Source organism: Nocardia sp. NPDC004718 (assembly GCF_053601535.1).
In genome coordinates, this window is sequence record NZ_JBSGCA010000002.1 from 1 (window position 1) to 57,671 (window position 57,671).

Sequence of the window (57,671 nt, forward strand, 5' to 3'; positions counted from 1 at the left end):
GCCGCCGCGTACGCGACGAAGGAGCAAGCGGCGGTCGCGCAAACGCGAGCCACAAGGGGCCGCGAACACGCAGCGCCGAAGGCGCTGCCGATCAAACACAGCTATGGTGACGATCATGCTTGCCGAACAGGCCGCCGAGGCGATCGCCGAACGTACGGGAGTGTCACGCCACCGGATCGCGGTGGTGCTGGGGTCGGGCTGGCAGGACGCGGCCGCGGAGATCGGGGCGCCGCGGGCGTCGGTGTCGATGCCGGAGCTGCCCGGTTTCGGGAAGCCGACCGCGCAGGGCCATGTCGGCATGATCCATTCCGTCCAGGTGGACGACAACGCGGTGCTGCTGCTGATGGGCCGCCAGCATCTCTACGAGGGGTATCAGCCCGCCGATGTGGTGCACCCGGTGTCGGCGGCCGTGGCAGCGGGCGCGGAGATCATCGTGCTGACCAACGCCGCGGGTGGTATCCGCTCCGGTCTCCGGGTGGGTGAGCCGGTGCTGATCAGCGACCATCTGAACTTGACCGGCCGCACGCCGCTGGCAGGCGCGACCTTCGTCGACCTGGTCGACGCCTGGGATCCGGAGTTGCGGGCGCTGGCCAGGGAGATCGACCCGAGCCTGGCCGAGGGCGTCTACGCGGGGCTCACCGGGCCGCAGTACGAGACGCCCGCCGAGATCAGGATGTTGCGCACCATCGGCGCTGATCTGGTCGGCATGTCCACGGTGCTGGAGGCCATCGCCTGCCGCGCGCTCGGTGCGCGGCTGCTGGGCATCTCGCTGGTCACCAACTTGGCCGCGGGGGTCACGGGCGCGCATCTGTCCCATGCCGAGGTGCTCGCCGAAGGCCATGCCGCCGCGCCCCGCCTCGGCAAACTGCTGCGCGGCGTGCTGGAACGGGTGTAGATGCTGCGCTTCGGCACGGCAGGCCTGCGCGGGCCGCTGCGCGACGGCCCCGACGGCATGAACATCACCACGGTGAGCCGGGCGACCGCCGGCCTCGTGGCGTGGTTGCGTGACCGCTGCCTGGGGGGCGGCACGGTGGTCGTCGGCCGCGACGCCAGGCATGGTTCCGCCGAGTTCGCCGCGGCGACCGCGGAGATCTTCGCCGCCGCGGGCTTCCCGGTGAAGCTGCTGCCGCGTCCGCTGCCCACGCCGGTGGTCGCGTACGCGGTGCGTGAGTTGGGCGCGGTCGCGGGCGTGCAGATCACCGCCTCACACAATCCGGCCACCGACAACGGCTACAAGGTCTACCTCGACGGCGGGTCGCAGTTGATCGCCCCGGCCGACGCCGAGATCGAGCGCTGCATCGAGGCGGTCGCCGAGCCGATCGACCGCGTGCCGGTCACTCCCGCCGACGACGACCTCGTGCGGCGTTATCTCCACCGCGTGGCCGGACTGCCCGCCCGGATCGGCGGATCGGGCGCGCGCGCCGGAATCCGGATCGCGCTCACTCCGCTGCACGGCGTCGGCGGCGAACTCGCTGTCGAAGCGCTCCGCGCGGCGGGTTTTTCCGATGTCCATGTGGTCGATGACCAGTTCCGACCGGACCCCGACTTCCCCACCGTCGCGTTCCCGAACCCGGAGGAACCCGGCGCGACGGATCTGCTGCTCGCGACGGCGGCACGGGTCGGCGCCGACGTGGCGATCGCGCTGGATCCGGACGCCGACCGGTGCGCGGTCGGCGTCCCGTGGCCGGACGGTGGCTGGCGGATGCTGCGCGGCGACGAGACCGGCGCGCTCCTCGGCGACTGCGTGCTGCGCACCGCCCCGGACGATGCGCTGGTGGCGACGACCATCGTGTCCTCGCGGCTGCTGTCGAAGCTGGCGCCCGCGCGCGGCGGCCGCTACGCGGAAACGCTCACGGGGTTCAAATGGCTGGCTCGGGCGGGCGACGGCTTGGTGTACGCCTACGAGGAGGCGATCGGCCACTGCGTCGACCCGGCGGCGGTCCGGGACAAGGACGGCATCTCCGCCGCCGTGCTGGCCGCCGACCTGGTGGCCCGGTTGAAGGCCGCGGGCCGCGACCTGAACGACGAACTCGACGACTACGCGGTGGAATTCGGCCTGCACGCGGGCGATCAGGTGTCGCTGCGACTCGCCTCGGCCGCGGCGGCCGCCGCCGCGGTCGAGCGGTTGCGGACGGATCCGCCGCACGAGATCGCGGGCGAGCCGGTGGAGTACACCGATCAGCTCCGCGTACGTGGCCGGATGCGCACCGACGCGCTGATCTTCCAGGGTGTTTCGTCGCGCGTGGTCGTGCGGCCTTCCGGCACCGAGCCGAAGCTCAAGTGCTATCTGGAGGTGGTCGAACCGGTCGGCTCGCGCGCCGATCTTCCGGCCGCGCGAGCCGCCGCACGCGAACGCCTCTCGGCGCTGCGCGACTTCTGTCGGAAATTCTGACCCGCAGAGCTTCAGCGCGGGCCGAATTGCCTGTCGCCCGCGTCGCCGAGACCGGGCACGATATAGGCGTTCTCGTTCAGGCCCGCGTCGACGACGGCGGTGACCAGCCGCACCGACAGGCCCGAATCGGCCAGTGTCGCAATGCCTTCCGGAGCCGCGACGACGCACACCGCGGTGATGTCGGTGGCGCCGCGTGCCGCGAGCAGCTCCAGGGTGTGCCGCATCGAGCCGCCCGTGGCCAGCATCGGGTCGAGCACGAAGACCGGCAGCCCCGCCAGATCCGCGGGCAGTGATTCCATGTAGGGCACCGGCAGGTGCGTGTCCTCGTCGCGAGCGAGACCGACGAATCCGATTCTGGCGTCCGGGATCAACTCGGCGGCCGCGTCGACCATGCCGAGTCCGGCGCGCAGCACCGGAACCAGCAGCGGCGGGTGGGCCAGCCGGACGCCTTCGGTGGGAGCGACCGGGGTGACGATCTCGAAGCGCTCCACCTCCGCGTCGCGCAGCGCCTCGTAGATCAGGATTCCGGTCAGATCACGCAGTGCGGCACGGAAAGCCGGATTCGGCGTTCGCTCGTCCCGCATGGTGGTGATCAGGGCGGCGACGAGTGGATGGTCCACGGTGTGGGTGCGCATGAGGGAACGATAAGGTCGGTCGCGGACGCCCCGCCGGACGCCACCGGACTTTTTTTCCGAAGCGGCGGAACCGAAACGGAACAGCGCGCGTCGAACCAAGTGGATGACGTACTCTGCCTGGGAACAACAGATGGGGGAAGCTCTGATGCGAAAGATGTCGGCGGACACCGAAGGCATCGCGGCCTACGGTGCGACCGCGCACGTCATGGCCGGTGAGATGGCGGCGGCGGGGGTGAGCGCGGCGGCGGCCGAGCCCGCGTTGCTCGGCCCGATCATGGGGTTGATCGGCGGTGACTTCATGGCGGCCTACGCCGCGGCGCACGCCGGGCACGTGGCCTCGATCGGGCAGCTGTCGGCGGTGCTGACCAGCATGGGCGGCGCGGCCACCGGGTCCGCGGCCGTCCTCACCGAAACCGACGCCGCCCACGCCGGAGCGCTGCGGAACGCGGCCGCCGAGCTGGAGTGAGCGCGTGATCGATGTCAACGCACTGGCCCAGCCGATCCTGGACCTACTCGCCAGCTTCGGCAGCGGTGTGCTGCCCGCGGGCGGTCCCACCGACGCGCTGCGCAGCACCTCGACCGTGGTCGACCAGATCCATCAGATGGGCCGCGACAGCATCAACGAGATGAACGCCGCGTGGGACGGCCGCGCCGCCGACGCGGCCACCGCGAAAGCGCTGCGCGTGCAGACCACCGCCGCCACCATCTCCGATCGCGGCAACGACATGGCCACGGTCGTGAACCAGGCCGCGGGCGAAGTCGAGACAGGTCAGAAGGAACTCACCGACATCGCGCAGTCGTTCGTGAACACCGCGGCGAGCATGGGTCCGGTCCTGGCGACGCCGGAGGGTCTGACGGTGCTCGTCGGCTCGGCGATCGACCACCTCAACCAGGCGCTCAACGTCGTCGGGCGGGTGCAGAACGAATTGCAGACGCACACCGCTTCGATGAACGACCTGACCCCGCCGCCGCCCACCACGTCGCTCGCCGGTGTGCCCGCCGCCGGCGTGCAGCAAGCAGCGTCCGCCGCGTCCGGCGTGCTCAACGGTGCGGGGTCGTTACTGAGCACCGTGATGGCCACACCGCTGCAGTCGCTGTCCTCGCGCGGTTCCAGCGGCACGCCCGGCACGTCGTCGGGTACGCCCCGGCCGGACACCGGTTCGTCGGGGGCGCCCGACGACGGCAAGGGCGTGAAGATCACGCTGCCCGACGGCAGCGTCGTGGAGGCCCCCAACGAACAGGCCGCCACAGCGGTCCGGTCGGCGATCGGCGCCGTCGGCACGCCCTACGTCTGGGGCGGCAACAGCCCGGGCGCCGGATTGGACTGCAGCGGGCTCACCAAATACGCCTACGGCGAGGCGGGCGTCGACCTGCCCCGGCTCGCGGCCGACCAGGGCAACGGGGCCACACCGGTGTCGGCCGGTGACCTGATGCCAGGCGACCTCGCGATCTGGGACGGCCACGTGGCCATGGTGATCGGCAACGGGCAGTTCGTCGAGGCGGGTGACCCGGTCCAGATCAGCTCGATTCGAACGGAGAACTCAGGCATGGACTTCCACGGCTTCTACAGGCCGACGGCATGACCCGACCTCAAGTCCCGAATGTCACGGTGGCGGCCAGCAGCAACCGGTCGGGCACCATCTCGGTGCGCGCCACCGACCAGGGCATGCCGGTGGAGATCAAGTTCGAGCGCAGCGAATACCGCTACGGCGCACAGTCGCTCGCGAACGAGATCCTGCGGCTCACCCAGCGTTCCGCCATCGCGGCGCGGGCGCGGCGGCGCGAGCTGCTCGCCGAGGCGGGCATGCCCTCGGACATCCTCGACCGGCTCGGCCTGCCCACCCGCCAGCAGGCGGTGGACGAGCTGGACCGGATCGACGACGCGGACACGGGACCGACGAGCTGGATGAGGCCGGTATGAGTGCGGAAATGGACGCCCTGGTCACGTCGGCCACCCAGAAACTGGAGGCGCTGGAAGCCGCGCTGTACGGGCTGAAGCAGGTGCGTGGGCGGTTCACCTCGGAGGACGGCGCGGTGAGCGTCGAGGTGAACAGCGATGGCGCGATGGTCGGCCTGACCTTGGCGGAATCGGTCACCGCACTGCCGCCCGCGGAGGTCGGACAGTTGATCGTCTGGGCATGCAGGCAGGCCGCCGAGGACGCCGGTGCACAGCGGTCCAAGGTCGTTGCGACACTGAACGAGTCGTTCGTCCCCGCGGCGGAGCCGCCCGCGGGGACGAATGGGGGCGGGCCGGATAGTGCCTGACGCGGAAGGTCGATAGGCTTCCGCACATGGCTTCTGGAGACATCGTCCCGATCGAGCTCGGCCTGACCGACGGCGATCTCGTCACCTTGTGGGCACCGCGCTGGCGAGACGGTGACGACGAGTGGGAGGCGTTCCTCGGTCACGAGGACGCCCTCTACGGTTTCGAGTCCGTGGCGGAGCTGGCCGCATTCATCCGCACCAACGCCGACAACGACCTGGTGGACCATCCGGCCTGGAAGGTCATCGCGGGTCTGTCGGCGGTCGAACTGGAGCCGGAGGAGAACTTCTCCTTCGACCTGGTCGCGGTGCCGGAGCTGGCGGCGGGCGAGCCCGACGTCGACACCGTCGCCGAGCTGGAGGACACGCTCGGCATGGTCCGCAACATCGGCGAGGTGTGCGAACTGGAGACGGTGACCAAGTTCTTCGGCTCGCATCCGGTGCTCGGCGCGCTGCCCGGCGGCGTGAGCGCGTTCGACGGTCGCGACGGCGAGGAGCTGTGGGACCAGATCGGCGCGGCCATCGCCAAGGGCTGGGACGACGTTCTGGACGCAATCGACTCCGTGGTGCGGACGCCCGAGGTCGACGCCGAGGCGGTCGCGGTCGCCGAGGCCGAACTGCTGGCTGCCGAGGAGAACGTGGTCGACGCCGACGACGCGGCCGACAGCGACGAGGACGAGGAGTTCGAGCCCGTCGACCTCGACGAAGAGGAAGACGACGAGGACGAGGAAGACGAGGACGAATCGTTCTGGCACGAGTTCGGCATCGACCCGGTCAAGATCATCACGTCCGAGGGCAGCGTCTTCACGCTGCGCTGTTACCTCGACGACGAGCCGATCTTCCTCGGCTCTAAGGGCTCGATCACCGTGTTCTCCTCCGAACGTGCGCTGGCCCGCTACCTCGCCGACGACCACGAGCACGATCTGTCCCGCGTGAGCACCTTCGCCGATGTGCAGACCGCGGCGGTGGACGGCTCGCTGGAGGTCGAGGTCACCGACGAGAACGTCTACGTGCTGCCCGGCTTGGCCGAGGACCTGGCCGAAGGCCCGGAGGCGGTCGACATCGAGCAGCTGGACCTGGCGGTCGAACTGTTCACCGACGCCGCCGACTACGCCGACGACGACACGGTGGAACAAGCCCTGGCCCAGTCCACCCCGCTGGGCTGGTATGTCTCCTACCTGCTGAACCCCGACCCCACCCGGCTGGCGCCCAACCCGCCGTTCGCCGCCGAGTCCCAGGCCTGGCGGGAATTGGAACGCAACCTGGAGTCCCGACTCGACAAGCAGTAATCAGGTCAAGCGGATCCAGACCTGCTCGGCCTGCCCGAGTAGGCGTCCGTCGGCGCTGTAGACCGCGGTCGAGGCGAAGCATTTGCGGCCCTGCTCGCCGTGGAACTCGCCCACCACGACGCAGCGCTCGTCGACGTGCGGTATGCCGTGCACCGTGGCGGTCATCGAGCCGAGTAGCGCGGGACGTTCGATCATGCCGGGCAGCGACCAGCCGCCAGGGCAATCCATCGCGGCCCACAGCAGCGGCGGCCCCAGCGGCACGGTGGCGTCGGGCACCCACGGCGCGGCCACTCGGTTCTCATCGAGCCGGCCGGGTTCGATGCGCAGACCGTCCGCCCGGCAGCTGCCACAGACGAAGCAGGAGGCGAACATCTCGACGCTCGTGTAGCTGCGTGTCGCCTCCACCGCATCGTCGAACGCGACATGACGCGGTGCGTCGCGTTCGAGTTCACCGCCCCTCGACTCGGCGATCAGCCTGTCCCCGTCGTAGAGCCGTTCGTCCCGCACGTCGAGCGGCGTCTCCAGGGGCGGCGGACTGCGCAGGATCACGGTGACGGTCTGCTCGGCCAGCTGGTCGGCGAGCAGACCGGCCACGTAACCACCGTTGCCGGAGTCGGGCGGTCCGTTGAACCGGCGGGGGATGCGCAAGGTCGCCATGATCGCCACGCTAGCGAACCGGTTGCCGACTGCGGAACCTCGCTGCCGCGCGCGGTGATCCAGCGCTGCCTACCCTCGTGCGCGCCCGCGATCCGTCCTATGAACAGCTCTACCCGATGAGGACCGCGTATCCGGGCTTGATGATGTCGTCGATGATCCGCAACCGCTCGGGAAACGGGATGAACGCCGACTTCATGGCGTTGATGGTGAACCGTTCCAGGTCGCTCCAGCCGTAGCCGAACGTCTCGACCAGTTTGAGCATCTCCTGGCTCATACTGGTGTCGCTCATCAGCCGGTTGTCGGTATTGACCGTGACGCGGAAGCGCAGGCGGGCCAGCAGGTCGAAGGGGTGCTTGTCCAGCGAGGGCACCGCGCCGGTCTGCACGTTCGACGACGGACACAACTCCAGCGGGATGCGCAGGTCGCGGACATAGTTGGCGACCAGCCCGAGCTGTGCGTCCTCGACGGCGCCGGGCACGGTGATGTCGTCGGTGATCCGCACGCCGTGGCCGAGCCGGTCGCAGCCACAGAACGCGAGCGCCTCGTGGATGGACGGCAGACCGAAGGCCTCGCCAGCGTGGATGGTGAAGTGCGCGCTGTTGGCGCGCATGTATTCGAACGCGTCCAGGTGCCTGCTCGGCGGGTAACCGGCCTCCGCGCCGGCGATGTCGAAACCGCCCACCCCGCGATCGCGGAAGCGCACCGCCAGCTCCGCGATCTCACGCGAGCGCGCGGCGTGCCGCATCGCGGTGAGCAGGCAGGTCACCACGATCGGGTGTCCGTTCTCGGCGGCGGCCGCCTCGCCTTCGCGGAACCCGGTCAGCGTGTGCTCGACCACCTCGTCCAGCGTGAGACCGCGCTCCAAGTGCTGTTCGGGGGCGAAACGCACCTCCGCGTACACCACGCCGTCGGCGGCGAGGTCCTCGGCGCATTCGCGGGCGACCCGGCGCAGGCCCTCGGGGGTCTGCATCACGGCGACGGTATGCGCGAAGGTCTCCAGGTACCGTTCCAGCGATCCGCTGTCGGCCGCATCGCGGAACCAGGCCGCCAGCGACGCCTCGTCGTCGGCCGGTAGGTCCTCGTAGCCGCACTGCGCGGCGAGGTCGAGCACCGTCGCGGGCCGCAGGCCACCGTCGAGGTGGTCGTGCAGCAGCGCTTTGGGCGCTTGGCGGATCGAGGCGAGGGTCAGAGGCATCGGTCCAGTCATGTATCGACGGTAGCCGCAGCGGGCCGAAACGGCAGCCGACTTCGGCCGTAACAACCATCTCGTTGCGCGCCGGATGCCGGCCGGTCCACAACCGGACACCGACCGGTTCTGCGTCACCCGCGCGTCACGTGTGCGGCCAACGACAGGCCGGAGTATCGCGGCCCCTCGGACCAGCCACCGACGCAGGGACCGTGGACCGCAAGCGCGTATGTGCGCTGATTCCGGATCGGGAGCCTGGTGATGCTCACCCTTACAGAGGCCGAACGGTCGAGTACGGCGCAGGCCCGGCCGGGGCAGGACGTGTGGAGCAAGCAAGTCGGTCAGGCCCGAGGGGTCACCGCGGACAGCTCAGGACGTGATGCGATCGAGAAGCAGCGGGCCCGGAGTGGGCGCGGCATCGGTTCCGATGGTGACGGCATCGCGCAGAGCTTCCATAGCGCCGGGAAACGCCTCGGGAGTATCGGTATGCAGAGTGAGCAGCGGCTGTCCCGCTGTCACGGCATCACCCGGTTTGGCGTGCATTTCGATGCCCGCGCCGAACTGAACAGGATCGCCCTGACGTGCGCGGCCCGCCCCGAGACGCCAGGCGGCGATGCCGACACCCAGCGCATCGAGCCTGGTCAGGACGCCGTCGGCGGCGGCGCGCACGGTCTCGGTGTGTTTCGCGGTGGGCAGCTTCGCGTCCGGGTCGCCGCCCTGGGCGCGAATCATCGCCCGCCAGTGATCCATCGCTCTGCCGTCGGCCAGCGCGTCCGCGGGGTCGGCGTCGAGCCCGGCCAGCGCGACCATCTCGCGAGCCAAGGCGATGGTCAGCTCGACGACGTCGGCGGGACCGCCGCCCGCGAGCACCTCCACCGATTCGGCGACTTCCATGGCATTGCCGGCGGTGCGGCCGAGCGGGGTGTCCATGGCGGTGAGCAACGCGACCGTCCGCACACCCGCGTCGTCGCCGAGTTCGACCATCGCGGTCGCCAGCTCGCGCGCCCCGTCGAGGGTCTTCAGGAACGCGCCGGAGCCGACCTTGACGTCCAGCAACAGCGCCGCAGTGCCCTCGGCGATCTTCTTGCTCATGATGGAGCTGGCGATCAGCGGGATCGATTCGACCGTGCCGGTGACGTCGCGCAAGGCGTAGAGCCGTCGGTCCGCGGGCGCGAGGTCGGCGCCTGCCGCGCAGATCACCGCGCCGATGGCCGGATCGGTCAGGAGATCTCGCATCCGCGACGCGGGCACGTCCGCCTGCCAGCCGGGGATGGATTCCAGCTTGTCCAGGGTGCCGCCGGTGTGGCCGAGGCCGCGCCCGGACAACTGCGGCACCGCCGCGCCGCACGCCGCGACCAGCGGCGCCAGCGGCAGCGTGATCTTGTCGCCCACGCCGCCGGTCGAGTGCTTGTCCACGGTCGGGCGCGGCAGACCGGTGAGATCTATGCGCCGCCCGGACGCGATCATCGCGGCGGTCCACCGCGCCGTCTCGCGCCGCGTCATCCCGCGCCAGACGATCGCCATGGCCAGCGCCGACATCTGCTCGTCGGCCACCGCGCCGCGGGTGAAGCCGTCGACCACCCAGTCGATCTGCGCGTCCGACAGCTCACCGCCGTCGCGCTTGGTCGTGATGATCGAAACCGCGTCCAGTGCCGTCACGGTCGACAGTTTGGCATGGGACGGCGCACACCCGGGTTCTCGCCGATGGGACGGAACCGCGCGCGGCGCCGCCTCGGCTGTGCGCGCCGAGGCGAGGTCGTCCGCCGATTCACGGATCCGGCCTATACCTGCCCGGCATCCAGGTCGTCCGGGCCGAACGCATCCGGCAGCAGTGTGCGCAACGGCACCGGCCCGGCCTTGTGGTCCACCAAGAGATCGCCCCCACCGTGCTCGTGGAGGAGTTGGCGGCAGCGCCCGCAGGGCATCAGGATTTCGCCGCGAGAATCGGTGACGGAGATGGCCCGAAGACGCCCCCCACCCCCCGAAATCAAGTTACCGATGAGTACACATTCGGCACAAAGGCCCAACCCGTATGAGACATTTTCCACATTGCAACCGCTCACCGTTCGGCCATCGACACTGAGAGCCGCGGCGCCGACCGGAAACCGCGAGTACGGCGCATAGGCGTTGTGCATGACTTGAAAAGCGTTGTCGCGCAATAGTTTCCAGTCGATTTCCGACACAGAGAACCCCTTCGGGACCGAGCCGATCATGGCCGCGCAAGGACCACGACGGAACCCCGCACCCATCAAGAAAGGCAAGCCTAACCCGATCCGGTGTCGCGCAACGCACGGTACGCCGAATTAGTTCCGGGATTGCTGGAGGATTAGAGTCCAGAACAGATCGGTTCAGGTTCCCTGCGACGGGCCGGAGTACAGCCACCTGGGCATTCGCCCGCCACGCCGTCGGCGTCGGATCTGAAACCGGGTCCATCAACGACGTTGGAGGCACCGCACTCTATGACCACGATTGAAGCTCCGGCCCAGCCGAAGCGGAAGACGCTGTACCGAGGCGACCCCGGAATGTGGTCGTGGGCGCTGCACCGGATCACCGGCGTCACCATCTTCTTCTTCCTCTTCGTCCACGTGCTCGACACCGCCCTCGTGCGCGTGAGCCCGGACACCTACAACGAAGCGATCGAGACCTACAAGACGCCCATCGTGGCGTTGATGGAGATGGGCCTGGTCGTCGTCGTCCTGTTCCACGCGCTCAACGGCGTCCGCGTGATCCTGGTGGACTTCTGGTCCAAGGGCCCGAAGTACCAGCGCCTGATGCTCTGGATCATTCTCGTGATCTGGTTCCTGCTGGCCGTTCCCGCGATCGGGCGCCAGTTCTTCTACCTGTTCACGGAGCACTGAGATAATGAGCGCACCTGTCATCGGAAAGTCTTACGACCGTCCGGCCAGCCTGGACCTGCCGCGTTCGCCCCGCGCGCGCTCGAACAACAACTTCGAGAAGTACGCCTGGCTGTTCATGCGTTTCTCCGGCCTGCTGCTGATCGTGCTGGTGCTCGGCCATATGGCGATCATGCTGCTGCTCGACGGCGGCGTGAAGCGACTCAACTTCGCCTTCGTCGCGGGCCGCTGGTCCAGCCCGTTCTGGCAGCTCTGGGACCTGACCATGCTGTGGCTGGCGCAGCTGCACGGCGGCAACGGCCTGCGCACCGTCATCGACGACTACTCCCGCAAGGACTCGACCCGGTTCTGGCTCAAGACCCTGCTGGCCGCCTCGATGATCCTGATCCTCGGCGTGGGCACCTACGTCATCTTCACCTTCGACCCCAACATCAGTTAGGAACAGGCCCCCTCGATGAGTGAATCCCGACCCGTTCAGGAGCACCGCTACGACGTCGTCATCGTCGGCGCGGGCGGCGCGGGCATGCGCGCCGCGATCGAGGCCGGCCCGCGTGCTCGGACGGCGGTGCTGACCAAGCTGTACCCGACCCGCAGCCACACCGGCGCGGCCCAGGGCGGCATGTGCGCCGCGCTGGCCAACGTCGAAGAGGACAACTGGGAATGGCACACCTTCGACACGGTCAAGGGTGGTGACTACCTGGTCGACCAGGACGCCGCGGAGATCATGGCCAAAGAGGCCATCGACGCGGTGCTCGACCTCGAGAAGATGGGCCTGCCGTTCAACCGGACGCCCGAGGGCAAGATCGACCAGCGGCGCTTCGGCGGGCACACTCGCGATCACGGCAAGGCCCCGGTTCGTCGCGCGTGCTACGCCGCCGACCGCACCGGCCACATGATCCTGCAGACGCTCTACCAAAACTGCGTCAAGCACGACGTGGAGTTCTTCAACGAGTTCTACGTGCTGGACCTGGTGCTCACCGACACCGATCGCGGCCCGGTCGCGACCGGCGTGATCGCCTACGAGCTGGCCACCGGCGACATCCACGTCTTCCACGCCAAGTCGATCGTGTTCGCCACCGGCGGTTCGGGCCGGATGTACAAGACCACATCGAACGCGCACACCCTGACCGGCGACGGCATGGCGATCGTGTTCCGCAAGGGTCTGCCGCTGGAGGACATGGAGTTCCACCAGTTCCACCCGACGGGCCTGGCCGGACTCGGCATCCTGATCTCCGAGGCCGTCCGCGGCGAGGGCGGCATCCTGCGCAACGCCGACGGCGAGCGGTTCATGGAGCGCTACGCCCCCACCATCAAGGACCTCGCGCCGCGTGACATCGTCGCCCGCTCGATGGTGCTCGAGGTGCTGGAGGGCCGCGGCGCTGGACCGAACAAGGACTACGTCTACATCGACGTGACCCACCTCGGCGAGGACGTGCTCGAGGAGAAGCTGCCCGACATCACCGAGTTCTCCCGCACCTACCTGGGTGTGGACCCGGTGAAGGAACTGGTGCCGGTGTTCCCGACCTGTCACTACGTGATGGGCGGCATCCCGACCCGCATCCGCGGCGAGGTGCTGCGCAACAACAGCGACGTCGTCCCCGGCCTCTACGCCGCGGGCGAGTGCGCGTGCGTCTCGGTGCACGGCGCCAACCGTCTGGGCACCAACTCGCTGCTGGACATCAACGTGTTCGGCCGCCGCGCGGGCATCGCCGCCGCGGAGTACGCGCAGCGCAGCGAGTTCGTCGAGCTGCCGGAGAACCCGGCGCAGATGGTGCAGGACTGGCTGACCCAGCTGTTGAGCGAGCACGGCGACGAGCGGGTCGCCGACATCCGCACCGAGCTGCAGCGGTCGATGGACAACAACGCCTCGGTGTTCCGCACCGAGGACACGCTCAAGCAGGCGCTCACCGACATCCACGCGCTCAAGGAGCGTTACGCGCGGATCACCGTGCAGGACAAGGGCAAGCGCTACAACAGCGACCTGCTCGAGGCCGTCGAGCTCGGCTTCCTGCTTGAGCTGGCCGAGGTCACCGTGGTCGGCGCGCTCAACCGGAAGGAATCGCGCGGCGGCCACGCCCGCGAGGACTACCCGGACCGCGACGACGTGAACTTCATGCGCCACACGATGGCCTACAAGGAGGGCTCGGAGCTCCTTTCGGACATCCGCCTGGACTTCAAGCCGGTGGTGCAGACCCGTTACGAGCCGATGGAGCGTAAGTACTGATGACTGCTGTTGCCGAAGCACCCTCTTCGCAGACGCCCGCTCCGGTCCCCGAGGGCTCCGTGATGATCACCGTCAAGGTGGCCCGGTTCAACCCGGAGGACGACAAGGGCGCGCACTGGGAGTCCTTCCAGGTGCCCGCGCTGCCGACCGACCGCTTCCTGAACCTGCTGATCTACATCAAGTCCTACCTGGACGGCACGCTCACCTTCCGCCGGTCCTGCGCGCACGGCGTCTGCGGTTCCGACGCCATGCGGATCAACGGTGTCAACCGGCTGGCCTGCAAGGTGCTGATGAAGGACATGCTGCCCAAGAACGGCAAGTCGATCACCGTCACCGTCGAGCCGATCCGCGGCCTGCCCGTGGAGAAGGACCTCGTGGTGAACATGGAGCCGTTCTTCGACGCGTTCCGCGCGGTGAAGCCCTACCTGATCACCTCGGGTAACGAGCCCACCCGCGAGCGCATCCAGAGCCAGGCCGACCGCGCCCGGTTCGATGACACCACCAAGTGCATCCTGTGCGCCTGCTGCACCACCTCCTGCCCCGTGTACTGGAGCGACGGCAGCTACTTCGGCCCGGCCGCGATCGTGAACGCCCACCGCTTCATCTTCGACAGCCGCGACGAGGGCGCCCGCGAACGCCTCGACATCCTCAACGACGTCGAAGGCGTCTGGCGCTGCCGCACCACCTTCAACTGCACCGACGCCTGCCCGCGTGGCATCGAGGTCACCAAGGCGATTCAGGAAGTCAAGCGAGCGCTTCTGTTCACCCGCTGACCCAGGCACCGAACGACAAAGGCCGCCACCATCCCGAAGATGGTGGCGGCCTTTCGCGGCCGCCACATTCCCGCCGTCGGGAACGTCAGCGGCCGTCGCTTATGCTTCGGCTCGGGTCTGCCTCGCGCGTGGCGGTTCGCCGATGCGCGACGTCCCGTTCAGCAGCCGAAGACGGCCGGGCCGTCCCGATATCGACCTAGGGGGTTGCGTGGCCGAATCACTGTCGGTCGACCTCGCCCAGCTGCGCGAATCGGCGGCGGAGTTGCGGCAGGCTGCCGAAGACGCCGAGCGGGTGGCGAACGAGCTGAAGGCGGCACTAGCCGACGAGGGTGAGTTCTGGGGTGACGACGAAGCCGGCGAGACGTTCGCCCACACCTACCAGCCCGGTGCAAACCGTACGTTGGAGGGGTTCGACGACCTCGTCGCGGACATCCGGGCGATGAGTTCCGCGATGAAGGATGCGGCCGAGGCGTTCGAGGACCGGGATCACTACGGTAGGCAGAACATCCGAAACTCGGTCGACGATCGAATCCCGTACACGGACGCACCGAGCCGGACCAGGTCGGCAGGACCCATTCCGCAGGCGACGTCCAGCAAATCCCTCAGCTACCCGGACGATTCCGCACGGCCGCCGGGCACGTCCGATCGCCCGGTGAACCGAGACTCCGCCCATCCGCAGCCGGATGGCCCGAACGACCGCGGTAGCGCGGATACACAGCAACCCCCGGCACCCAGCCAGCAACCACAGGCATCCGGCCAGCAATCCCCGGCATCCGGCCGACAGCCCGCAGAGTCCGGACAGCAACCTCCGGAATCCGGACAGCCGGACGATTCGACGAGCGATTCCCCGGAAACCGCATCCCCCGAGGACGAATCCGGCGACCAACCCCGGGCAGCCGAGACCGGATCGCCGACGACGCCCGGCAACGGCGCGGAGCGACAGGGAGCGCCGGCGAATACACCGACGGGGAAGCAGATGCCGGGCGGTCGCAACGACTCTGGCAAGCCGGCGGATACGCCGTGGACGCGGAACGGGTCGGGCACCCCTTGGGCGAAGGCTCCGAGCCCTTCCGGCGCGCCGGCGAACGAAACTCCGCCTCGGGTATCTCCTCCACGCACCTCGGACCGCCCGCCCGCAGGTAAGAAGCCGGAGCCTGCTCCGCAGCGTCCCGGGAAGAAGCGGGCCCCGAAACCTGCAAACGTGCGTGCGCGCCGAGCAACCGATGCCGAGGCCGTGCGGATCGCCCGGGAGATGGCCGCCCGGCACAACATCGAGATCGTCGGATTCGAGGCGGCGGGTATCGCCGCGGCAACGGTCCAGGACATCGCCGATGCTGTCGACACCGTCCTCCCGCGGATGCCGGCCACGCTGCGCGGAATCGAGATCCGGGATGCGACGGGTTCGATATCTACCGTCGAGAATCGCAGCCCGGCAAAGCACACCGGGGGGATGGCGCCGTGGATCGTGCTGGCTCACGCTGCTGTGATCGATCCTCGGATGTTGGCCGGCCGTTTCCGGGCCACGACCCGATCCAGTCCTCCACGTCGACCGATGTATACCGCGATCCTGCGGGAACTCGGCGCCGCGATCGACCTCACCGGCGGGTTCCGGGCACATAAAGAGGCGCAACGCGCGCTCATCACCGAATACGTGCGGCTCAACGACCCCCGAGGCGAGTCGCTGAGCCGGGTGGTCGCCGGCTACAAGCGATGGCGGGCGCAGCTCGGCGACCACTGTTTCGAGCAGGGTCTGTTCGTTCCGGGCAGGGCGCTGGCCGAGGCATTCGCCGCGGTGGAATCGAGTGAGGACGAGGCCAACGGCCCGCAGAAGGTGCTGGGTCGGCTGCTGGTGGTGATGTCGCGCGCGGCGTTACCGGATCGGCGATGAGACCCGTTGCCGCCTGGGCGGACGGCGTCTGATTCTTCCCCCTTCCCATCAGCGGTGAAAGTTGCCACGCACCTGTCGGTCATCATTATGGGCACGGTCGGAGGTCCTCGGTCGTCGCTGTCCGCTGAGGATTTCGAGTCGGAAGGTTGTGGCATGGATCGATGGGAGCGTGAAGGCCTGCGCTCGGCCAACAACGGCATGCGCAACCAGCTCGAACATCTCCTCGACTCCTTCGAACGTCAGCAGGGCCGACTCGCCGATGTGTTCCGAGAATTGGAAAATGCTCGCACGCAGACGAGTTCTCCCGACCAATCGGTAGAGGTGACCGTGGACGCCGCAGGCGTGCTGACGGACCTGCGCCTCACGGCCGCGGCAATGCGCCAGACACCGGAGCAGCTGAGCAGGGCGATCGTGGACGCTACTCGGGCCGCGGCGCACCGGGCGCAGCAGCAGGCCGAGGCCCTCGCCGCACCCGTCCACGCCGACTTCGACGACCTGCCCGACCTTCCCGATATCTCGCCGGGCGCGCCCAGCCTCAACGAGATTCGCGCCTTCTTCCGCGGGGACACCGAAGGTCCCCCGAGGTAGTACCGGGCCGCGTAGTGCAAATGATGCTGCGTACCTGCCGACGACCGGAGAGGAACTTCCCGCCGGCGGAAGGGCATGGGATCCGGGTGCGACCGTGTGATGCCGGCAGCAGTAGCGTTCACGGAGCCGCTTGCCGGATAGGCATCGGCGAACGCGAGCCCACATGACGCTGCGTTTGCCGGCCTGGCTGCCCCCGGCCGTAGTGATGTGTGTAGCCGGGTCCTTCCCTCTGGGCGACGAGGACGCGGAACGACGCGCCGCCGATGCGTGGTCGGATAAGGCCGAATGGTGTCGTGAGCGGGCTGAATATCACGAAGCCAAGGCAAAGCCGCCCGAAGGCTCACACGGCGACACCGTCACCGCGATCGCCGACAAGCACCGGCGCACGGCCGATCGCTTCCGGCAGCAGGCCACCAATTGCGACAGCCTCGCCAGGCAGCTCTACGAGAGTGCCAACGCCACCGAGCTGCAGAAGATGGTCATCATCAGCATGGCCGTGATCCTGGCTCTCCAGCTGGCCCGGTGCGCACTGATGTTCGTGGCCGGTGGTCCGATCCAGGCCGCTATAGAACAGATGGCGACCCGGACCGCGGCGCAGCGCGCGTGGATGAGATTCGTGGCATTCCTTTCCGGACGCGGTGCGGAACTGGCCGCGGAACGCGGCTCGATGGTGCTGCTGCGCAACGGAGTCGTGATGGGGGTGGCAATGGGCGGCGGCACCCAAGCCGGCGCCCAAGCGGTTCAGGTTGCCAAGGGCGACCGTGAACAGATGGATTGGACGTCGGTCGGCGTGGCCACGGCCGCCGGCGCTGTCGGTGGCTTGTTCGGCATGCTGTTCGGACTCTGGGCAGGGCCGAAGGTCGCCACCATCGGCGCAAACGCCAACAGCACCGTGGGACGGGTGGCCCTGCAGCTCGCCGGCACCACCATGGTCGGCGCCGGAGCCGGAGCCGTCGGCGCTCTCGGCGGCACCGCCGTCTCGCTTGCGCTGTCGGACCAGCCGTTCAGCCGCAAGGCCTTAACTGAGGGCCTGATCCCCGGTATCGGTAGCGGATTCATCGGCGCGGCAGCCTTCGCGGCACAGGGCATGCGCAGCCGGGCACCACTTCCCGACACAACTGCCGACCCCGCTGCCGCGCCGGTTGTCACCAGGCGCGAAGCGTCGCCTGGTTCGCTCGTCGACGCACTGCGCTCGCATGGCATCGTCACCGCTGACTTCGATCCGAACAACACCTCCCACACCCATCAACAACAACAGATCGACAATCTTGTGGCGCTGCTGCGCCAAACCGGGGCAACCGCGGACGCCCCGGTCCGCCCCACACTCCCATTGAACAATGCCGACTGGCAGCCCGCGAACGTGCCGAATTTGTCGCCCGACAACCTCAACCCGGTCAAGTCTGTCAAGCCCCCTTCCGACGCCGTTGCCACACCCGCGGAGCCGGCCCCCGCGTCCCCTACAGGGACAACGCCGAAGGCTGAGGGAGGCAATCAACCGCCCGATGTGTCGCCGCCGAAAGAGTACAAGCCGCCTCCGGAGCAGCCGTTCTCCGTCCCGAACAACAGCATGGACTGGGCACCACCCGCAGGCATGCCCGGCGCATTGATCGACAACGTCAATCCCGTCAAGACCGTCACCTTCCCCGCGGCCGCCATCGCGTCCACCGTCAACCCGGTCGGCGTGCCGAGTATCGGGACGGATCCGACATCGGCGGAGGCGCCCGGGTCACGGGACGCTCCCGCCGCACGACCGGATTCCGAGACCGTCGGCGCCGCTGAAGCTCCTGTCGACGGGCAACTGCCTCCAGCACTACGCGACTCGGATAACAGCACCGCCGAGAACGCGGGCACAGCACGGCAGACCGCCGAACACGATCACCCTGCAGCCGGACCCGGCCACTCGGTGCGACCACACCCCGCGGATACCGGCGAAGGCAGTGCTCGACCGGCCGATGTCGCGCCCGGGTCGGCTCACGGCAACCGGGTCGGTCCCGAAAACACCTCGTCGGAGCCGCCTTCCGCGCCAGAGCACGCCGCGGTGGCGGACAACGCCGCCGCCACGGCCCGCCCGCACCCCGGCAGCCGGGACACGGCGGGCGAGGGGCCGGCCGCGCGAGGCCGCGCCGTAGCGGATGCCCGAGGCGACGATCCGGCGGCCGCGGGAGGCCGCGCCGTCGCGGATGCCCGAAGCGACGATCCGGCGGCCGGGCCGTCGTCATCGGTTCGGCAACGAGGTATCGCAGCGGACGAGCAAGCCGGTACGCGACCCGTCACGGCCGACGCGCACGACGCATCGGCGCAACAGAGCGCGACCGTGTCGGCGACCGAGGAGCAAGTGGCACAACGGGTTCCTGACGTGGCCACCGATCCCGAACCGGCCGTGCCCGAGCTGGTACCGGCGGCGGCGCAGAAGGATTCGGCCGAGGGCCTGTCATCGGACCGCGACGTGTCCCCGACCATGACGATCACCACCGACCTGTCGCCCGCTCCGCAGCGCGGTGATTCCGGTCCGCGCTCCCCCGGCGGGGACAGGTTCGTGGACGCGGCCGGGCCGCAGCGGCAGGCCGCGCAGCCGTCGGGCGGTCCGGCGCGACCGGCCGCAGGCGTCCAGCCCGGCACACCCGCTACCGGTGGTTCGCCCGCTGCTGCCGGAGGTAGTCGGCCGCCACGTGTGTCGGCCCCGAAGAACGCTGCGGCGGAGCGCCCTCCCGCCGTCGAACCGGTAGAAGGAGCGCGCGGGCAGGCCGAGGACGGCCATGCCCCGTCAGGGTCGGCGGCCGCCCGCGCCACCGACAACGACAACCGGAACGCACCGTCCGAGGCCGCCGAACCGGAGTCTGAGCACGGTCGCACGGCCGACGGCACCACAGGTGACGAGACCGCGCGAGCCACGCATCCGGATGAGGCGAATGCACCGGAGCACGCACCCCCGGCCGACGACAGCGCGAAAGGGCAACAGGCCAAAGGTCATCCCGATGTAGTCGACGAGGCGGGACCATCGAAACCGAAGCCCGGTGAGTCCGATGCCAGCGGAGAGGATGTCCCTGGCGGTCGAGCGAGCGACGACAGTGCGAGTGAGCAGCAAGCGAAGACTAGATCCGATGCCCCCGACGGGGCGGATGCGCCACCGCCTGAGCCCGAACCCGCTCGCGCACAGGACGATTCGGATGCCCCGCCCACCGCTCGCGACGAAGAGCCCGCCGCGGACGCGCGTGCGAGGGCGAGAGCCGAAGTAGAGCAGCGTAATGCGGCCGAGCGGCAGCAGAACGAGCTGGTGCGCGAACACCACCGGCAGCGTGTCGAAGGGGCGGCCGAGCGCGAGCGGGCCGCCCATGCCGAGTTGCAGCGGCAGGAGCAGGCCGTACGGGTGGCGGAGGAGCATGAGCGGGCCACCCGCGTCGGCCTCGGTGACGAGATACGCGAGCTGTTCGGGCGGGGCACTGCGGAGGATCGGGTGCAGGTCGAAGCCGCGCGGGCCGCTCAGGAACAACTCCGGCAGGCTCAGGCGAGGTTGGCCGAGTGCCGGGACGCGTACGAGGCGGCGGTGGCCCAGCATGACGCCGCAGCCCGGGCCAGAGCCCACGACCTGGTCGAAATCTCGGACAACGCGGGTGTTTCGCTGATGAACGACTACGAGGCCGGGGTGCTCACCGATCGCGACGCCGTGTTCGATGTGGTCGCCCAGGAGCGGGTACGCACGGCCCTGGATGCCGGTCGCGCGATCGGGGAGTTGCGGAAGCCGGGCAGTACGGCCGACGGTACGAGCCCGTTGGCGAACGCATCGCCGGAGTCGTTGGCCGACACGATGGTGCGGGGATCCAGGGAGGAGCGCGTCGCGGCGATGACGGAATGGATTCGCCGTGGTGACGACCGGCATCGGCTCGTGCGGGAGACGCAGGCCGCGGCGTTCCTGCTGCTCGAGCACGGTCCGGTGGATATGAAGACCGGTGAGGGCAAGACCATCGTCATGGTGATGAAGAAAATGTCCGACGCCATCGACCACGGCACCGCACACGCATGGACCAGTAGTGATCTGCTCGCCGGTGAGCTGGCCGGTGAGTTGCACGCATTCGTGGCGCGGCCGGAGTCGGATACCGGGATCGACGTGGTCCGGATGGATCAGGACGATCCGCTGCCGGATCCGGTACCCGGCCGTAGCCGGATCGTCGTTGGCACGAAGGAGGACTACCTGTTCCGCGCGTTGAAGGTCGCGGATTCGATGATGGACGAGCTCGCGGCCAGTGGCATGTCTGACCAGGAGGTGACGGCACTGCGGGATTTCCTCAACACGAAACCGTCTATCGATCTGATCAAGGAAAGGCTGGATACCGCGGCATCCGACCACGGTCTCGACCTCCGGTACGACCCGTTCCCGGCGGGCAAGCTCACCGTCGACGAATTCGACACCATCTTCGACGGCAATTCCGAATGCGTACTTTCCCCTGGGGCGGCGGAGGAGGCCCCACCCGAGGTGCGCGCCGAATTGCAGGGCATCTGGAATCGGCTGACGACCGCGGAGCGTGAACACGGTCTGACGGCAGCGGATTTCAAGAGGCCGGAGCACACCCGGGGCATGTGGGCCGCGGAAACGACCCCGGCGGCGGTGGCCAAACTGGAGAAGGTGGCGGGCGGACCGGTCACCGCCTCGGAGCTGAAGCTGTACGCCGATGCCGCCAACGCCCGCTGGGGGCTGGAGAAGGGCACGCACTACATCACCCGGGCGGACGAAGGCGAGGGCGCGAAGATCGGCGTCCTCGCGCACGAAACCAACGACAAGCCGTTGTGGGACAAGACGAAGTTGACCGAGGTGCGCTGGCAGGACGTCGGTCAGTTCGTCGACATCAAGGAAGGGCTGCCGGTTCGGGCGAATCAGGAACATTCGCTGCGCATGTCGGATCAGCAGTTGATCGGCAGCAAATTGCTGTTCGATCCGTCTGGGTTGTCCGGGACCATGAAGGGCGTCGAGGGCATCACCTACGACCTGTACGGCGTGGGGCCGGTGCCGGAGCTTCCGACGTTCTATACATCGCAACGCGTCGTGGAACCGCCGAAATTCTACGAGAACACCCATTCGAAACTCACTCAGCTGGCCCGCGACATCGTGCGGGACGCACATGTTGTCGACGGGGAGCAAACGGGCCGTGCGCAGTGGGTCGTGTGCATGGACAACGGCGAAATCCGGGGCGACCCGGATGCCGGGCGGATCGGACTGATCGACCTGCTCCGCACCGCGGCGAAGGACGAACACGGCGCGGACTTCGAGCTGAAATTCGAGGTGGTCGATGCGGATTTCTACGCCGAGCACGGCGGTAGCAATGCCGACGCCGAGGCCCTGGTCAGGCAGAAGATCGAGGAATTCGGGGACAAGGGCACCATCTATATCACCAACAAGGACGGAGGCCGCGGCGCCGACCCGACACCGTCGCAGGAGGTGATCGATCTCGGCGGTGTCGACGTCAAGGTCAGCGGCGGGCCGTCGTACTCCGAGCGGGTGAACGACCAGGTCGATGGTCGTGGCGCCCGTGGCGGATCCGGCGACGACCGGGAGCACGGCGGCACCCCGGGTTCGGCGGTGCACTACGTCTCCCCCGAGGACTTTCTTGGCCGGGTCACCGACCACGGCGTCACACAGCAGATCGTCCAGTACACGGAAGCCGTCAAGGCCCACCGGGCCGCCCAGGAACAGCACGAAGCCCTCAACACCGAGGCGACGCGCATCGAACTCAACAGGACCGAAACGGCGCTGCGAAACGCCGAGTCCGATCTCTGGAAGCATGCCGTCCCGGCGATGAAGGACGCCGTCGAGCAGCATCAGCTCGCCTCCAAGTACGCGAGCGCCAACCAAGCCAACGCCCCACCCACGGACGCACATGGCACCGCGCCCCAGCAACCCCAGCAACCCCCTCCCCGATCCGCAGGGACCACGGCTCCGCATGCGACCGCGCACACACCTGCCGCCACTCACAACGGCACCCCCGCCCCGACCGTCGCCGGCCTCGCCGCCGAGGCAGCATCCAACCTGGCTTCCGGTAACCCACCGGTCGCACCCAACCTGCGTGACGAGCACGGCGACAGCACCCTCCGCCACCTCCTGCGGGTGCTGGACGCACCCGGCGGACAGGCGGCCGCGCCGTTGCTGCCGGTCGCGCAGGCCGTCCGCGACGCGGCATTCGATCAGGTCGAGTCGCAAGGGATCCCCATCGGCGCCGACGTCGCCGACCACGTGCGCGAGACCGCACGAAATCTTCTGCACACCAGCCTGAATCAACTCGATCCGGCGCAGCGCCAACTCGTCACCGACGCCGGGACGGTGCTGCAGCAAGGACACCGGCTCGAAGACGCGCACACCGCGGCCGTCGCCCAGTTGGTCGCGCAGGTGCCGACCACCCAGCCCGTCCTGGCGGCCGCTGCGGGCACCACCGTCCCGTTCGACCAGCTGCCTCCCGGCGACCGCACCGAGACATTGCAGCGGGCGCAGCAGGGCGACCGGTCCGCCGCGCAGGCCTTGGACCGCCATTTCGGCCCAGCCACCGCCCAGGCCATGTGTGCCGTACTCAGCGGGGATTCTGAGCACGGCACCCCACCCACGCGGATTCAGCTCCTGGCGCACGCCGTCGCCCGGGCCACGCTCGGCGCCGCCGACGCCGGTGGCTGGCAAGTCCCCCCGGGCATCGACATCGGCGGCTGGCTGCTCAGCGAAGCGCGAAACACGTGGCTCGACAGCCTCAATCACCTGAATCCCGCCGTACGCCGACTCGTCAACGAAGCGCTCGATCCCAGATCCCGCAGCGACGACCTCACCGACGCTCAGGTCACCCTCTTCGGATGGGTCGCGCAGGAGATCGCAGTGCGGGCGGCCGATTCGACGGCCCGGCAACGGGAACCCTCGGCCGTGAACCGCGACCGTGCGGACTCCGCGCGGACGGCCGAGGCCGATCGAAAGACCAAGCAGGCCATTGCCCGGAAGTTGTTCGAGAAGTTCGACATCGAGGTGCTCGGTCTGGACAAGCCGGAGATCTCCGTCGACACGGCTCTGTCGATCAGGAATGCGATTGTCGACGGTTTCGCGGCAGGGCAGGAGATCAAGCTCGACGTCGTACTGGTCGCCGCCATGGCCGGCAATACCGGTGCCTGTATCTGGACTCCAGAAGGCATCGAAAAGGACGCCCCGACCTTCATGGTCCTGAACGAGAACCTCTTCGGTGACCCGGAGAGATTCCGGAACACCATGCGGAAGGCGGTGCAGGCAGGCCGCCTGATGGCCCCGACCGGCGATCCAGCGTACGACGCCGTCAGTCACGAGATGGGCCATCTGCAGGATCGAGCCGCGCGGAAGGGGCTCTACGACGAGAAGCCGATTGCCCACCTACGAGACGGAGCCGTCCAGGGGAAGGACTACGAAGACTCCAAAGAGGCACGGGCATTCGGATTCCTGTACACGCATTTCGCCGAGTTCAAAAAGGCCGGCATGCTGGCGCCGGACCTCGATTTCGACGATTGGCTGGGGCAGCTCGATTCGTACAGCAGCAGCAGGAAGAAGCTGAAGGAGGCAGAGGAATACAACCGAACACGTGCGGGCGAAGAGTCGCAGGGGCCGGAAATGGGCACCTACGAGCCCAAAATGGGTGACCTCGCGGTATTCAATCCCGCGGAAGCCCTGGCCGAGGCGAACAATGCGTTCGGCAGGACCGCACCGGCCGATCGCACACATCCCGCCTACGTACTGCAGGCCCTGCTTCGTGACATTCCGTATTTCCAGGTGTTGCGGGAAGCCGAACAGCGTAATGCCCTGGTGCAGGCGGACTATCGCGGTCCGGTCCCGGCTGCATCGGAGTTCGGCACGAGCATCGCCTCGAACGGCCCGTCCGCATCCCTGGCCGCGAGATGGCGCGCTATGTCCCCCGCCGCGCGCGCCGACTACGCGGAACAGCAAATCGCATATTTGAATCCGGACACCGGTTTCGTGCTCGATGAGTTGGACCGGCTCCAGGCGGAGCACCGCGCCACGGTCACATCGACCCCGGACGGCACCGCGCAGAAGCCCGAACCGCGACCTGACGACAGGTCGGCGTTGCCACCGGAGTTCTGGCAGCAGCACAGTCGGTCCCACGCGCGGGCAGCTGTCCCGGCCCCGATCCACCTCGGCGACCCCGACAATGTGCAGCCGGACCCGACGCAACCCGTTCCGGACTTGCCTCGCTCAGCCCAGACGTCGAGGCGTGCTGCTTTCGACAGCTTCCGGGGGCAGATCTTGGCGATCTACGCCGCCGGCCCGTCGATCGAACGGAGCGATGCGGTAGCTCGCGCCCTGGCCGATGCCGACCCCGAGGATCTGCGGCGCGCTCTCCGCGAGGCCGGGCTCGACCCGAACCAGCAGCGGGTACTGCGCCAGTTCTGGCCGGGCCAGTCGGACCGGACAGCCGCAGCGGTGCTACCGGATCCCGGCGAGGACATGGACCCTCTGCTATGGGCTGCGATTCGCAAATTCGCCTCGGCAGTCGCTCGCGTCCGGACATCCGGGGAATCTCCCGCACGGGTTGTTCCCCAGCCAGATCAGACCGAATCCGACGCTGCGATCCCCGACAGAGGCGGGCTGACCTTCCGGGAGCTCGAGGTGTTGCGCCTGAGTGCGCGCGGCCTGTTGTACCCCGAAATCGGCCCGCTTATGGGCATCTCGCACAAAACCGTCCAGAGTTATGCCCGCCGTGCGTGTGCCAAACTCCGCTGCCCGAGTGTGATTCCCGCGGTCCTCGCGGCAGATCGGGAGGGATGGCTGGACGAACCATCCGGCCCGCACATCGACGTCGAATTCTCTCCGGACGAGGTCGCCATTCTCCAGCTGGCGGCGAACGGCCTGGACAATCGCGAAATCGCTACCGAGCTGGCGACGACGCGGTATCGAGTGCGGACGTTCATGGCCGCGCTCCCCGGCCGGTTGGGTGTCGAGGGCAGGCTGCCCGGTCTGCTGGCGGCACAGCGACAGGGGGCCTTCCAGCCTGGCGATCCCCACACCGCGGCAACGCGGAAGGACGTCGACCTGTCTCCCCGCGAACGCGAGGTTCTCGACCTGGTTGCGGCCGGTCTCACGGATCAGGCGATCGGTGACCAGCTGGGAGTTACTGCAGCTACGGCACGGGGCTATCGGGTCCATATCCAGGCCAAGCTGGGCACCTCGGATCATGAGGAACTCGCCGCCCGGGCGCGTAGCCTCCAGTCGCCTCGCGCAGAGGCGCGGACCGTCGAACTGAGCGAAGTCGAGGCGCTCCTGCTCCACCTGGTCACCGAAGGAGCGCCACCCGACGCCCTCGCCACCGCACTCGACATGCCGCAAAGCCGGTTGGATCCCTTGCTGGGGCAACTGGCCGACAAGATCGGTGCGCGCGGCCGGATCCGGGTGTCGGCGCAGCGACGAGAACCGTCATCGCAGCGCGAGCGGCTCGAGGCGCTCGCCGAGTCGCTGCCGGGGACGAGCCGTGATCCGGCAGCGGTGTCCTGGGCCACGGTGCGCGCCTTCCGATCTCGGATCGCCACCCGCCCCTCCGAACTGACCGGGCGTAAACCCGAGGTGCTGCGGCTGGCCGCACAAGGCTTGTCGCTCAATGCGATCGCTCGCACGTTGGGCGGATCGCACGCCACGGTGATCAATGAACTCGACAGCATCGCGGTGAAGCTCGGAACCCCTGATCGGGCCGTGCTCCTGATGGCGGCGCAGCGGGCATGGTCGGCCGAACACCCGCAACCGATACCCGAACCGACGGCCGACGTCGGTCTGACACCGCAGGAGACCAGTGTCCTGCGCCTGGTGGCCCGGCGGTTCACGAACCCGGCTATTGCGGCAGAGCTGGGCCTCTCGGTGCCGTTGGTGAAGTACATCCGGCGCGGCCTACGCACCAAACTCGGTATCGACGACACCGCCGGGCTGGTCGCCTGGGCACTGCACAGCGGTATCGCCGTCGACGACCCCGCGGACGCCCCGGACCCGGAGTTGCAGGCGCGCGTCACGGACGCGCTGCGGCGGGCAACGGCGACGGATACCGACCGAGAGTCGACACCCGACTCCCACGATGCCTCGCCCATCCCCGCCGACATCGATGGATCCGGCGAGTCACCATCGGCCCAGCCCGCCGAAGTGGCCTTGGACCCGGCCCAGACCGCGCTGGCCGAGCAACTCGGGCTGCCACCCGCTGCGGTGACGCGGGGAGCTGTACGCCTCGCCCTCACCCTCGTCGCGGAACAGACACAGGCCATGCCCACCGCCGTGACCGGCATCGACGGTCAGGAACTGAGTCGATGGATCCGGTCCCAGCTCGAACTGCATGCGGATCAGGAAGCGGCCACTCACGAGGGCGCGCTGGCCGAGCTGGAGCGGCGCGACGGCGAGGAATCCGGACTCGAGGATGCGGCCGACGCTGAGGCTGATCCATTGGACCAGAACGGTTTCGATAACCGGCGCCGGGCCCTCGACCAAAAGTTGCGGGCACTGCTGGGGTTGCAAGACCTGAGCCCGCCCCGGCCGATGACCACGGGCGAGGTGCTGGCCGAGCTGTACTGGATCACGAGCCTGACGGACTCGCCGGAGCTGGAACACCTTGTCGCCGCGAGTGAGACATTCCTGTGTGCCACTCTCGAACCTCTGGCGGCAGTCCCGCTGGACACGGTCCAGATCCACACGCTGCGCAGCCAGCTGGCGCAGCAGGTGGGCGTCGCCGACGACGAACTGACCCGCACGCACGCCGAGGTGCTGGCCGCCGACGAGACCGTCGCGCCACAGACTCGCCGTCTGGCGGAGCGCTACCTCACCCTGCGCCCGAGCCAAACCGAGCAGAAACCGACTCGAGCCGATATCGCCCGGCTGGCGGGTGTGGGCGATTCGTATGTCAGCAGCGTGTTCCACGGACGGTTCGGCGCGAAGAAGCCGTGGCACGGCGAGACTACGCAACGCGTCCTGGCTGCGGCTCACCGGTTGGGTGTACCGCCCGACCGCGCGGACATCGCGGCCCTCACCGATCCGAACTTCGTGACGCGTCGCGTTCGTCCGGCGCGCTGGATCGGCGACGAGTTCGTTCCCGCGCGGATCAAGCCGCAGCCGTCTCGCGACAAGCTGGTCGAGGCAGCGGGCACGGCCAAGGCCACTGTCCGTGATGTGGTCAAAGGCTCGGGCACGCAAGATGACATGCGGCTGGTGCGCAGTGCGGCCGACGAGATCGGGTTCTGGTATCATCCGGACGGGCCGATGGGAACGGTCGACGCGATCACACTGTCGGCCAGCGACCGTGCGACGACATCCGGCACCCGCATCGATCCTGTCGCGATCGACCTCGGCGATTCCGACGGGCCGGACACCGTTCTGCAGCGCGCGCGGCAGGGCGATGCGACGGCGTTCAACGAGCTGCGTGACCGACACGGCCGCGCCTCCCTCCGGGAAGTGCTCGCCCGGCTCGGGGTTCCGGCCTCACCGACCGGCCGCGACTTGCGGCCGCTCCTGCAGGTGGCACAGGAGCTCAACCGCATGGCATTTCGGATCGCGGAGGCGCACCGATGGCGTGCCGATGCGGGCACGAATCCCCGCGAATGGCTGCACGGCATCGTGGGAGGTCTGGTAGACGGCTGGTTCGGGCTGAATGCCACGCAGCGCAAACACGTCACCGAGGCAGTGGACGCAATGCGGCGTGGTGCAGCGATCAGCTTGGTGCAAACAGGTGCGCTCAAACGATTGGTCGACGCCGGGGAGCAGGTGATAGCAGACGCCGAAACGCATGCGACCGACTCTTCACAGCAGACGGATAGTGGGCTCACCAACCGTCAGTTCACGGTGCTCGAGTTGATGGCCGCGGATATGACAAGCCCTGAGATCGCGGAGGAGTTGGGGTTGTCCCCGGGGACCGTGAGCATCTACGCGACCCAGGTTCGCCAGAAACTCGGTGCCCGTACCCGGGCGGAAGCGGTGTACATCGCACTGAGCACAGGCATCCTCCCCGGCAGTCCCCGCGCCGACGGCGAGACACCCGGTCGCGAAGATCTCCAACTGACCAGTCGCGAAATCCACGTACTCGGGCGGATCGCGAACGGAGACACCAGCGACGACATCGCTCAAGATCTCGAGATCTCTCCGAGAAGCGTGGACAAGTTGGTGGGTCGAGCCGGCCGGAAGCTGGGCGCTCGCAACCGTCCTGGAATCGTGGCTGCCGCCGCGAGAATCGGCGGCCTCCCGCTCGCCGACCCTGCCGACGCCGTCCCGGGCACCGGCCGAATATGGCTGGCCGATTACGAAACCAACGTGGTCACTCGGATCGCGACCGGGGAGACCAGCAAAGACATCGCGCAGACGCTGGGCCTGTCCCCGCTCACCGTGGACGACTACCTGATGCGGATCTGCCGAAAACTCCGCGTGCACAACCGGGCGGCGATGACAGCCGTCGCCATCCGCTCCGGGCTCCTGCCGGGGGCCACCCGAACCGCTGTGGAAGTTCCCGAATTGACCACCGCCGAAATCGACCTGCTCACGCGGATCGCGAACGGCGATACGAACGCCGATATCGCGGACGACCTCCAGATTTCGGCGAGCGCGGTCGATATAGCGCTCGCCCGTGTTCGCGAGAAACTCGGCACCCGCAACCGGCCGCAGACGGTGGCAGTGGCTATCCGTGCAGGCATCCTGCCCGGCGCCGATACGGTCGAAGCGGCTCCCGCCCCACCCGCAAACCCGGCGGAACTGAGGGAACGGCATGGGATCGACACGTTCGGATACGTGCTATCGCTGCTCGGAGTATCAGCGAAAGGCGGACGGCGAAGCGAACGGCTTGCGCGCTCCGTGCAGCTGGCATTGGAGATCAATGACGAGGTATTCCGGCTCTCGGACTTGAACTCGGGCGGTGACGTCGTCCAACGATTACGGGAGTCGGCGCGGGAAATAGTGGAGCACAGATGGTTCCATCCCCTCCGCGCGCGGATGCTGGCAGTGCTGCGCTCCGACGGCATCACCGAATCGGATCCCAGGTACGGCCGCCTCGCCGAATTGACCATCACCGAACTCCGGGGTCACCTCGACCAGATCGGTGTCACGACGCGCTGGGTGTTTCTCGAGCTGGCGGACAGTCTGCATCACGGCCGAGACATAGGTTCGTTGTCGCGGCAGGAAAAGAACAGTGTGCTGCGGATCGCGGATATACCGCGCGCGGAGCAAGTCTCGTCACCGCTGCCGGACGCCTCGCCACACGTCGCCTCCGGAGCCTCGCGAACCGGCCGCGAGGAACCCGATCCATCGGCTGGCACCAACCGAATCCGTGCTGAAACAGCAAATTACGAACTGACCACTCGCGAAATCGACATGCTCGCGCTCGTTGCGAAGGGTCATTCACACCGCGAGATCGCCACCATGCTGGCACTTTCGAGCCGTGAGGTCGGCGCCGCCATGCGTTCGGCGGCGGCCACGTTGGGAACCGCTCACTGGGCGGAAATGCTGGAGGTGGCGCGGTGCAGGGGGATCGATCTCAATGTCGGCAGCCCGGCTACTTCCGGGCGCGACCGGCCCCGAGACGATGGCGCGGCACGATTCAACGCCTACCGCTCCGCACTGGCAAATGCCTTGGCGGCAAGAACCGGGGAGTTGGGTTCTGCCGCAGTGCTGACCGAGGCCACCCCCGAACAGATCGCGGAGGCAAGTAACCAACTATCCTCCGCCGAGCGCCGAACTCTGGCGAACCTGCGTACAAGGCAACCGATTCAGCGGGAGGCGGCCGCCCGGCCGGCCGTCGCCGCCGCTCGACGTCTGGCTTCGATTCTCGTTGCCGAGCAACACAGATTGGATGTCCGGCTGGCACGGGCGCTGGCTGAAGCTACCCCGGACCAACTGGAGGAAGCGCTCGGCACGCTCACGGACCGGCAGCGGAAGATCATCCGCGCTGTCTTCACGCGCAGGCTGTCCTTCGAGACCATGGTGTCCGGTCTCGGTTATCGGGATGAGGCCACAGCCAAATCGTTCGTGCTGAACACAGTCCGGCAAGTCGGACAGCACGTGGCCGGAATACCCGCCTCCGTACCGCTGAGTGACGCACAGTCGACTGGCACAATGCCATTCGGGCATGCGCAACACATGGCTGGACGCAGCACAGTCGCCCACCCACCACCCGGCGAAACCGCCTTCGAGCGCGGTCGTCGTGAGGCCGAGGAGGAACGAAGGGCCGCCGCCTCAGGCATCAGCGAAGCCGAAATCGACCTGCTCAACCAGCTTCTGCCCCGCCTGGATCAACTCTCGCCCACCACCGGTCGTGCGTCCGGTCCTGACCCTGTCGCCATCGACCTCGGCGACCTCGACGGACTCGACTCGGAATCGGCGGAATCCCGGACAGGCGCGGACGGCATCACCGAATCGTCCATGCAACGGCCGAGCCGGGATTCGGCAAGAGTGATCGACGAAAACGCGACGCATACCCCTGCGGAGGTCGCTGCGGCCCTGCAGAACAGCCTGCCCGGCGCGGTCAAGCAGGTACTCGATCAGATCGATGTCGAACTGCGATCGATGACCGACGCCGAGCGCCGCGACGCCGCCGACCGAGCCGACCTCACCCGGCTCCCCGGCTGGGTGGTCGATCGCCTCGCCCATGAAGCCAAGGCGCAGGAGCTCGCCCGTGACACAACCACCCCCGAGCAGCGCGCCGAATGGCAGAGCCGGGCAGAAAAATTCGATTACGAACTCGCTCACATCCTCGGCCTGCCCCAGCCGGGTACAGGATGGACCGACCGCATCAGCAGCGACCCGCTGCACCACCTCCGCGCACTCACGCGCCGCCCGGACGCGCCCGCCGAACTCCGTCACCTGGTCGACACCGCCACCCGATGCCTGAGTCTGCAGGACATCGCCGCGGCCGTCGAACCGCTGCACCGGGCGCTGGCCGACTGGCCCATCGCCGAACACACCGACCGGGCCGCCGCCATCGCCTGGGAACTCGCTTTGCAAGCCCGCGCCGACGGCGGCGGGACACCCGAAATCTCCGCTGCCATCCACGGACAAACAGGCCAACGCTGGATCGAGATCCACGTCAGCGACGACAGCCGCACCCTGCCGGCGCGCGAGAGCGGCAACCGCCCCGGGTGGCGCGCCGTCGACCTCCTCGACACACACACCGAAACCTGGGGATGGGTGCTCCCCCGCGACAGCGGAAAACAAGTCTGGTTCAAGTTTTTCGAAACCGCCGACACCAGCGACCCCTCGCAACCACCCCGCGAACTGATCCTCGACCTGCTCATACCGCAGGACTCCTTGCAACGGGGCCCGTACCTCGCGCGGCGAGCAGTACGACAGCGCTTGCGACAGGCCGGCCACCCTGATCCCTACGACCTGACCGTCCTCGTATCCGACCTCGTCCAAAACGTCTACCGCTACGCCGACCAAGGCGACGCCCGAGTGCGGATCCGGCTCGAACGAAATACGATTCGCGTCGGGATCACCGATACCAGCCGTGGCCTACCCGCACGACAAGAGGCAACCACCCAGGGCACCGTCAGCGCCGCCGCCTTCACCGATGACCAAGCCGCCGAATGGGTTGAAACCGGGATCGTCGCCGACACCCACGGTTTCTTCCTCGGCATGCTCGAAGCAATGGCGTCGGCCTGGGGCGTGACCCTGGAACGCGCCGGGGGCAAAACCATCTGGTTCGAAGTGCCCATGCCGCCACCTACGGCACCCGGCACCACGACCGATCAACCACCCAACACACCCGTATCCGATCCGGAGACCCCCGAACCGATCGGCATCGACCTCGGCGCCATCGACCTGACCGGACTCGGCCTGGACCCTTCGACCGGCTCGGACCCCGATCCCACCGACGCGAACGACGAGACGCAGAACCGGTCCACCCCACCCACGGACACCGACAGTCGGCGCCAGCCCACGTCCGGCGTCCGAATCGCCCCGGTCGCCCTCTCCCTCGACCCCGACGAACCCAACACGCCGGACCCCGCCACACCGGAACCGCCTGAACAGCCGGCTTCCACCCAACGAGCGTCGACGAACCCGAACGAACACGATCCGTCCGCACTGCCCACAATCCAGGAACTGGTCGCGGATTCGGAAAAACTGAAGACGTTGCGGCAGGAAGTCGACGCACTGCGGCGGCAACTCCTCGAGCTCAGCAACGGGCGCGCGGATCTGTCGAGCGCAGCGGCGGTGGACAGGTTGCTGGGGGCGCTGCTGCAACTCGGGCGAGAAGGCAAGCTGAACCCCCGCCAGGCCCGCGCACTCCCGCTGGTCGAGGAGTATCGCGAGAAATCCGGTCTCCTCGACGACGCCGAACAAGTCCGCGGCGAAAACCGAGAATACAAAGCTAATGCCGCTCGCCAGACGGATCAGCCGGAAGGCGCCGGGCCGACCACCTCCCACGGACCCGACCCCGTCCCTATCGACCTCGGCCCCACCGAAAACGCCCCCACAGACCGGCAGCCCGACAACGCGGAATCCCGTGGCATCGAACAGCTGCGGACGCTGCGTGCCGCTGTCGCCGCGAGACTGGCAAGCACAGCGGAGGTTTCGAACGACTCCGTGCTGAATCGAGCACCCGCTCTGATCGATGAACTGGTGGCCGCGCGGCGCCGGACGGATGCGCAGGTCCCACCGGAACGGCTGCGGTTGCTGGAGCAGTTCGCGCACCAGCTGTCGGCATGGTTGGCCTGCGGGGACGAAGCCGCCGAGGCAAACGCCGCCCACGAGCAGGGGCTGCGGGATGGGACGCCGGCCGTACTGCAGGCTCGACAGGACGCCGCGGAGATCCGGCTCGGAGCGGCTCTCGCCGCCGTCGCGGAGGTCTGGGCACAGCCCCGCGACCGAACAGACACGCCGATCGTGACCCGGCCGGCGGAACACCTCCAGCCAAAAGAGACGGAACGGCTGCGCGACGTGGCCGAAACGATCTTCGGGGAGATGGTGGCCGCGGGGGCAGCGATCGATGCGGTGATCACCACCGACAGCGAACAGCTCGCGGAGGCCACGCGGCGCTATGCCGCGCTGCGAGACATGTCGCAGTGGCTGGAGGAACTGCTGACCTTCGCGGAGCAATGGGGTACGACACGGATAGGCCGGGAGCGACTCTCATTCCTGCTCGACCACTTCCGCGCGATCTCAGAGCTATTGGCGGCAACCAGGATGCGCGACACCGCGGCCGCCGCCCTGGCCGGTGCGACCGATCGAGAAAGACGACGTGCGCAAGCCGCCGAGAACTATGGCATGGCCGACCGCGTGGTCCGCGCTCTCGCGGAGATGCTGGGCGAACCGCAGTATCGCGCGACAGCCACTCCCCCGGCGGCGCAACCCGGCGCACCCGTCGTCTGGCCCGGCGCGAACGGACAACCCGACTTCATCGCACAGACCCAGCCTCGGCAGCACGATCCCGCCGAGCCCGGTCCCGGCGAGTCGGCGGCGCCCGATCGAACCCCCGGGGACCGCGCAGCGCAGTCCGGATCGGAAAACCCACGGGGGCAACATGTCGAGCAACCCCGCGGCTCCGATGAAACCGCACCGCGGCGCTATGTCGAACAGAACCTGACGGTAGAGGATCTGGGTACGGTCGCGGCAGCGAGCGATCAGGGCAGCCACACGTACAACGAGGACGCCTTCGCCCTGATCCGAGTGAATGTCGGTGGCGAAGAGGCCACCGCACTGATCGTGAACGACGGTCTCTCCCGGCCGAAGGGCGGTCATCGCGCGTCCGCAGCCGCCAAGGCAGCCGCCCACGATTTCGTGGTGGCGGCGCTGCGGCGGGCCGACCGCGACGGCCGGATCGACCCGGTGGCCGTAGTCGAGGGTGCCGTGTCCGCGGCCCAGGAGGCGGTACTCGCCTTGCCCCCGGAGTCTCCCCTAGACGGCCCGCCCGCCACCACGATCGTGGTCGCGTTGATGGAGTCGGGACGGCTCGCCGTCGACTGGGTGGGCGACAGCCGCGCGTACTGGATTCCGCTGGATGGTGGCGCGCCGATACCGCTGACCAGGGACGACTCGAAGGTCCAGGATATGCTGGACATCTTCGACGACACCACTCGTGAAGAAGCCGAACACTCGGCGATCGGCGGGCCGGGTCTCACCCACAATCTGGGCCGCTCGCTGGACGGGCTGAAACCGCGCGAGAAGGCCCGGAACGTACGCGGCGACGGTGTCGTCCTGGCGCTGACGGACGGCGTGTGGGAGCCGATCAGCCCCGACGACCCCGAACCCATCGCGGCCATCGTCCGGCGGTCGCTCGCCGAGGCCCCAGGCGATCTCGGCGCCGTCACGCGCGCACTGGTTCGGGCAGGCATCGAAGGGGGCACAACCGACGACGTGACCGCCGCGGCGGGATTCCTGTCGGCCGCGAACGTCGACGCCCCCGCGAATACGGTGACGGACCACGACGGGCCCTCGACCCTGGCCGATCGCGACGCTGACCCCGTCGCGATCAACCTCGGTCCGGACGAAGCCGATCCCACGCCGGTCGGGTCACGACAACCCGAAGTCACCTCGCCGCGGAACATGCCGGATCCCGTGGGGGCACAACCGGGCCCACAGCACAGCGCGACCAACGAGGCGACCGCAGGCAGACTCGGCACCCCGTGGGGCAGCGCACCCCGGCTGCGGCAGGTGCTCGAGCAGCATGTCGCGAGCGGACGACCGGAGCTCGCGACCGCCCTGCTCCGGCAACGGATGGAGACCGAGATCCCGCGGCTCTCGAGTAGTTTCGGGCAGCGGGCAGCGCACCATATCGCCGACGAGGTATGCGCGACGGCGATCGCACGCCTCGGGCAGCTCGGTAACCGAAATATCGAGTTGTGGTTGAACAACATTGCGCGAGAAATCATCTCGCGCCATCGCAATATCGAGGTACCCTGGTACAGCATCCGGGAGTTCGTTTCCGAATGCGCACAACTCGAGCAAACCGATCCACTGGTCCAGCTGCTGGCCGAAGCCCGAACCACGGACGTGCGGCGCATCCTGGAGGGGTTGCCGAGCCACCGGCGTAACCGTTTGATCCGCGCCTTCTGGCCCACGGGTCCGGGCACACCACCTGCCGCGCCCGACGGCACCGAATCCGATCGTGATGCGCTCTGGGTCGCAGCGCGCCAATTGGTCACAGCGGTGGCGACCGCGGCGAACTTCCCTGCCCGGCTGCCGGTTCGGGCCGCAAACAGCGCAGCTCGGATCAGCCGACCCAGCAGCACCACCACGGCGGCGTCCTCGCCCTGGCTGACCCGCAGGGAACTCGAGGTGCTCAACCTGATCTACCAGGGATTGACCTATGCGGAGATCGGGCGACGGCTGGATGTCGACACGAAGGCGGTCACGAACTACCAGCGGAGCGCGGCCAAGAAGTTCGGTACCGTCGGCGCGATCCGGACGGTCCTGGCGGCCAAGCGGCAGGGTTTCGTCCACGACGGGCACCGGCCACCGGCCGGTACCGTCCAACTGTCCCGCGAGCAACGACAACTCCTCCAGTTGATGGCCGACGGCCTCACGGATCAAGCCATCGCCGAGGTGCTGGGCGTGGCCACGCTCACCGTCAAGCGCCGCCGGGCCCGGATCGGCGCCGTACTCGGCGAGACGAAGCGAACTCCGATGCTGATGAAAGCCGTGCGGCTGGGAGCCTTCGACGAATCTGCTAGCGAAGACACCACGCCGAGCGCACCCCGCAGACCGGACACCGTCGCCATCCATCTCGGCGATCTCGACGAACCTGACACACCGGCGCAGGGCACCGCGATGCCTGGCGCCACCCCGTGGGCTCGACCCGCACAGAGCGAGACACCGGGAACCGCAGCACTCGATGTGAGCGTTTCACGGCCCGGTCCTCTGCTGCGTCGAGTGCAGGAGGCGGAGCTGGCCCGATACCTCCACGGTCGGCCGGAGGTCAAGACCGCGGCGGTGGCGGTGCTGGACCGGCTGGAGACGGTGATCAAGGGCCTGTTCCAGGACGTGCTCGAGGATCTGCCCGCGACGGAGCGGGAGGAGCGGATCCGAGCGGTTTTCGACGCGTCCGCGAGGCCGCGGTGGGGCGGCATGGTGCTGCCGTCGGTGCCGATGGACGAGCTGAAGCGCGAGGGAAACCTGCGTGAACTGATGTCGGCCATGCTCAACGCCATGATTCGCAACGCCGAGCTGGGGGAAGCAGGCGTGGGTCTGACATTGGACCAGGGCATCGCCCGGTACATGAATCAGACGCAGGAGTGGCGACGGAGCAAAGCGCGCGAACTGGGGCTGGACTTCGACGCGCTGGAGGCGGTTCGCGCGGCCGTTCTCGAGGACAAGCAGCCCGGAGAACCGATCACCTGGAAAGACCTCAACCCGGTCAAGTACGTGCGGAGACACGACGACGCGGCCGATCGGGCCTACGCGGAGTACGAGCGGCGACAGGCGGCATTCCCCGAACGGAAGTCGGACGTGCCACACCTCATTCCCACTTCCCGGGATGCCGCCGGGCTCGGCATGCCGCTGTCGGTGCGCGAATTCGCCGCGCTGCCGGAGCGAAGAGTGCTGCGTATCAGCAAACTCGAACTCGCAGACGGCGTGGCAATCCCGCGTCTCGAGGACGGCCGCGTCGATACCTCCCGGTTGGAAGCCCAGCTGAGAGAACACGACAACTCTGTCGCCTATGTCGCGCCCACTTACATGCTCGACCCACGCGGACGGCGAATCGTCGACGAGAAAGGTTGCCGCATCGCGTGGATCAGGGTCTATCACGACGAGGGCACAGTCGATCCCGAGGAAGCCTTCGCCCTCGACCACTTCGAACGGGTCATCCAGCTCCCGTGGCGACCGGGATACGTCTACGTCGACCCCGACGAAGGCAACGACGACATCCGCAGGCTGGCCGAGCACGAAATTCCCTCGAACGCTGGCATTTCCGGCACCGCTACGCGGATGCTCGCCCGCTTCGACTGGCTGCGCCCGCCGGGCGTCTCCCGGCACGATTTCATTGCGGCGTTGATCGCCTTCATGCTTCCCCACCAGCACACGGTGTACGAGATCGTCCGGGGCTTGGAGATGGCGGGCGTGCGGATGGGCGACGACTCGGAGTCGATGTACCGCACGGTCATCGAACAGTTCGGCCCCGGGCAGCTGCCAGCGCCGCATGCCGAGCCGCGTGATACACAACGGCAGCCGGCACGGACACCGTGGCAGCAATCCGGAGTTCCATCCGCTGCTCGGCCCGACCCCACCGCATCGGAGCCTCGAGCAGACGGCCGGACACCCTGGACCCGCGCCCGCCGACAACGCCCCGAGTCCCTCCACCGCAAACATCCGGACCAACTCCGGGGGCGACCCGACGACGAAACTGCGGCCGGAAGCACGGACTCGAGCAGACCTGCCCGACAATCCAGCCCAGGAATGGATACGTCAGCCAGCGCGGCCGCGAGGGCGGGTCGTGGTCGGGATCTGCTTCATCGCTTGGATTATCAGATCGCGATGTCCGAGATCGTCGATCTGCCGGAGAGCGAGGACGATCCGATTGAAGATCCGGCCATGGTGCACATCGCGCGAGCGCAGGGATTCGACTCTCCGCCGATGCATGCCACGCCCGAGGAAATCGACGCCCTTATTGCTGCCGGTGAGCACGAGTTGTTCCGCGGCGTCCGCGACCCACGTTATGCCGCAGAGTTCAGGTCGGGTCGATATTTACCGGGTGTTCCCGGAAGTTCGTCCTTCGGCATCGGAATATATGCGAGCACCGACAGCGAAGTCGCGCTCGGCTATTCCGACGACCGACCCGACGGTGTCATCCGGATGGCGTTGCCGCGGAGTGCACGAACGATCGACTTCTCCCGGCTGCAAGAGGAGATGGATGCGGAAATTGCTGCCCTCGACGACGAAGAGCAGACGCTGGCCGCACGCGAACAGAGTTCCGAAGTGCGCGCCCGTCGCGGGGATCTCGCCGCCAAGCGTGAAATCATCTCGGATGCAGGCCGGTACGCGGCCATCCGCGGCTACGACGCCTATTACGTGCGCGAGGAAGACGCCGCCGACGTCTGGGTCATCCTGAACCGGTCGGCAGTGGTCGTCGCAGCAGAGCCGACAGCGGAATCCGCTACCCCGGATGCGAAGCCGGCCCCATCCGGTGACCGCATCGACCCCGTCGCGATCGACCTCGGCGATGAGACCGAGTCCGAGCATCCCGCACCCGCGCAGCCGAACACGCACGAACCCCGTGAGCTTGCGCCCAATGCACGCCGAGCATTGGAGCGGGCAGAGGACGAAGCCGCCGAAGTGGTTGCGGAGGTGTTGCGTCAGGCAGATCGGCTCGGGGTCGATACCGCTGACCTGCACCGGAAGGACGCAGACCAGATCGCCGAGGGAATAGCGAGGCTGAAAGACATCCAGGCCCGACGACTGAATGCTGTGCTACGCCGGCGGGTCCTCGATCACCTGGCGGTCAAGGTACTCCTCGACGACGAGGCGCTCCCCGCGATCAACGATAGATTCCATCAGGTCAGACCCCAGATCGAAGCCTGGCACGAGTACGTGGGCGAGGTGCGTGAGGCGTTGGAGGTGCTCGCGGCCGAAGATTTCTTGGTGGCAGCGGGTGCGCGCAGACTCGGCAGAGGTGTAGGGCTCGTCCATGGCGAGGACGGAACCATGCGGATCGTGGTTGCCTCACCATTGCACGGGCAGCAGCACCTGCTCGATCTGGCGGATCCCGTCCTGCGGGAGATGGCAGCCCAAGACCAGATCCCCATCGATCACTGGCGCGTACAGGTCGGCACGGATGGCCGGGTTACCGTCCGGACGGTGTCTGGAGTCCATGACGAACCGGAATCAGCGCTGAAGTTTTACGACGATCCCGACGCAATCGCGTGGATGAAAGACCTCGTCGACACGCGGTCCTTCGCTGACAAAGTGGCTGAGGCAGAAGCCTCCGGTGTGCGCGAACGCAAGACCCTCAAGGGCGACTCGGGCGATACGACGATGTCGGAGCAGGTGGTGCTGATCGTCTACCGCAACGGTTTCCGCGCAATCGAGAAGACGGTCCGCGACCTCGATCAGGCGGATGCCGAGGAGCTGGGCAGCCTGATATCCAGAATTGTCGGGGTGCCTGCCCCGCCGATGCTGCGGCGTGACAAACGCGGTCTCGTCCTGCTGATGGAATATGCGTCGGAAGTTGTCGATAATCCGGCAGACAGTTCCTTCATGGCTCGTTTCAGGCACACACCGGTCTGGCGGCGACTGGTACTGGCCGAACGACTGCTACGAACGTGGGACCGATTCGAAGGCGCCAACTTGGGGGTCGACCATGGTGTCCGGCTGATTCCGATAGATTTCAGCAATTCGTTTCTCGAACCGCACCTCAACCCCTCGATGGCAAGGCTGTTGGCGGGCAATCTGGAATTTCCACCGGCCGAGCTCGAATCGATCCGAGAAGGCATCGACGACGCGGACTCTGTATTCGAGTCCATGAACCGGCGGCAAACGTGGTACGAGGACGTTGTCCGCATCTTCAGAGAGTTCCTGGCCTCCCGAGGCGCTTCGGAACCGCCACGCACCACGCTGGCCGACACCCTTGACCTGCTCGGGCGACTCCGCGACGACCTGGCGTACCGATTCGGGGTCGGTCCCGAACAGGAAGACCCACGCGCGTGGCGTGCCGTAGTCGCAGAACTGCGACGGACATTCTCCAACCGACGCGACGAATCCATGCTCGCCTACGTCGATACCCTGGACGGACTGATCAAGCTCCTTCTGGACGGGCAGCTGCTCCAGGTCGGGGCCGACGAACTCGACGACGACGTCTGGCCGGGCCTGATCGACGCCTACCTGGACGGCCTGTCGGTGCGAATCGCCGATCTGTCCGACGGCGCGCACTACCCGATGCCGAACGGTGAATCCGATGCCGAGTGGCAGGCACGCTTCGACCGCGAAATGGCGCGGACCGTCGAGCAACGTTCGCCCGGCGAACCGGGCGAACAGTCACGACCGGCCGACCCCGTCGCGATCGACCTCGGCGACAGCGAGCACGAACCCGAACCACCGATCGACAACGCCGAGTCGCCTGGCCCGTCGGCCGCGCGGACGAGTAGGACGGCAACCGAGATCGTGGCCGCCCTGGAGCACGCCGACTGGCTGCCGATGGAGGTCAGGGCCGCAGTAGGTGAGAACCGGCAAGCGTTGACCCAGCGTGTCGACAGACTCCCCCATCTGCAGCGAGAATCCCTGCACCAGAGACTTGTCGAGGGTCACACGACCGCTGCGGCGGCCAGCCTTCTGGGCAAGACTCGCGGGGCCGTCGCCATGGCCTACCACCGCGCCATGGCGAGCTTGTCCGAGATGCTGCCGCTCGGTTCACGGGCTTGGCTGCAGGCTCCGCAGAAGACAGCGCAGAGTCAGGCGGCCGAGCAGGACAAGACCGCCGGCACGACCGCACCGCCTGTGATCTCCGAAGAAGACGCGGCGCTCGACGACGAAATACGTGAGCTGGAGCGTGCGCTCGGCATCGAGACCGATGCCGAGCGCACACTCGAGCTGACGTTGTATATGGACGCCGGATTCCGGAACGTCGCCATCGCGGCGGGTGTGTCTCGGCCCGAGTTGCTTTTCGGACGTAAGCAGTGGCTGAGCTGGCTGGAAGCTCGCCACTACGCCCAACAGCATCTCGGCGATGAGCTGAGCGTGGAGTTCATCCTGAAATTGCATGAACTGCTCGGGCGGCGGATGGCACCGGAGTCCGCAGGAAAGTTCGATTATTCGAAGAACGGGAACTGGGGCTCGTTGCACTGGCCCGCATCCGAGTACCAGCGTGCGGCGATCAGTGCCAACCGTCTTCTCACCTATGTGCCCGGGCCGTTCGAATCCGGCCCGTACGGTGTCGTGTTCTATCCGGCAGACGAGGGTAAGCCGGGAGCACGCCGGGCCCGAGTCCTGGATGCGCCGTTGACCGAGGCGGAGATCGCGGCCATCGATGCCGATCCATTGCTCGGATATCTGCCCGCATTCCAGACCCTAGAACACGGGGTCATCCTGTACCCGAATTTCGGCAGCCCGGAGCGGACGGCCGCGGACGTCGCAGCAATGTGCGAGTGGTTCAACGCCGCAGTGAGCGACCCCGCCAAGGATCCCTACGAAGTAGCCACAGACCTCGAGCTGTGGAGCAGTTCCGGGCATCACGGGAAGGGCGACTATCACCGTCCGCTGTCCATGATCCTGCTGAATTGGGCGCTCGAAAAGCAAGGGAAGCCCGCCAGCGCCATTCCGGAGTTCGACGAAGATCTCCTCACCATGCGGGACGACTGGGTGGACACGGTCAAGGCGGGAAGCCTGCGGTACCGACTGCTCAAAGCCCAGGTGGAACAATCCGCCGGTATCGCGGATCCGGTGGCACTGCTCGGTCTCGCCGGTGCGCGAGAGCGCTACCGCCGCATGGGTGGAAGGCCCGAACCGTTCGTGCCGGGAGAAGAGCACGATGCCCTCGCCCGCAAGCGACTGCTGGCCACGCTGCTGTCGGACGCGCCGCTGCCCGAAACCGACGAGCAGGTACTGGCGATCGTCGACCGATCGCTGCGTGACGGGCCCAACGGGGGCGGCGATACAGCGCCCCAGCCGGATAGCACCCCGGACGAACCCGCAGAGCCGACATCATCCGGTAACCGCATCGACCCCGTCGCCATCCACCTCGGCGATAGCGATGAGTCCGAGCGAACGACAGCCTCGTCCGCAGGGCCGAGCCGGACCACCTACGAGACGGTGCCACTGCCGGAATCCCTGCTTCCAGCTGATCCACACCCCACCCGACCGGAGAACGAGCACGCGGCGCGGGCAATCGCCGCACTGCGCCATCAGTTCGGGGAGCACGCGACACTGTGGTCGCTGGTCGAGCGCGTCGACCCCGATGAGGTAGTCGATGCCGCCCGAGCACGCGCCAGAAGGAATGCGCACTGGTGGTTCTCGCTGTCCACCGAACAGCAGGCAGGGATGGTGGCGGTACACCCCGCCCTGATCGGCAATACCGACGGCATCCCGTACACCGTGCGCGATTACGCCAATCGCCGGTCGATCACCCGGCAGCTCACGCAGCTACGCCGGATCATCGGGCACCGCGGACTCACCGCCGCGGAGAAGGCGCATCTGCTCAACCTGGAGACCACCCGGGATCAACTGGCCGAAATCGAACGCCGCGTCGAGGACTTCGGATCGCCGCCGGTACAACTCCTCGCCTACGATGCCGAGAAGTACGACGGCAACGGCCGGATCTCCGTCTCCATCGGAGACGCCGACGAAGCGACGAACGTCACCCGCCATGTCGGCGGCTTCGGGACCACGCTGCGGTCACTGCTGTACCGATACGGGTTTGCGGGTGCGCAATACGAGATGACCTCACGGTACGCACCCGAAGAGACCGTGGCGGCCATCATCGATATCGGCTACGAACACCCGGCCAAACTGCTGAAGGGAACGGTGCCGGTTCTCCCGTTCGATACCCTCTATCACCGGTTCGCCGAAGTCGGCGGCTATGTCGTAGCGCGAGATACCGTGTCCTACAACAGCACTCGCGAGGCATTGGCGGAGCACCGGGGCACCGCGCTGCCGCGGCTGCACACTCTCCTCGGACACAGCTACGGCTCCACGACCGTGTGCTACGCGGGCCGGGACGCTCGGCTGGCCGGCGAGATCGACCAGGTGGTTCTGACGGCCTCCCCGGGCGCGGGCCCGATGGCTCGGGCTACCGACTTCGGTATCGGGGCCGAGAACGTCTACGCGCTGACGGCGACCCGTGATCCCATCGCTTGGCTCGGCGCCACTACTCCCGACCGGCGCGGCCGATTCCTCAACCGCGGTCTGGGACCGGATCCGGCCGGCGCGTCCTGGGGAGCGGTGCGGGTCACCGCGGAGCCACCGAAGACACCAGATTTCCGCAAGCGCATGCAGGTCCATCAGGGTTACAACTCGTATGCCGATATCGAGGCCCGGGTGCCGACCGAGTCGCTCGACAATATCGGCCTGGTCACCGCGGGTCGTGGCGCCGAGGCCACCCGCGCCGAACATCGACCGGCCGATGGGGGCCGCGGTCCGGCGCTCCATGTCACCGATCCGGAACGCAAGCGGGCCGCCCGCACCCGCGCACTGAACGATGGCTTCGCTCCGGCGGAGGCCGCCGAAATCGAGCAGCTCATCGCTGAACTGCTGACCTTCCGCGACAAGGACGGCAATCGTCCGTTCGCCTACCTCGAGAATATGCCGATTCCCAGCGCCACCGAACCATCCGGGCCGGATTGGGTCGCCAACCGCAGCAGGTGGTTCCGGGCGCTGCGCAAGGGCGACCGCGTCACGCTGCGAAACGTAGAACTCACCGCCAAGGATGCCTTCGAACTGAAGCGCTTGCTGCGACGCTCCCCCATCTACCTGACACTCGCGCTGGTCGTCGCAACCGGTTTGAAAGCCGAACAAATACTGGGTATTTCCGACCAAGGCACGCTGTTGTTCAAACAGGAGAAGCGAATACAGGGCAACGAGACAATCACCGTCTGGAAGTTCCGGACCATGCCGGAGGACGAGCCGGAAGGACCCACCAGCAGCGCCGCCGTCGCTCGGGCCACGCCGTTCCAGCGGTATCTGCGGGACACATCGCTCGATGAGCTGCCGCAGCTGCTGTCGATCGCGAGGGGAACCATGTCCTACCTGGCGGGCAGACCGATGCTCGACGGCGACCGTGTCCAGATGCGGAAAGTACTCACACCCGAGGAATACGAATTCTGGGAGCAGCACCGCAAGAACGACCTGTGGTCGGCGCTGCACTTCCCCGGCTGCCGCGGTTTCGACCGCGAGTCGCCGGAGTATCTGCGCACCAGATATCTCGCGGCCCGACTCTATTCGATGATTGGAAGCCGGTCGGTCGACGAGTACATGCTCGAGGTGATCGACCAGTACCTGCTCGGCATAGTTGGCAGCGAGGGCCGAGCACTGATACAGAAGCTCGCCGCCCACCTGCATGGCCGTTTCCTCTCCAGCCCCGGTGCGAGTACGGAGACGACCGATGTCTCAGCGCAACCGTCGACCGACGCCGAACCCGCGCAATCCCCCGATGGTGACACCGATCGACCGGCCGTGGACAGCGGCGCGGCACAACCGTCACCCACCCCGGTGGAGCCCGCGCCCGACGACCTGCTCGAGCGGATCCGCGGCATCAACCCACTGCGCAACTCGGACATCAGCGCCGAGTGCACCATCGCCGCCGACCTCCGGCTCAGCGGCCGACCCGGCATCGTCGCCGAACCGTCGGAAACAGGACGAGTGCCCGGCTACGACAGCCGATCCCACATCCGGTTCATCCAGGCCCACTACGACACGACGTTCCAGCACGTCGAGAGCTGGACCGAGCTCGAACAGCAACTCCTCGACGCCGGCCACCTGGCACGCGGCATCATCGCCTACCGCCACCAACCCTTAGGAGGTCCGCAAGGCCACACCGTCAACGTCGTCAACTACCACGGCAGCATCCGCTACGTCGACGGACAATCCGGCCGAGACGTCACCAAGAGCATCCACGCACTGACCAACCGACTCTCGGTACCCGCGAGCCATCGCGACCGACCTCCGGATATCGACGCCCACTTCCTCCGCACCGACGGCCACTACACCGGATCCCGCCCCGGCGCACCGGGTGTAGCGACGCCCGTCCCTGGCCCGCCCACGGTCGATGAACCCGCCCGCGGGCCCGTGGACTCCGACCGGGACCCGCAAAGTTCGCTGGAACCCGGAATTTCCTCGAGCACATCGAGCACCCGCGCTGACACAAAGACCCCCGGCAACAGCGTCGACCCCGTCGCGATCGACCTCGGCTCCTACGACGACGACTCCGCGGGCCGCGATGTCGTCGTTCCCAGGCACGCCACCGGTACCCCGGCGGGGGTTGCCGAACTGGTGGGCGAGGATCTGTCGTTTCGCGGCGACGTCGCCGAACAGCTTTTCGCGCAGCACATCCCGGAGGGTGAGCCGCCGGTGACGACGACTCGCGCCGCCTGGGAGCGGGATGTCCGCCGTGCGGTGCGCGGTGCCGAGGCGAGGCTCGCGGGCCTACGCCCCGGCCCGGGAACCGAATCGGGATTGGGCTTGCTCGGCCTGCCGCCGTTGTCCGAGATGTTCTGGTCACGAGAAGATCCGGGGGATGACGGCGCGCAGCCTGTCGGCCTGCACAGCCCGCCGATACTCGACGGCCTCGTCCCGGACAGCGCACAGGCGGGATCGCATGAGAATCACGGCCCACCCGCCTGGGTGTACGCGGCATTCGCCGTCCGCAATCCCTGGCCGCCCGAGGTACGGCCGCAGGTGCTCAACTGGTGCATGCAGCAGATTCGGCAACGGCACCACGGCGCCGCGGAAGCCGACTTCCACCGCTACCTTGGGGTCGAAGCACGAATCGCGGCCATCCGCCAGGCACTCCACGCGCCCACGGACATCGCTACCGACCCGGGTCGGTACACCGATCTGGTGTCGGCGTTTTCCACGAACCTCACCTTCGTGCGCCGCGAAGCGGGCATCGGCCGGGCCCTCCTGAATTGTGGGAAACTCAGCGCCGAGTCCGCGTACGTGGCCGGCCTGCGTCGGACAACGGAACATCCACCGGTACCCGAGGACGAAGGTCAGCGTGTGCTCGAAGCCTTCGCGAGCCACCTGTCCCAGGGACGGCCGTCGAACCTCGACGCCTATATGACACCGGCACTGGATGAGCCGCTCCCACCGCGGCTCGGGTCTTCGATTCGAAGATTGCTGGAAAACGGACGGCAGACCGAGTTGAGCATCGCCATCCGTCCTCCGGCGACACAGACACAGCGCAGAACACACAGACTGAACGTGACTGGCGCCGCCTACGAGCCGGACCCCGCCCGCGAGAGGAAGGTACGCCTCCGCATGCACGCCGCGGTGATGATCGATCAAGCTGAATTCGGCAATGTCCAACTAATTTTCGAGCTCGATACCTCCGAAATCGTCACGGCTTACGTCGAGCCCGGCCCGGCCGGCGACTTCCTACCGGAGTATCGGTCCGCTCGGGGCGGCACAGGACGAGGGTCGTTCCTCGACTTGGTTCGGCACTTCGTGCGCGGCATCGGCGCCGATGTGCTGCAGATAAAGGTGGCCGACGACGCGGGCGCTGCGGAACTGTCCGGTCGCGACCTGCTGTCGCGCGCGGGCCTCGCACCGGTCGAGAACGCGCCGCAGTGGCTGAGCGAACGCTGTGCACCACCGGCGGTCGCGGCCGATCCCGTCCCGTCGGGCCTGGATCGACGACTCACTCGCGAGCAGGTGCTCGGGTTGATGGAACAGGTCCGCGTGACCTCGCCGCACGAATCCGAAAACCAATGCGGTGTCTGGCATCTGCCGCTCCCCGCCGGACCGGGCGCGACCTCGGTACCGATGGTGACGGTCCGGGTGTACCTGGACGAGGCGGAGCGTTTGGGCTTCGATCTGGACTCGCTGGCCGTGTCGGCGGCGGAAGCGTCGGACCTGTTCCACCAGGCCGGGGTGCGGGGCCCGCGGCTGCTCTATGACTCCGAATCGTCGCCGATGGCACTGGATTTCAAGACCCGCGTGACAATTCACGAGCACATCGCGGGCGATGAAGTCCTGCCGGACGAGGGTTGGGACCGCACAACCGAGGACGTCTTCCTCGAGTTGTCTCGACTACACGGCCTGTCCTCCACTCCCCACACGAAGCATCTATGGGACCGGAAGCAAGGACACCGGGTGCTGGAACTGGAGCACGGCGACTTCGACCACAGGCTGGACACGCTGATCGGCGGCGTCCCGCTCTTCGTCTTGTGGCAGCCGACGCTCATCAACGAGGGCAGCGAGCTGATGGGCTTCACGCACGGCAACCCGATCCGCCGCAAGATGCGGCGCGGCGCCGACGGCCGCATCGGGTTCACCGATTCGAAACTCGCGCAATACGCGCCCATCGCATGGGATTGGGCCCGGTATTACCTCGTGAACGACTGGGCCGACGACGCCGAACGACGTGCTGTGCACTCCGAAATCCGCACGATTCTGCAATACCGATACGGAGACGGTGACGGTGACGAACTGGTAGCGGACTTCGAGCGCTACGTGCTGCTGGAGGCACGCAAGTCGATCATCGGCGACGCCTACCGGCTACCCAAGAAGATCGCCACAGGGTTCGCGACCATCGAGGAGGTGCTTCCGGACTTCTACCGGAACGTCGCCCTCGTCCGCCGCGCCGCCGGGCAGGACCCCATCTCCGAGGAGGCGGTGCACGATCTGCTGGCGGAATGGGCGCTACGTGAGCTGGAACTGCTGGACACGTCCGCCGCCGCGGCGACTGCCTGGGAGATTCCGCCGGCTCCCGCGACGGAACCACGCCGGTGGATGCGGCGGATGCTGCATGCGGCCGACAGGGAGCTCGGTGCCGGTCACCACGATGTGGACAAGTCGACGGCACTGGCCGCCATCCAACGCTGGGACGGACCGCGACGGCTGGAGCCGATCAGGCTGCGGTGGCTGGGCTCCTCGGACGGCTTCCTCACCGCCATCGTCACGGCTGTGGTCGTGGAAGGCACACGCATCAGCGGCGAGGTCTATTTCAGCTTTTCCACGGATGCCTCCGGCCGGATGGTCGCAGATTGCGTCGGCGACCTGGAAGCCCAGAAGGTCGAACCTCTCGTGCTCGACTTCGTTCGTGACGCGGGCGCGGACCGGCTCCGGGCGACGTTGATCAGTGACTGGGCGGCGGCGGCTCGGGCCGGATTCGACTTGAACAGGGAGCATCCCGGTGAGAGAGAAGCAATCCGCGAGGCCTTGTGCGACGCCATAGACGACCTCGAACAGCGCGTGCCGACCGTCCCGCCCGGCGTCGCAGAAATAGGCCGAAGGTTGCGAGCAGGTGACCTCCCTACGCTGAGGGAACTGTGGGATGCCGGGCTGGTCGACGCCGGTGTTCCGCTCGAGGAGATCCTCGCACCGTGGGCCGCGTGCATCGACATGGCCGACGCACCCGCTGCCACGGACCTCGAATGGAGCCAACCCGAAGCGCGGCCGGTCGTAGCCATCCCCACGGACCCGCCCGCACAGGAAACGTTGCTGGACAACATCAAACGCGAAGGCCGCGGCGCACTGGACTCGAAGGTTGCCGCCAGGCAGATCCTGCGGGCCCGACTCCGAGCACCCGACTACGAGGGCAATAACAAGCGGGCGTGGCGCTATCGAGACGACAACGGCAACCGGATAGTCGTGCACCAGATACTGCCTACGACCACAGGTGAAAAAGACCTGACCCGCAACCCCGATCCGTCGCATCGGAATGTCCGCTGGTTCCATTGGCTTCCGTTCGATGCACCCGATGCCGTGCAGCTTGCCGGAACTGTGACCGATGTTCCCGCACGGGTATACCGGTGGCGCGATTACTACGTGGAGGAGTATGCCGACGGACGCACCCCGGAGCCGGATGATCCGAACTGGGATCTGATCTTGAAGAAGATGTTCGAGGCGAAGCGACGTCTGCTGAATGTGCAGCTACCCCCGCATCTGCAGGTGCGGCCTGTGACCGAACACCTCCACCTCTATCTGGATCAGCAGCGCCGCAACTACCGTCGCCGCGCGCCCTGGCTGGATCGGCTGTTCCGCCTCGCCCCGCATCAGGCCTGGTCGCCGGAGACCGACGACGCGATTTGGCGGCCGAGCCTGAATCACAACGACATGACGCTCAGTAACCTGCGAATCGACGACGAGAACGACACCGCGACGCTGATCGATTGGGATAACGCCGCCGTCACCCACCCGCTGTGGGATTACGTGACGATGCTGTGGTCGAACTGGCCGCCGGAGATCGCCGAGCAGGTCGAGAACAAGATCAGAACCGAGGTCCGCGACGTCGAGGCCGACGGGCTGGTCGGACCGGGCGCCGAAGCGGAACTGGATCGGCTGCTGACAATGGGTTGCCTCGACTCGCTCTACGCCGATTCGCGCAATTTCGTCCAGCAGATCGCGGAGGACGCCGGCAAGGCCGACCGGCTCACCGGACGGTTCTACTCCGACTATCGACGGCTGTGCCGCCTGCGCGGATGGGAGCCGGAGTCGCCGGATGTCGTTCGCACGCTGATGCTGGAAGCGGTGAACGAGGTGTGCACGAGGCAGGGGCTGCCGCCGCTGCCGAATCAGCCTGCGGCACAGCCGAGTCGGCAGGCACCATCATCCGCGGAACGTCCGGAGGCTGTCGCGCCCATAGCACGTCCGCATCCGGTTCTGCCGGCCGCCGAGGTCGCAGGCGACACCGAACTGCGGGCTGTCGTGAACGGTCTGCTGGGTCGACGGTACGGTCCTCGCGACTACGCCGTGATACCGACCGCCGCACGGTACACCGACAACGCCGGGAATCGGTGCTTGACCGTATCAGCCACCATTGTCGCCGGGGGCACGTGGCGCGTCGGCGAATCGGGCGACATGCGTTTCCATGTCAGCCAGGGCGGAGTCGCCGAGGGCCTACCGGGCGTCGATGAAGCGGGCGATATGCGTTTCCATGTTCGCCAAGACGAAAATGGCCGAGTCACGGTGACTTTCGACCACCTGGTGGTCGACCCGGCCTTCGCGGGCGGGCACTTCGCGCAGCACTTCGTTCCGCAACTGCGCCAGTGTGTCGGCACGGATGGCCGGATCATCGTGCCCGTCAACGGTCCGACCGGCTTCACAATCGCGGCGCAGCACGGTCTTCGGCTGGATTCCGATCCGGACCATCTGGCCGAATCCCGGGAGAGCACGGCGCACCTGCTGAGCACCGACCCGCGGGACCTCATCGCCGACCCGATGCTCGACCGGTTCGACCGGCCCGCCGAGGCACGACCGACCTTCACGGAGCTGGCCGCGTATCTCGAGCCGTCATCACAGCGGTGGTCGCAAGACCTCCGGTGGTGGGGCGTGCTGGACGGTGTGTCCACGGACGTTTCCGAGCCACTCCCCGGTGCGGCTCCGCGACCGACAGCCCGGATGGCGTCCCTCGGTGCCGAGACCGAGGATCCCACATTGACCGGAACCGACATCGCACTTCTCACCACGCTGTTCCGCAATCGAGCCCACTTCGCCGGGAATCATCACGGGGTCTGGATCTTCGAGCTGAACGGCCGCAAGGTAGTCATCCGGGCGTCGATCAATACGCCGAATCCCAATTTCGATCCCCGGATCGGCCTCACCTTCGGGGAATCCGCCGCGGTCAAGCTGTGCCGGAAGGCGGGCGTCCGGGTACCGGCGCTGTATCACGTCGGTGCCCAGGAGTCCTATCCGGAGCATTATCTGTTCCACGAGTACCTCGACGGGGAACACCCCACACCGGATGATTGGTGGCAAGACGTCGCGGAGGCCCTGTTCCCGGCGCTCGATCGCCTGCACGCCCTGCACGCCGAGCACTGGGCCGAGGCCGAACCCGAGCAACAAGTACCCACCACCCGCGTCGAATGGGAGCAGCGACTGGTTCGCGAGGTGGCACGGATCCCCCTGGAGTTCGACACCGATGATCGGCTGCACGGCGAACTGGGTCTGCCCGGCCTGTACGAGATCTTCGACGTGCGGCCCGCAACGGACGACGATATCCAGCTCGGTGTGCTGCACGGCGATCCGACCTTCCTCAATATGAAGCTGGGCCCCGATGGGGTCGGGCTGCTCGACCTGGAACTGACCCAGCCGGGATCGCCGGTGTGGGATTACGTGGCGTTCGCGACAAGGAACCCGTGGCCTACCCCCACCGTCCGGAACGAGGTCATGAACTGGTGCCGGGCGCGGCTGCGGCGCGACCACGGCGCGGACGCTGCTGCGGACTTCGACCGATATCTGGTGCTGGAGGCATGGAAATCCGTTGCCGGAGATAGCTTCCGGTTGCCGCTGCTGATCGCCCGCGACCCGAGTTTCCTCGCCGACGCGACCGATGCGCTGCACCGCAACCTGAAGGTCGTGTTCGCGGCCGCGGGTCGACGGGCACCGGATGAGACCCAGGTACGTAGCCTATTGCAGCGATGGTCTCGCCAATTCGTACGGCAACGCGAAAACCACATGATGGCGACGGATTCGGCTGCCGACCGATCGGCAGCCGTCGAACCGGCTACCCATGCGACGGATCCGGACACGTCCTGGCTGCCGCGGCTGTCGGTGCGCGAGTTGCTGCTGCGGGCCGCGAGCGGGCACGACAGCGCCGCAGCGGAGGCCGGCCTGTCCGAGGCCATCGCCACCCTGCGGTGTACCGACGGACCTGCCAGGCTGGAAGCTCTCGCGGCGGAATACGAGCCGCTCGATGACGCTGACCCGGGCGTGGTGAGCCGCATTCGGCTGCGCACCGTGCTGATGGACGGCACCCGCGAATACGGCGAAATCACCGTGCGTTTCGACCTCGACGAGTACCAACGAGTCACCGCACGTCCGGAACCGATCGGAGCCGACCTCGATCGCCTCGCCGCCGACTACGGCGGCCCGTACCTCCTCGGACCGGCCGAAGACCTGGCCCGGCGGATGGGCGCCGACGCGATCGAGGTCGAGGTTTCGCGCAAAGACGGCGTCCGAGCGGCGCGGTGCGGTTACAGCTGGGTCTCCGAGCCCGGCGGGCAGGCCGGGCCGAGTGCGTGGTTCGCCCGACGATGGGCGTACAAGGACCTCACCGATCCGGCGCTGCCGACCACCCCGATCACATTCCGCCCTGCCCTGCGCCGCCCGCAGGGCACCGATTACCTGCTCGACATCGCCGAACCGGTCCACGACGGCGGCTTGGAGCTCGACGATGCGGCCCGCATGCTGATCACCGTCGTGACGAATTCCCCCGATGTCGCCGGCCATTACACGGAGGTCTGGTGCGTCACCGACGGCGGCGGAAAGCCGGTGAAGGTGCGGCGCATCGTCGCCACGCCTGGAGACAAGGATCTGGCCGCCAATCCCACGCATCCGAAACTGCTCGCCGGAGACCGGCTCGTCGACCAGGTCGCCCTGGACGACGAACGCGCGGAAGGTCTGGCCCGGCAGGCAGGTGTCGACGTGCCGACGACGATGGCCCACTCCGACGACTACTCGTTCCGCGAAATGGGCCCCGGCCGCGTCCCCGCGACCGGTGACCCGGACTGGCCACGGACTTTGCGCGCCCTGCTCCGACAGTTGCGGCGGTTGCAGGCGGTCGAGCTGCCCGACGATCTGTCGGTCCGCACCGTAGCCGACCAGGAGCAGCTGTACCTGAGCATGCAGCGGATCAAGCAGGAACAATCTCATCCGTTCCTGCGCAGCATGGGAGTACCGCTGTCGCACGAGATCTGGGTGCCGGGCGACACCACCTGGACGGCCGGGCTGAGCCACGGCAACGCCACCTTCCGCAACCTGTGGGTCCGGCCCGACGGCGAAGTACGCCTCGACAACTGGAATCTCACCGGCGTCCGGCACCGGTTGTGGGACTACGTCACCGTCTTCTGGAACTCATGGCCGCCGGAGGCCCTGGGCCGGGTGACGATCATGGTGGAGGACGAAATTCGCGACCAGCACGGTGAATCCGGTGTTCTCGAGTTCCGGCGGCTGCGCGCCATGGCCGCCCTCGACTCGCTGTACACCGACTCCCGCTACTTCGTGCACAAGATCAGCGTCGACCCCGCCACAGCCGGCCCCCTGACACGTCGCTTCTACTCCGACTACCTCGCCCTGTGGAGCTACGCCGAGACGACCGGGCAGTGGCCGTCACGGGGGACGCGACTGACCTATCAGCAGGTCCGCGACCTCATGCTGCATGCCGCCGACCCGAGCCGACCACGCCCCGACCTGCCCGGCACCGGCCTCGACACCACGACGCACTCGACTCGGCGGACTACCGTCGCACCGGACCCGAATCTATCGGAGGTGCCGGCCATACCGGATCTGCTCGCCGAACCCCCTGCCGAAAGCGAGTTGCTACCGAGATTGTCCGGCCTGCAACGGGAGTACGGCCTCGAGCTCGAGCTGCGGCTGACCCGCGTCAACTATCTGCGCACCGACGACGAGTCCATCTGCGGAATACGGATCCGCGGCGTGTTCGTCAGCCGCGGCGAGAATCCGGCCGAGGCGGGCGATCTGGATCTCTCCATCGAGTTCGATGAAAACGGCTGGCTCACCGCACGATTCGACAAGCTGTGGATAGAACCATGGCAAGCCCACCCCAGAGCCGGTGACCAGATCGTCACCCCACTCCGCGCTTACCTCCGTCGGTCCGAGGTGGAAGATGTGACCTTCATGGTGCACGGTCGCCGCGGGGCTCGCGCCGCGATCAGGCACGACCTCGACTGGAACGGCGTCACCGATCCCGACCATCTCGCCGCGGGCATGCGGGCGCTGAGCAGCCGCATCCGTGCGGATCTCGCCCTGCAACCGGACGCTGTGGTCACCCGGGAGTTGCGACAACTCCTCGATGAACTGGATCACCCACCGAACGACCGCTACCCCACCCTCGCCGAAATCGACCGCCACCTGCCGAGGGGAATGAACGCGGCCGACTTCTTGAAGGGATTCCACTGGATCGGCCGCACCACGCCGTGAGATCGGTCAGGGTTGCCCCGGCTCCTCGCCCGGTCGTTCTACGAGCGTTTCCACGAGGGCCGAGGCTATCGCCGCCACGGCGCGATCCTCATCGCAGGACAGTTGCCGCAGGGTATCCAGCGCGATGGTCCCCGGCATTTCAGCGAGCGCCTGGGTCAGCCGGATTCGCACCGCCGAGTCCGTCGCATATGCGGTGAGCTGTTCGACCAGCGCACCTATGATCCGATCCGCCCACTCCGCGTCCTGCGCCAGCGTTCCCAAGAGTTCGGCCGCCTCGACGTCGTTCGGGCCTTCGACCACCGTGCCGACAAGCGCGGGCACGGCCCGGGTCACGCCGCGCTCACCCACGGCGAGAGCAGCGTGTCTGCGGACCGTCGTGTCCGGGTCCTCGAGCGCGTCCGTGAGCACCGCGGTCGCCTCGTCGCCCGGCAGCTCGGCGAGCGCGAGGACCGCGCGCCGCCGGACGTCGACGTCCTCGGAGCCCAGGCCGGATGCCACGCTCGCCACCCCGTCACCGCCGGCCCGTGCCAGCGCCCACCGCAAAGCCCCGGCCACATACGGATCGGATTCGGTGAGCACCGCCTCGGCCAGCAGTTCGGCCGGCACCGCTACGTCCTCGGCCGGCGCCAGGACGGCCTGCTGCCGCCGGGCGGGGCTCTGCGAACCGAGTCCGTGCAGCAGTTCGATGATGCGCAGGACGTCTTGCCAGCCGGAGGGCTCGGCAGAATCGACCGTACGAAGCCGCTCCAGGAGTTCTCGCTCCCGGTCCAGTCGTTCTCCGGTCTTCCGAATGAGGTCTCCGACCAGCACGGACGGGGTGAATGCGGCATCGTCGAGAGCGCGTCCGATCTGGCTCAGTGACAGCCCAAGGGAGCGCAGGCCCTCGACGTGGAAGATCCGCCGAATGTCCTCCGGCGAGTATTCCCGGTAACCGCCCACGGTACGGCCGGTCGGTCGGACCAGCCCGAGTGAGTCGTAGTGCCTGAGCATGCGGGCGCTCACTCCCGAGCGGCGCGCCACCTCACCGATCAGCACGCAGTCGTCTCCTCCCGATCCGGGCCGAGTGCGACGACCCGCCGTGCCTCGTCGACGGCGAGGTCGAATCCGGCGTCCGGGTCGCGCAGGAGCCGTTCCGTGGCGCGCGCATGCGCCCGCACCGTTGGATCGGGATCAGCCATCGCTGTCCGGAGGACCGGCTCGACCACCTCCCCGAGCGCGACCAGAGCGCGGCTCAAGCTCAACCGTACCTCCCGGTCTCCCCGGCCGAATTGCCTGGCCAGCTCCGCGCCCAGCCATTCAGTCGCTTCGTGGGGCACGAGAACGACGGCAGCACGCCAGGCACTTCGCGCGACTTCATCGTCGGCATCGTGGAGCAACGAGCGCGTGATCGCCGGCCACGCGCTCGGATCCCCGATCTTGGACAGCGTGTGCAACGCCTGACTCCTGGCCTGCGCACGCTCGGAACGCACCTCCGTGAGCAGTCTCGGCACCGTGAGCTCCGCCGGGAGCCGAGTCAGCGCCCACGTCAGCATGTCCCGCACGAAGAAGTCCGGCTCGATCGCGGACCGCTCTACCAGGGCCTCGATGAAACCGGGTTCGGGATGCGTGCCTACCGCCAGCGCCGCCTGCAGTCGCGTCGACGAATTCGCGGCCGCCAATGCGTCGAGCAGCCGGGTGTGCTGTGTATTGCTGTGTGTCGAATTGATGGGGACCACCTCCGACAGCCAGTGAAGGCCTTCACACAGTGAGAAGGTCAAGCCAGTCTCGGTGCGCTCGTCCACCTCTCCCCCGCGATGACCACGTGGTCGAGGAAACGCAGGCCTACGGTGTGGGCGGCTTCGGTGAGGAGGGTGGTGGTGTGGCGGTCGTCGCGGCTGGGGGTGGGGTCGCCGGAAGGGTGGTTGTGCACGATGGCGAAGGCGCGGCCGTCGTGGCGCAGGACGGTGTTCAGGATTTCCCGGACGGGGACAGCGACCTGGTCGACAGCGCCTTCGGCGACGAAGACCTTCTGGCGGAGGCGATTCTGGGCGTCGCAGATCAGGACGAGAAGACGCTCCACCCGGGCGCCCGCGAACAGCGGGAGGGCGGCGGCGGCCACGTCGGCGGGGCTGGTGAACCGGATCGACGTGTCCGGCCTGCCACGTGCTCGTGCGCCGAGGTGGAAGGCGGCGATGATCGCGGCGGCCTTCGCCACGCCGATGCCCGCCCGGCGCGACAACTCCTCCGGACGCGCGGAGGCCAGCCCGGCGAGCCCGCCGTGCTCGACCAGCAACTCCACGGCCAGGTCCAGCGCGCTCGCACCGCGCCTGCCCTGGCGTAGCAGCAGAGCCAGCAACTCCGCATCGCTCAGCGCGTGCGGCCCGAGCGCCAGCAACCGCTCGCGCGGCCGCTGCGTTACCGGCACATCGATCAGAGAGACCGCCATGACTCCCCCACCCCTCGGTCACGCCAACTATGCCCGGCATTCTGCCAGGGGGTACCGACAGTCGCGCAGGTCCACAACACCACGGCTCGGATGCATCGTTATCGGCGGCGGCGTTGACCGCTGCTTCGGACCGGCGCTTCGTCGAACGCCGGCCCATTGCCACCGAGAGCGATTCGCGAACAGGCTGCTATCAGGGCGGTCTCGGCGACGGCGCACAGTACCGCCACGGCGAATTGCCCGCCGGGTTCGGCGGTGACCAGGTCGAACCACATGTCCACCACGGCGATCCCGGCCACGGCGGCGGCACTGAGCCTGGCTCGCGAATCGTTGCGGCGCAGCAGGAGACAGGTCGCGCCACAGCCCGCCGCGAGCAGCAGGTCAAGGCCCACCCATGCGGTCGACCAGTTCCGTACCTGCGCGGTGGCCGGGAGAGTGGCAGCGAGTATCCCGGCCCAGGGGAGCAGCGCGAACCCCGAGGCCGCGAGCATGCCGCGAGCCCTTCGGTAACTGTCGCGGGCATGTCGGTCGGTCGGTTCCCCGGCGCGTCGCGGGTGCGGTGCGGTCGTGATCATGCACTCCACAGTAGGATCGCAAATGAATCTCTGCAAACAAATTTTTGCAAAGAATCCTTTGTTAGGGTGGGTGACATGGCCGATCAGACTCCTAGGGAGACGCACAGCGCCGACGAGATGACCAGCGCCGAACGCACCGCGCTGTATCGCACCCTGGCCCATCCGCTGCGCAGCCAGATCCTCGACTACCTGGGCGGGCACGGCGAGGCGAATTCGGCCGCCCTGGCCGAGGCGCTGCGTGAGAGCACCGGCACCACCAGCTATCACCTGCGCAAACTCGCCGAAATCGGGTTGATCGAGGAGATCGCGGAGCGCTCCACCGGCCGCGAACGATGGTGGCGTACAGTGCCGTTCAGCCACACGACACCGGACCCGGCCACCATGGAACCGGCCGAGCGCGCCGCGGTAGCCCACCTCGCCGCGCTCAAGTCCGGTCGCGATATCGACCTAT

The 57,671-nt window shown here is 67.7% G+C and carries 24 protein-coding genes (1 of these 24 running past the window's edge); 15 read left to right on the plus strand and 9 right to left on the minus strand.

Features of this window, described 5'->3' with window-relative positions; translation table 11 throughout:
• The first annotated feature begins 115 nt into the window (after positions 1–115).
• Positions 116–895: a purine-nucleoside phosphorylase gene (locus ACWEH3_RS02200; RefSeq protein ID WP_450026891.1), complete on the plus strand. Its 780-nt coding sequence runs from the start codon at positions 116–118 to the stop codon at positions 893–895.
• On the plus strand, positions 896–2,392 hold the full coding sequence (locus ACWEH3_RS02205) for a phospho-sugar mutase (RefSeq protein WP_452358253.1): 1,497 nt from the start codon (positions 896–898) through the stop codon (positions 2,390–2,392).
• A gap of 11 nt (positions 2,393–2,403) precedes the next feature.
• On the opposite strand, the gene upp is transcribed toward ACWEH3_RS02205, so the two are convergent.
• Positions 2,404–3,027 (minus strand): uracil phosphoribosyltransferase, encoded by a 624-nt coding sequence (gene upp / locus ACWEH3_RS02210; RefSeq protein ID WP_452358254.1) that lies wholly within the window; start codon positions 3,025–3,027, stop codon positions 2,404–2,406.
• Between the two features lie 130 nt (positions 3,028–3,157).
• Here upp and ACWEH3_RS02215 point away from each other — a divergent pair, with 130 nt between their 5' ends.
• The 5 genes from ACWEH3_RS02215 to ACWEH3_RS02235 are packed head-to-tail and all read left to right on the plus strand — an operon-like array spanning position 3,158 to position 6,578.
• Positions 3,158–3,493, plus strand: coding sequence for a hypothetical protein (locus tag ACWEH3_RS02215; protein WP_450019287.1), 336 nt, complete (start codon positions 3,158–3,160; stop codon positions 3,491–3,493).
• Between the two features lie 4 nt (positions 3,494–3,497).
• Positions 3,498–4,610 carry a C40 family peptidase gene (locus tag ACWEH3_RS02220; protein WP_450019289.1) on the plus strand — a complete coding sequence of 371 codons (1,113 nt, stop codon included), beginning with the start codon at positions 3,498–3,500 and terminating at the stop codon, positions 4,608–4,610.
• Positions 4,607–4,948: a hypothetical protein gene (locus ACWEH3_RS02225; protein WP_067803443.1), complete on the plus strand. Its 342-nt coding sequence runs from the start codon at positions 4,607–4,609 to the stop codon at positions 4,946–4,948. The genes ACWEH3_RS02220 and ACWEH3_RS02225 overlap by 4 nt, the downstream gene beginning before the upstream one ends.
• Entirely contained in the window at positions 4,945–5,292 is a 348-nt protein-coding gene (locus ACWEH3_RS02230) for a YbaB/EbfC family nucleoid-associated protein (protein WP_450019291.1), read from the plus strand. Before ACWEH3_RS02225 ends, ACWEH3_RS02230 begins: the two co-directional genes overlap by 4 nt.
• Before the next feature lie 26 nt (positions 5,293–5,318).
• Positions 5,319–6,578 carry a primosomal protein gene (locus tag ACWEH3_RS02235; RefSeq protein ID WP_450019293.1) on the plus strand — a complete coding sequence of 420 codons (1,260 nt, stop codon included), beginning with the start codon at positions 5,319–5,321 and terminating at the stop codon, positions 6,576–6,578.
• On the opposite strand, the gene ACWEH3_RS02240 is transcribed toward ACWEH3_RS02235, so the two are convergent.
• The 4 genes from ACWEH3_RS02240 to ACWEH3_RS02255 form a co-directional block, all read right to left on the minus strand.
• A complete protein-coding gene (locus ACWEH3_RS02240; protein WP_450019295.1) occupies positions 6,579–7,235 on the minus strand; it encodes a hypothetical protein in 657 nt (218 codons plus the stop codon). It abuts the gene before it with no gap.
• 109 nt (positions 7,236–7,344) lie between these two features.
• Positions 7,345–8,442, minus strand: coding sequence for an adenosine deaminase (locus ACWEH3_RS02245; protein WP_450019297.1), 1,098 nt, complete (start codon positions 8,440–8,442; stop codon positions 7,345–7,347).
• A gap of 348 nt (positions 8,443–8,790) precedes the next feature.
• Positions 8,791–10,080 carry a thymidine phosphorylase gene (locus ACWEH3_RS02250; RefSeq protein ID WP_450019299.1) on the minus strand — a complete coding sequence of 430 codons (1,290 nt, stop codon included), beginning with the start codon at positions 10,078–10,080 and terminating at the stop codon, positions 8,791–8,793.
• Between the two features lie 122 nt (positions 10,081–10,202).
• Complete coding sequence (locus ACWEH3_RS02255) at positions 10,203–10,604, minus strand: cytidine deaminase (RefSeq protein ID WP_356964662.1); 402 nt, start codon at positions 10,602–10,604, stop codon at positions 10,203–10,205.
• A gap of 276 nt (positions 10,605–10,880) precedes the next feature.
• Here ACWEH3_RS02255 and sdhC point away from each other — a divergent pair, with 276 nt between their 5' ends.
• From sdhC to ACWEH3_RS02290, 7 genes are all read left to right on the plus strand, one after another.
• On the plus strand, positions 10,881–11,279 hold the full coding sequence (gene sdhC, locus ACWEH3_RS02260) for a succinate dehydrogenase, cytochrome b556 subunit (RefSeq protein WP_450019301.1): 399 nt from the start codon (positions 10,881–10,883) through the stop codon (positions 11,277–11,279).
• 4 nt (positions 11,280–11,283) lie between these two features.
• Positions 11,284–11,715: a succinate dehydrogenase hydrophobic membrane anchor subunit gene (locus ACWEH3_RS02265; protein WP_450019303.1), complete on the plus strand. Its 432-nt coding sequence runs from the start codon at positions 11,284–11,286 to the stop codon at positions 11,713–11,715.
• 15 nt (positions 11,716–11,730) lie between these two features.
• Positions 11,731–13,500 carry a succinate dehydrogenase flavoprotein subunit gene (sdhA, locus tag ACWEH3_RS02270; protein ID WP_450019305.1) on the plus strand — a complete coding sequence of 590 codons (1,770 nt, stop codon included), beginning with the start codon at positions 11,731–11,733 and terminating at the stop codon, positions 13,498–13,500.
• The gene (locus ACWEH3_RS02275) at positions 13,500–14,273 is read left to right on the plus strand and encodes a succinate dehydrogenase iron-sulfur subunit (protein WP_067803461.1); all 774 of its coding nucleotides are present in this window, start codon (positions 13,500–13,502) and stop codon (positions 14,271–14,273) included. The genes sdhA and ACWEH3_RS02275 overlap by 1 nt, the downstream gene beginning before the upstream one ends.
• Positions 14,274–14,481: 208 nt before the next feature.
• A complete protein-coding gene (locus tag ACWEH3_RS02280) occupies positions 14,482–16,161 on the plus strand; it encodes a hypothetical protein (RefSeq protein ID WP_450019307.1) in 1,680 nt (559 codons plus the stop codon).
• Positions 16,162–16,314: 153 nt separating this feature from the next.
• A complete protein-coding gene (locus tag ACWEH3_RS02285; protein WP_450019309.1) occupies positions 16,315–16,749 on the plus strand; it encodes a YbaB/EbfC family nucleoid-associated protein in 435 nt (144 codons plus the stop codon).
• Positions 16,750–16,912: 163 nt separating this feature from the next.
• On the plus strand, positions 16,913–54,223 hold the full coding sequence (locus tag ACWEH3_RS02290; protein WP_452358255.1) for a LuxR C-terminal-related transcriptional regulator: 37,311 nt from the start codon (positions 16,913–16,915) through the stop codon (positions 54,221–54,223).
• Positions 54,224–54,229: 6 nt separating this feature from the next.
• Here the strand turns inward: ACWEH3_RS02290 and ACWEH3_RS02295 are convergent, their stop codons facing one another.
• From ACWEH3_RS02295 to ACWEH3_RS02310, 4 genes are all read right to left on the minus strand, one after another.
• Complete coding sequence (locus tag ACWEH3_RS02295) at positions 54,230–55,258, minus strand: HEAT repeat domain-containing protein (protein WP_450019315.1); 1,029 nt, start codon at positions 55,256–55,258, stop codon at positions 54,230–54,232.
• Positions 55,252–55,938 (minus strand): HEAT repeat domain-containing protein, encoded by a 687-nt coding sequence (locus tag ACWEH3_RS02300; protein ID WP_450019317.1) that lies wholly within the window; start codon positions 55,936–55,938, stop codon positions 55,252–55,254. Before ACWEH3_RS02300 ends, ACWEH3_RS02295 begins: the two co-directional genes overlap by 7 nt.
• Positions 55,939–55,976: 38 nt before the next feature.
• Positions 55,977–56,648 carry a RadC family protein gene (gene radC, locus ACWEH3_RS02305; RefSeq protein ID WP_450019319.1) on the minus strand — a complete coding sequence of 224 codons (672 nt, stop codon included), beginning with the start codon at positions 56,646–56,648 and terminating at the stop codon, positions 55,977–55,979.
• Between the two features lie 98 nt (positions 56,649–56,746).
• A complete protein-coding gene (locus ACWEH3_RS02310) occupies positions 56,747–57,220 on the minus strand; it encodes a hypothetical protein (protein WP_450019321.1) in 474 nt (157 codons plus the stop codon).
• Positions 57,221–57,295: 75 nt separating this feature from the next.
• On the opposite strand from ACWEH3_RS02310, the gene ACWEH3_RS02315 reads away from it, so the two are divergent.
• Positions 57,296–57,671, plus strand: partial view of a helix-turn-helix domain-containing protein gene (locus tag ACWEH3_RS02315; RefSeq protein WP_450019323.1) — the 5' portion only. The gene runs 209 nt beyond the window's last position; only the first 376 of its 585 coding nucleotides appear in the window; the start codon lies at positions 57,296–57,298; its stop codon lies beyond the right edge, outside the window.

Bases quoted from the DNA above. Each gene is read 5' to 3' on its own strand.
- ACWEH3_RS02200 (WP_450026891.1), top strand. From the start codon at position 116: ATGCTTGCCGAACAGGCCGCCGAGGCGATCGCCGAACGTACGGGAGTG.
- ACWEH3_RS02205 (WP_452358253.1), top strand. From the start codon at position 896: ATGCTGCGCTTCGGCACGGCAGGCCTGCGCGGGCCGCTGCGCGACGGC.
- upp (WP_452358254.1), bottom strand. From the start codon at position 3,027: ATGCGCACCCACACCGTGGACCATCCACTCGTCGCCGCCCTGATCACC.
- ACWEH3_RS02215 (WP_450019287.1), top strand. From the start codon at position 3,158: ATGGGGGAAGCTCTGATGCGAAAGATGTCGGCGGACACCGAAGGCATC.
- ACWEH3_RS02225 (WP_067803443.1), top strand. From the start codon at position 4,607: ATGACCCGACCTCAAGTCCCGAATGTCACGGTGGCGGCCAGCAGCAAC.
- ACWEH3_RS02230 (WP_450019291.1), top strand. From the start codon at position 4,945: ATGAGTGCGGAAATGGACGCCCTGGTCACGTCGGCCACCCAGAAACTG.
- ACWEH3_RS02235 (WP_450019293.1), top strand. From the start codon at position 5,319: ATGGCTTCTGGAGACATCGTCCCGATCGAGCTCGGCCTGACCGACGGC.
- ACWEH3_RS02240 (WP_450019295.1), bottom strand. From the start codon at position 7,235: ATGGCGACCTTGCGCATCCCCCGCCGGTTCAACGGACCGCCCGACTCC.
- ACWEH3_RS02245 (WP_450019297.1), bottom strand. From the start codon at position 8,442: ATGACTGGACCGATGCCTCTGACCCTCGCCTCGATCCGCCAAGCGCCC.
- sdhC (WP_450019301.1), top strand. From the start codon at position 10,881: ATGACCACGATTGAAGCTCCGGCCCAGCCGAAGCGGAAGACGCTGTAC.
- ACWEH3_RS02265 (WP_450019303.1), top strand. From the start codon at position 11,284: ATGAGCGCACCTGTCATCGGAAAGTCTTACGACCGTCCGGCCAGCCTG.
- sdhA (WP_450019305.1), top strand. From the start codon at position 11,731: ATGAGTGAATCCCGACCCGTTCAGGAGCACCGCTACGACGTCGTCATC.
- ACWEH3_RS02275 (WP_067803461.1), top strand. From the start codon at position 13,500: ATGACTGCTGTTGCCGAAGCACCCTCTTCGCAGACGCCCGCTCCGGTC.
- ACWEH3_RS02285 (WP_450019309.1), top strand. From the start codon at position 16,315: ATGGATCGATGGGAGCGTGAAGGCCTGCGCTCGGCCAACAACGGCATG.
- ACWEH3_RS02290 (WP_452358255.1), top strand. From the start codon at position 16,913: ATGACGCTGCGTTTGCCGGCCTGGCTGCCCCCGGCCGTAGTGATGTGT.
- radC (WP_450019319.1), bottom strand. From the start codon at position 56,648: ATGGCGGTCTCTCTGATCGATGTGCCGGTAACGCAGCGGCCGCGCGAG.
- ACWEH3_RS02310 (WP_450019321.1), bottom strand. From the start codon at position 57,220: ATGATCACGACCGCACCGCACCCGCGACGCGCCGGGGAACCGACCGAC.